Below are 57,671 nucleotides of genomic sequence, written 5' to 3'. Positions count from 1 at the left end.
AGGTGGTCTCCGACCTTTTCGGCTAAAAGGCACTAGGGAGCCGGATTTGGAATTTCGTCATGAATTTTCTCGATACGTTCCAGTACCGTTTCCTGCAAGGTAATGGCACTACTGGCAATATTTTCCTCCAGCTGCTTCATTGAAGTGGCACCGATAATCGTGCTCGTCAAAAACGGACGTGAGTTTACGAATGCCAGGGCCATTTGTGCCAAAGAAAGGTTGTGCTCCTGGGCCAGTTCATAATACTTCTGCGTTGCACTGGTCGCCACCTCGTTGCTATACCGTGCATAATTCGGGAACAGGGTGAGCCGTGCATTGTCGGGCTTTCGATTTCCCAAGTATTTTCCGCTCAACACCCCAAAAGCCAGTGGAGAGTACGCCAACAACCCTATCTTTTCGCGATGGGCCACCTCGGCATTGCCCACTTCAAAAAGGCGGTTGAGCAAACTATAGGGGTTCTGTATCGTAATCATTCTGGGCAAACTGGCATGTACCTTACTCTCTTCCAAATAGCGCATAACGCCCCAGGGCGTTTCGTTCGAAAGGCCGATGTGTCGAATTTTACCTTCACGGACCAGGTCTCGTAAGGTCTCTAAAACTTGATGGATGTTATCTTCCCAATAGTCAGTGGCACTGTGTTCGTACCCTCTTTTTCCAAAATAGTTCGTATTCCGGTCCGGCCAATGCAATTGATACAGGTCCAAATAATCGGTCTGTAGCCGTTCCAGACTCCCCTCAACGGCGCCAATGATGGCATCTCGGGTAAAGCCGGTCGTTCGTATGTGCTTGGTAAACTCCGCTTTCCCGGCGATTTTAGTGGCCAACACTACCTTATCGCGATTTCCCGTCTTTTTAAACCAATTACCGATAATTCGCTCGGTTTCCGCATAGCGTTCCGACTCCGCGGGAATAGGATATAATTCCGCCGTATCAAAAAAATTGACCCCCTTATCAAAGGCATGATCCATTTGTTCATGCCCCTCCGCTTCGGTATTTTGCTTTCCCCAGGTCATCGTACCCAAACAAATTTTACTGACCTCAATTTCGGTATGTGGCAAATAACTATAATCCATATCTCGCATGTGTTTGTCGATTGTAAATTTACACATAATGGGAAACCCGAACAATTGTTTTTGGATTCCTGTATTGCCATAAAATACGCCCGTTCATCGTTCAACTACACCCGTATATCGGTACTATTTTATCATTCACGGACAATATTATAGTTTTACTGTTGGTTTGTATGGCGAAAAGACATTTCTACCATACTAAACCCCCAAATTAATCGTTAAAGAGAAACCTTTTGGCCCTATTTTTTCCCCAAATTTAGGATAGCGCCAAAAACCAGACCAAATAGCTAAATACCTACTTATGGCCCTTTTTACGCATTCCCAACGCTTTAAGCGCGTAATGATATGTATCGTTTCCGTGCTTACTTTTTCCTCCATTTTTGGATTTGTTTTTCCGCATGTGTTCACACCTTCCGAAGAAACTAGCCCGGAAATAGCGATGGAAACGGCAATTTTCAACACCCACCCGCTCGAAGGCATTTCGGACAATCAGGAATTCTGTAATGATTCAGGTGACTTCTTACACGAAATTTACCTCTGTGGCGCCAACGATGAACGTGTACTTACCACTAACATTCCGAACCTGACCAATATCAGTTGGGCCAAACTTCAGGAAGGAAGCTGTCCGGCCGCATCTCCGGGATGTGGAAATTTTAATCCGGCCTGTACCTGGGACGAACTTTCAACGGACACCCAGTTCACGGTTACCGAAAGTGGCCAATACCGCATATTCGTCAACTACTCCGACGGCACTCCTCCAGGGAGGTACTTTTTTAATGTAACGGCGAATGGGTTGAACCCCCAAGAGGTCGTTACTCACATTACCTGTGCGGGCGCAGGGTCGATCACGATCAACAACATGCCCAACAATTACCAGTACCGCATCGAAAACGGAGCAAACTGGCAAACCGAAAAAACATTTACCGTTCCAGCTGCAGGACGCTATACCGTTCTGATCGAAAGCTTGGACGGTTCCGGAGGATGTACCTTTCGTCTAGAAGACATTGAAGTAAGAAACGATGAAATTAACGCTACTGCGGAAGAAGTGGCCATTAATTGTAATGCCTCTAATGGTATTCAGGTAGAAGTCATAGACGGTGCGGCCACCTACGATTACAATATTTATGCGGGAACCACCAATACAGGTGCCCTAAGGGCAACCAGCGGCGGGCCTATTTCCGCTAACACTTATACCAGTAATAGTCTGGACCCTGGACAGTATCTTGTAGAAGTTACCTTGGCAAACGGCAGCTGCCCTTGGACCCAATTGGTAACGGTAGAACAATTCGACCCTTCGGCACCTTCCGCAACGGTAACCAAAAATATCGATTGTAATGAAGGCATCGTCAACATCGCTACTTCCGGATTCAATGCCCCTTATGAATATAGTATCGATGGTACTACCTTTTTACCGTTCACCAATGGAAACCAAACCAATGTACCGATTTCAACAGCGGGGAACTACACCATCATTGTAAGGGACAATAAGGACTGTGAAATACCGGCAAACGAAGTTACTATGGCCGAAGAGCCCGAATTGACGGTCACCCCCAATGTTACCAATGTCAGCTGTAACGGAACCGACAATGGAAACATCATTGTGGAAATATTGGATGCCAGGGGGTACTCGGTAACCTTTTCGCTGGATGGCGCTCCTTTTCAGACCTCCAGTTCGTTCGGTAATTTGGCCGCTGGCAGCTATGAGTTACGCGTACGGCAAGAGAAATCCGGTAACCAATGTACATCCGATCCTATTTCGGTTACAGTCGGCAGTGACCCTAGTTTTACAATAACTACCGAACAGACGCAACAATTGGACTGCGATACCGGTTCGGCCACCATACGGGCAACTTTGCCCGATGGCAGTGCTCCACCGGCGAGCTATACCTTTAGCCTGGATGGCAATACCTTTCAAAACAACCCGGAATTTACAGGTCTTGGTGCGGGAAACTACACGTTGATCGCAGATGACGGAAGCTGTATCGCCGAGAGCAATTTTACCATTAGTGCGGGAAGCGACCCTACAGACCTTACCTTTGCCGTACCCGATAGCGATTGCGCTGCGGGCACCTCCAATTTGCAGCTTACCGTTGTGGATGGTACAGGACCTTATACATATAGTATTACGGCCGGTGCCGGTACCGGAACAACCAATGCCGACGGTTTTTTTCCAAGTCTTTCCGCAGGTGCATATACCTTTCAAGTAGTTACTGCCGATGGCTGTAGGATCATTCGAAATTACAATCTGATCGATCCATCCAATATTACCGTGGCCACCCAAGTGCTAAACAATGCAAGTTGCGCCACCGGGTCTACCAATGGTAGTTTCAGTTTTAGTGTTACCGAATTTCAGACGACCTATAGCTATACCGTTACCAACGGAGGGGGCAGTATCATCGATTCCGGGACCAATACCAATACCAACACGACTACCTTGTCTGGTTTGGCACCGGACGACTATGAGGTCACCGTTACCGACGACACCTCAACTTGTTTTAAGACAACGTCCCTAACCATTGCCGTTCCTAGCAGTGCTATTAGCGTAAGCCACACCTTAAACCCCATGAACTGTGGTAATGCCGGTTCCGTAGCAATCAACGCTTCCGGTGGTTGGGGCGCTTTCAGCTACCAATTACGGAGACAGAGCGATGGATCATTTCATCCAGCAGCTCCACAAAATAGCGCCACCATAACCGGACTTACCGATCTCGGGGAAACCTATGATATTTTGGTAACGGACGCAAACGGTTGTACCGACGCTACCGACTCCTTTACATTGACGGATGCCGGTGGACCTACCGTGGAAGTGGATGCTGCCAGTCCGGACACCCAGTACTGTTATCAAAACAGCCAACCGGGATCGCTGCGCATTAACATTACCGCAGGTTCCGCTCCATACTACTATACCATAAACGATGGTTCAAAAGTAGATTTGGGAGCAGCAACGACCTTTGTCCTTAACAATTTAACACCGGACGATTATGAAATAAAAGTAGGGGGCGCAAACTTATGCGAAACCCTTGTAGCGGATACCAATATCAGCGGTCAGCTATTTGCCTTGGCCAATGTGGACAAACCTTTGGGTTGTGGGGGCGATGCCGAAATCAGTATCAATGCCGAGGAAGGATACCCACCGTATACCTATGAGGTCAAACAGGAAGGAGCGCCCGATACCGCATATGCCAGTACGGTATCCCCGCACTATTCCAGTGTTGATGGTGAAATTCTGGTATTTCGTGTTACCGATGATAAAGGTTGCCAGACCGTAACCCAACCGATAACCATAAAAGAAGCACCACCGATTACTTTTACTACCGAAATCACCGATACCAAATGTGGTATCGCGGGTACGGGAGCGGTGAAAATAATTCCCGGGGGAGGAACGGCACCGTTCCAAATTGATTTTGAACGTGCGGCACCGTCCGCTACCTTTAATGGTGAAGGCGTAAGCGACAATACCCTTTATAACAATTTGGACGCACGGGATTACCGCTTTGTCATCACCGACGCCTTAGGGTGTACTACTGGAATACAGACAATAACCATTGCTGCGGACGACCCATTGGATTTTGCCGTTGACACTCAAGATACAACCTGTAGATCGACAGGAGGCATGAACTGGGGCTTTATCAGAATACGGAATCCGGGAGCCGCCAACGATCAGCCTACCAATGCCGTAGGTCCGCTTACCTTTTCGGTATATCGGATCCGTAGTGAAGCGGATTATCTTGCCACCGGGTGGTCCAGAAGATACCGCACACGAACGGTAACCGTACCCGCGAACGGAATTATCAACTCACAGGAACGTATGTACTGGAGGGGTCATTTTTTAGTACGTGTAGAAGATGCGCGAGGCTGTATTTATGAAACTTTCCGATTTGTGGACATGCCGGAACTACCAAACAATGTAGTGACCAGACCCGCGCCTTCCGCTACAACACAAACCTGTGTTACCGGAGCACAATTTGACCTCAATATTACAAACAGTGCCATGATTCCTGGTCCGTACCGCTATCGCGTATGGCCCTTTGACCCGGACGCACCGACAGCAGGAAGTTTTATTCCTTTTGACCCAGCGGACACCAGTACCAGTTTTTCTTCCACAACACGGATAGAGGGTTTATTGTTCGGCGTGAATTATGGTGTTGTAGTCATTGACGCAAACGGGTGTCAACGTTGGAAAAACATGGGTACTATTCCACATCCCGAGGGAACTACCGTAACTGCAGTTACCGAAAGTATCAGTTGTCGCAGCTCCAGCGATGGACGGGTACAGCTTACGGTAACCGACTTTGGTGGCGGTACCGATCTGGAGTACCGAATTTACAGGGGAGGTAGTCGGGGCAGACCCAGTGATGTTCCATATGAGTTTGGAACCCCACCGACGACCCTAAGCTTCCCGGTATCTGCGTTTACGGGACCGAACACTGCCGTATACGAGTTACCGCACGATTTGCTGCCCGCTTGGTATGTTGCCGAAATTTATAACCCAAATAACCAATGTCAATCTGCCGTACGGTTCTTGATACAGCGACCACGAAGTAGTCTCAAAATAGAATTTTTAAACAAGGTGGATGCCACCTGCCATCGTGATGGTAAAATTGCGGTCAACGCGACGGGCGGATGGGACGACCAGCGGTTTTTTGAAAGGAACAATACCCTAAGGGGCACCTGGGAAGAATACCAGTACGCCTTTGTACCCGTCGGCAATCCGGTAACTGACCCTGATTTTGGACCGGCCAGCGATGTCGACCGTCCAGCGGGAAGCTACGATGTTTATGTAAAAGATGCCGCAGGGTGTATTGTACAGCTCGATATGGACAATAGCACGGCCGGTTTTCAGCCCGTGGTCATCGAACTGGAACCGGAGCCTTCGAATTTGGCGTTTACCGTTCCAAACCGTTGCGCTTCTCCATCCGATGAGATTTATACCGTAAACGCTACCGTAGACTATACCGGAACGGATGATCTACAATTTATCTGGAATGGTGAGATTACCGATAGCGCCACCAGAAACCTGGGCCCCGGAGATCACACTTTGGAAGTACGAAACGCCAATGGATGTTCTGTATCGACCCCAATTGCCATTTACCCCTCAATGGTCATCAAACAGATTCCGAATATCGTTCAGGAGGTAAGTTGTGACCCAGGTAACGACGGCAGTATACAAGTAGAAGTATACGGTGGATCGGAATCTTATGAATTTACCTTGTTAAACCCACCTGCCGGATACGTGGCCGGTGAGGAAACCAATACCACCGGACTCTTTGCCAATTTGGATGCCGGAGTAGCGTATGAGTTTACGGTAGAAGACCTGTTGTCGGGCTGTCCGATACCACCATCGGTCAACTTTACCTTGGACACGCCCGCCGATCCCGAGTTTGAAATAAGCACCGAACAGGACGTGGCCTGTGGTGGCTTGGGCTCGGCGACCGGAAAAGTGTTCGTACAACAGATTTCAGGTAGTTCGAATACCGATGTTACCTATGAATATGCCATTCGACCTACCTCAAGTACCGCCACATTAACCTATGGCGCCTCGGATATTTTTGAAGATCTTGCCGCCGATACGTATACCGTATACGTGCGTTCATCAAAAAATTGTGTGCAGACTTTTCCAGCAGAAATAGAAGAACCGGCGCTGTTACAGGTATCCTTGGCCGCCCCGGCACCCTATAGCTGTAACACCGGAAACGAAGTAACCATTACGGCCACGCCCGTAGATGGTACCGCTCCCTATCTGTACAGTTTTAATGGAAACAGTTTTACCGCGGACAATACCCTGACCGTCACCTATAAGGACGTTACCCAGGATATTACCGTCATCATTAAGGATGATAATGGATGCGAGGCAACTTCGAATACCGTTACCGTAGAGGCCATTCGTCCTTTGCAGGCGGTTGTTGACGCTACCAATGGTGGCAGTGGGGCACAGCCCATGACCTGTATTGATGACGCCGTTTTCCGTATTGATATTAGCGACGGTTCGGGATCATATGAGGTGATAAACCTGACTACCGGATCGGTAGAAACAGCGGCCGCACCTTACGAAATTACCATTCCACAAGGTAGCCCCGTTGCGGATTATTTCTATGAAGTACATGACCTTGTTACCGATTGTCGTGCTACGGTTACCTACACGGTAAACGAGTACAACTATATTGAAGTGGCCGTAACCGGGAAAACTGATTTGGTCTGTAAGACCCTAGCGGATGGTACCACTCCGGCAAGTGACGGAAGTTTTACATTCCAAGCGGCTAGTTTTGGTGGCAGCGGATTCCGATATGAAGTATTCCGCGCCGATGGTTCCTCACAGCAGGCGACGATAACCTCTACCGATAGCGGTGTACTGACCGTGCCCGGATTGCCCGCGGGATCCTATTATGTACAAGTGACCGATATTGATTCGGGATGTGTTGTTCCTTCGGAAAATGTTACCATACAGGCCCCACCGAGAAGGCTCAGCTTCACCTATAGTTTTACACAGGAACCTAGTTGTAACCCTGGAAACGATAGCGAAATCACGGCCATACCGGAAGGTGGATGGGGCGGTTATGAGTTTGAACTTGTACATCCTACAGATCCTAGTAAAACGGTCGCTTTTGGATCAAATTATACCTTTAGCAATCTTGATAGCGATACCAATTACGAACTGTTCGTAAGGGACAGCCGTGGCTGTGCCAATTACAGTGAAACGATATCCACCCCGTTGATCGAGCCTATTAGAGAAATAACAAGTTCGAAAGTAGTTAACGACCCAAGTTGCCCGAAAGGGGATGACGGTCTGATAGAAGTGGTCGTAGACCGAGGTAGCGGAACGTATCAGTATAGCTTGGTAAACAATACCACAGGTGTCACAGGAGTACCGCAAGACAGTAACCGATTTGAAAACCTAAGGGAAGGCGATTACGAGGTAATCGTTACCGATGGCAGAAATTGTGATCTTACGATTCCGAATATCGTTCTTACCGACCCTTCGGAAGTAACATTGGACGTTTTCATTTCGCTCGAACCCAGCTGTGCTGCAGGTTCTGGAAGGTTCGATGTATCTGCGGCCGGAGGAACGGGACCAAGGACCATTTACTATGTGTATACCGATATGGACGGAAATGCAAGCCCTTCAGCGCAATGGACGACCAACAACGTTGCCACCCCTGCAGGAACCTATGAATTTACGGCAGTGGACGATAGCGGTTGTAACGCCCCCTTACCCATTACTAGGGTAATGCCAGAAGTAGCACCATTAGAAGTCAATGTCGATGAAAGCAACGCCAGGATCAATTGCTTTGGCGATATGGACGGCGTATTGGTGGCGACCGCTACTGGAGGAAAAGGAAACTATCAGTATACCATTTCTCCGGTACCTGCTGGATATCCGGCTACGAACGACACCGGAATTTTTGAAAACTTGGGTAGCGGTACTTATAGTATTACCGCAGTAAGCGCAGGCTTCCCCGATTGTGAAGATACCGAAACAGGTGAAATACCTACCTTACAGCAACTGACCTTACCCACAGAAGTCATCGGAACGCCCGTACTCTGCTTTGGAGAGGAGACCGGTACCGCAACCGTAGTACCCAATGGCGGTACTGCACCGTACCAATACTTCAACCTTTCCTCGGATACTCCGGCGAAAGCATATGATAGTGGTGATTTTATCGATCTCCCGGCAGGCGATCATATCATTCGGGTACAGGATGCGAATGGCTGTCCGGAAGAAACCGTCGTTCGCATCGGTGGGCCAACGGCTCCATTGACCTTTACCACTTCGGTGATAGACGAGGTTTGCTCAGGCGATAATGGAGGGCAGATTACCGTTACCATTGCCGGTGGTACTACCCCATATTCCATTCGGGTAGTCGATCAAAACGATGGCACCAACACGGAATACAATGCCATTTCAGGTACTACCTACGATATTACCGGGCTCCCCGGAGGGTTCTATGAAGTATACGTAACCGATGCAAATGATTGCGAACCCGATGTTCCCGTTGTTTTGGACGAAGTTGAAACGGGTGCCAACATAGAGGGTAGCATCACGGAATTTATCGAATGTCGTGAAGGAATACCCTTTTATGGGGCACAGGTTGTTCTTGAAGATCAAGATCAGGACATGTTGGAAATCGTGTATGCCCTTGATCCTATCGATCCTTTGAACCCACAACCTTCGGAAACCCAGAGCAGTAATCTGTTCGAGGCTATCGGCCCTGGAGACCATACGATTAGTATCGTACATATGGGTACCGGATGTGTGTTGCCAAAGACCTTTAGTCTGGACGCTCAGGACGAACTTACCTTGACGACAATGCCGGGGAACATCAATGAAATTCTTGTGGCCGCCGATGGTGGCGACGGCACGTACACCTACTACTTCGAAGGGGTACCGTCGGCTTCTCCTTCCTATTACATTAACCGCGACGGTACGTATACCGTAAGAGTGGTGGACGGAAAAGGTTGTGAAGCGGCCGTTCAAATAACGATGGAGTTCATCGATATTGAAATCCCGAATTTCTTTAGCCCCAATAACGATGGTGAAAACGACACTTGGAGAATCAAAAACTCCAATGCCTTCCCCGATATCACGGTCAAAATATTCGACCGGTTCGGACGTACCTTAAAACAGTTTGTTGGGGAAGGGGAATGGAACGGGACCTACAATGGAGAAGATCTTCCAACGGGAGATTACTGGTATGTTCTTAAACTGAACGGAGAGCGTGACGATCGCGAATTTATCGGTCACTTTTCCATCTATCGTTAATAACAGAAATAACAAACTCGTTTAGCATACAACAAGCGGCCCATTTCAAATGAAACGGGCCGCTTTTTTTGCCTTTGGAGACCAAACAATATGAACCGTCCAAAGATACCGACGACATTTCCTAGGAAACACATTGCCAAGCTGTAATACGTCAATATCTTTTTAACGTTGAAATGGTATTATACCATTTTTGCTTTAAAATTACCCAAATAAAACGCAGTCATTTTTTCGCTTAGACGAAAAGGAAAAATCAAGCATAGCAGTAGCTACGGTTGTTTTTTATTTTGAAGTATAAGCGGAGAAGGGCAATTTTTAATGGGTAATTTTAAAGTAGAAATGGTATTAGTCCGCTATCTCCACAAGGATCGGACAATGGTCACTGTGTTTGGCCTCGGATAAAATTACCGAACGAACCAAGCGAGCGGCCAGGGTTTCACTGACCATACCATAATCCAAACGCCAACCTTTATTGTTATTTCGAGCATTTGCCCTATAACTCCACCAGGTATAATTATCGGGCTCTTTGTTAAAATGCCTGAAACTGTCTATGAATCCGCTTTTCATCAGGTTGCCGATCCATTCCCGTTCCACCGGCAAAAACCCGGAAACATTTTTGTTGCGTACCGGATCGTGTATGTCTATGGCCTCATGGCAAATATTGTAGTCGCCCAATACCACAAGGTTGGGGCGTTCTTTTTTTAATTCGTCAAAATACTCCTGAATCTCGGCCATATAGTTCAGCTTAAAATCCAAACGGGCGAGGTTGGTTCCAGAGGGCAAATACATGCTCATTACGGAAAGATCTCCAAAGTCTGCCCTAAGGTTTCTTCCCTCAAAATCCATAGTTTCGATTCCCGTACCGAAAGCAACATGGTCCGGTTCGGTCTTCGACAATATCGCAACCCCACTGTACCCTTTTTTTTGCGCACTATACCAGTAATTATAGGAATATCCCGCCGCCTCGAATAGCGATAGGTCCAACTGATCTTCCTGTGCCTTTATTTCCTGTAAACAAACGACATCAGGGTCCGTGGCACTGAGCCATTCTATAAAACCCTTTTTTAAGGCGGCACGAATGCCGTTTACATTATAGGATACAATTTTCATACTGAAGTGCTTTATCGGTGTTTCTGTTGTTAATGAACTCATTTAGACTTTTTCAATTGGCTAAATGAGTTCAATATCTTTCAATGCCTAAAAGTAACCAAAACGGACCGATGTTGGAAAATGGCCGCACTATAACTTTAAACGAAAACGAGGGTTTTTATAAATGGTCCGGTTTTCAAGACAATACAAACTATAAGCCTTATTTTTATAGGATATTTTTTTAGATGAACCACACGCTCACCATCGTATTACTGCTGTTCACCACCATTTTAGTTGCTCAAGACCCCGTGGACCGGGACAGTATTACACAACTTGACGAGGTTATTTTGTTGGATGCCCTAAAACGGAAAAATGCCATAGGTATCGTTCCCTCCGATATCGTAGGCGCCAGTGTGTTCCAAAATTCCAGCCCTGTTTCCTTGGTCCCTTCCATGAACCAGATTCCCGGGGTATATGTGTTTTCGGGGGCGTTGAACACCAACCGTATCACCATACGTGGGGTAGGTGCACGAACACTTTTCGGAACGGACAAACTTCGCTTGTATTACAATGATATTCCCGTAACGGACGGATCGGGCGTATCGACCATAGAGGCGTTCGATTTGGAAAACCTAAGCCAGATCGAAGTGATAAAAGGCCCAAAAGGGACTACCTACGGCACTAATTTGGGGGGCGCCATTATCCTAAATCCGAAAGAGGCGCTGGGTAACGCTACCACCATTTCCAACAATTTTACCGTGGGCGCCTTTGGCCTTTTGAAAAACAACCTCTCTTTTAACCATTATGAAAACGGTTTGCGACTCGGTGTCCAATATGGCCATACCGAAACGGACGGGTACCGCCAAAACAGCACGTTCAAACGGGACGGATTGTTGGTGAACCTTGGGTACCGTATCGATCCAAAAAATAGGGTGAACCTCCTATTGAACCATATTGACTATACCGCGCAAATACCAAGTTCTCTCGGGGCTACCGCTTTTGCGGAAGATCCGAGCCAAGCCACGTTTACATGGCGAGCCTCCCAAGGCTTTGAAGCCAATAAGTATACCCTTACCGGACTTAACTACCATCATACCTTTTCCGAAAAGTTGGAAAATTCGACCAGTGTTTTCTATACTTATCTGGACCATTACGAAGCACGACCGTTCGGTATTCTCGATGAATTTACCAACGGCTACGGAATACGGTCCCGATTTTTGGGAAAAACCGGTATACTGGATACTCCCGCCAATTATGTACTTGGCACCGAAGGGTATCGGGATGTATACGTTTGGGACGAGTTTCAAAACAATTTTGAGGACAACAATGGTAACGGTAGTTTGCAGGGGGCAAAGTTTGCTGACAATAAAGAGTATCGCACTCAGCTAAACCTGTTCGGTAGTTTGGAAGTTCCGTTTTCCGAAACGTTCACCGCGCAAGTGGGGGTGAACTTAAATAAGACCAAGTACAACTATCGCGATTTTTTTGGACAAGGCTCCGAAAACAGAAGCGCAACAAGAAATTTTAAGGCCATTCTACTTCCCAGTTTGAATCTGAATTATCAGCTTTCAAATTCGAAGTCGGTATATTTTAATGTAAGCCGCGGTTTTTCAAACCCGACCTTGGAACAATCCTTAACACCCGATGGAGCGGTAAATCCGGATATTGCACAAGAAACGGGAATGAACTACGAACTGGGCACCCAACTTTTTCTTGATCGTAAGCGGTTGGGACTACAGCTGGCGGTATACCAAATGAACATTCAAAACCTGCTGGTAGGGGAACGTATCGACAATGATCGATTTATCGGTCGAAACGCAGGAAAAACAAGGCATCGCGGTCTTGAATTGGCGGTAAAATATCGGTTGCCCTTGGCGGATGGGTTTCAACTATCCCCATTTGTGAACTATACCCTTACCGACCATAGTTTTATCGATTTTGTTGACGAAGAAGAGGACTTTTCAGGGAACCCGCTAACGGGTGTCCCCAAGCACCGGGCGACGGCCGGGTTACAGCTACAACTGTTCTCCTTTTGTTACTGGAACGTTACTTACCAACATGTGGGCGCCATTCCGCTGACCGATGCCAATAGCCTTTCGAGCGATTCCTTCAACGTACTGAATACACGATTAGGGTTTTACAAAAAACTTACGGACCGCTTTTCGCTAGGTATGGATTTGGGCATCAACAACCTTTTCGATATCGTTTACGCACAATCGGTGTTGATCAACACCAATGGTTTTGGCGGAAACGAACCCCGTTACTTCTATCCTGGTGACGCCCGTAATGCGTATGGTAGCCTTCGACTTGGGTATCGGTTTTAATACAAATTTACCTTTCCTCAGGAGCAATGTCTTTCCATCGTGTTTGTAACGGTTCAAATTTGAACTTGTCAACAGGACGGTATACCGCTTTTTGTTGTGCCGGGTTTTTTACCAATTTTTGTTTGGGCCGAACGGGGCGTTTTTCAAACCCTCCCCCACAATTTGGACACACATTCAAAAGTATCGTTTCCACACAATCGGCACAAAAGGTGCATTCGTAAGAACAGATCATGGCATCAACGGCATTGGCCGGAAGGGCTTTGTTACAGTTTTCACAACTAGGTCTGATCGCTAACATTAACGTTATATTTATGGGTTTGGTAATAGGCCGTTACATGTTCGGGAACAGCTACTCCTTCAGGAAGAAAGGGATCGCTTTCAGGAAGTTCGGCAATTTGCCGTAAAGGAAGCAATCCCGCCCAAACGGGCAAATGCATATCGCCCTTTTCATCCTTTACCCCCTCGTCCCTAATTTTTGCACTGGCCGTTTCAATGGTCATGGCCACTACCAAGGTACCGTCCAGTTCTTTTTTTAACATTGGGCGAATTCCTTCCCAGCGGCCTTCCATCATATGATCCACCACACACTTCAACGCTTGCGTCTTTTGGTCCGGGTCGGTTAGCTTTTCCAAACTACCGAACAAGGTTGCCGAACGATAGTTTACGGAATGGTGCAGCCCCGAACGGGCCAGTACCAGGGCGTCCAAATGCATCACGGTCATACTCCCCGTTTTCCCTTCCAACAAGGACAACAGCATTCGGTTTTTATGGGAGCCGTGCAAATAAATCGTATCTCCCGATCTTCCGTAAGCCATGGGCAAGCAGATGGCCCGACCCTCAAAAATGTAGGATACGTAACCGACAAAGCCGGCATCCAGTATGGTATTTATTTTTTCGACATCGTAACTGGCCCTATTGGCTCCCCTACGTACCGTATTACGGGCTTCTTTTTTAAACTCGTTCATCTTACAAAATTTTATACCGGGCAATTTCCCGAATGTGATGCGCTTCTTCCGAACAAATGTAATAGCTTTATGGGCTATCGTTTTCGTCCAGAATACAACTTTTAAGTAGTCCAGATATGATTCCCTATAAAACGACCCTTCAAATAGACCGCTCCGGAAAGCAACCTATCTACCTTCAATTGGCCAATCAATTTGTAGGTTTGATCAAAAAAAACGTACTCGTCCCGGGCGCAAAACTTCCCGGAAGCCGAACACTTGCAGCGCAACTGTCGGTACACCGGAAAACGGTAATCGCCTGTTACGATGACCTTTTGCTACAAGGCTGGATAGTGAGTATTCCCAAAAAAGGCACTTTTGTCCACCAAAATATCCCGACGCTCCAAAAACGGGCCTTTATCGATACTATGGAGGTTCCCGGCACGCAAGAAGCCGGTTTTTCATTTTTTAAAGAACCGTTATTGGAACGGCCCTTAGTTGAAAGATTGCCCGGCTATCACTACCTAAACGACGGGGTTTCGGATGTACGGCTAACACCTATGAAAGCCATAGCCAAAGAATATCGCAGTCTGGCCGACCGCAAGAACAGCCTTCGCTATTTGGGTTATGACACCACCTATGGAAATCCCAGACTTCGCGAGGTTTTGGTTACCTATCTTAATGAAACCCGGGGACTGCATATTACAAAAGACCAGTTGTTGATTACCCGCGGCAGTCAAATGGCGATGTACCTGGCGGCACGAACATTAATGGCACCCAATACCTATGTGGTGGTCGGCGAAACCAATTATATTGCAGCGGATCTTACGTTCCAACATGCAGGCGCTACGCTCCTTCGGGTGCCCGTGGACGAAAATGGGCTCAACACCGATGCCATTGCCCATTTGTGCAAAAAGCATGATATCAAGGCCGTTTATGTTACATCGCACCACCATCATCCCACCACGGTAATGCTGTCGGCCGAACGGCGTATGCAGTTGCTAAACCTTGCCCGCACCCATCGTTTTGCCATTATCGAAGATGACTATGACTACGATTTTCACTACGATCATTCCCCCATACTACCCCTTGCGAGCCATGACGCTAACGGCAACGTAATTTACGTAGGGTCGGTATGCAAAACAGTGGCCCCGGTATACCGCGTGGGCTATTTGGTGGCCCCAAGGGCGTTTGTGGACCAATGTGCCAAACTGCGCCGTTTTGTCGATAGACAGGGCGATTCGTTACTGGAGGCCGCTTTTGCGAACTTTATCAAAAGTGGGGATCTCGACCGTCATATCCGAAAGGTATTAAAGCATTATGCATTGCGCCGGGCGCTCTTCTGTACATTGTTGGAGCAGCTTTTCGGTACGGTCTTTACTTTTGAAATACCCAAGGGAGGCATGGCGGTGTGGGTGCGTCTTCAAAAGGGGTACGAGTGGCGCACGATTTCCGAACAGGCAAAAAAACACGGTTTGATCATTGGGGAATGGCAACGTTATGATATGGCCAAAACCGGCCATAACGGTATACGGATGGGTTTTGCCGCATACAACGAGGAGGAAATTCGAACGGTCTTAAAAAAACTGCATTTGGCCGTTCAAGATAGTATCCCTAAAAAGATGGATTGATTTTGTTTACGATCGAGGTGACTTACAGGGCCAAACATCGCTTTGCAGGCCAGTGGTACCATACTTATACCTATTGGTATTATACCATTTCCACCTTAAAATTACCCAAATAAAAAGCAATAATGGTATTACATTTTACCGAGCCACGATTTCATATCCACCTCCTTTGCGATCAGTTCATTGACCTCGGCTATGGGGACCCGCCGTTGTTCCATGGTATCGCGATGGCGAATGGTTACCGTATTGTCTTCCTTGGTCTGATGGTCCACGGTAATACAAAACGGCGTACCTACGGCATCCTGTCTGCGGTAACGCCTACCTACGGCATCTTTTTCATCATAGGTTACATTAAAATCCCATTTCAGGTCGTCTACGATCTGATGTGCGATTTCGGGCAGGCCATCCTTTTTCACCAACGGCAATACCGCGGCCTTGGTCGGTGCCAGTACCGCAGGTAATTTTAAAACGGTACGTGTGGTATTGTTTTCCAGCACCTCTTCCTTTAGGGAATGGGAGAATACGGCCAAAAACATTCGGTCCAGACCTATGGAAGTTTCTACCACATAGGGCACATAGTTCTTATTTTCCTCATGGTCAAAATACTGTAATTTTTTACCGGAATGCTCTTCGTGCGCGCTCAAGTCAAAATCGGTACGGGAATGGATTCCTTCCAATTCTTTGAATCCGAACGGAAAACGGAACTCGATATCCGCTGCGGCATCGGCATAATGGGCCAATTTCTCGTGGTCGTGAAAACGATAATTTTCTTCGCCCATACCAAGGGAAAGGTGCCATTTCATACGATTTTCTTTCCAGGCCTCATACCATTCTTTTTGGCTTCCGGGCTTTACAAAAAACTGCATTTCCATTTGTTCAAACTCCCGCATCCGAAAGATGAACTGTCGCGCCACGATCTCGTTCCTAAAGGCCTTACCGGTTTGGGCTATTCCGAACGGAATTTTCATGCGGCCCGTTTTCTGAACGTTCAAAAAGTTTACGAAAATTCCCTGTGCCGTTTCGGGCCTCAAGTAAAGGTCCATGGCCGAATCGGCCGATGCGCCCAATTTGGTGCCGAACATGAGATTGAACTGTTTTACGTCGGTCCAGTTTTTTGATCCGGATACGGGGCATACGATTCCCAGCTCTTCGATCAGCGCCTTAACATCGGCCAGGTCTTCTTTTTCCAAGGAGCTGCCCAAGCGTTTTAATATGGTATTTATTTTTTTCTGGTATTCTACCACCCTGCCATTGGTGGCCAAAAACTGGGACTTATCAAAAGCGTCACCAAACCGTTTGGCCGCTTTTTTGACCTCTTTTTCGATTTTAGCCTCGATTTTAGCCGTATAGTCCTCTACCAAAACATCGGCACGATATCTTTTTTTGGAATCTTTGTTATCGATCAGGGGGTCGTTAAAGGCATCTACATGGCCCGAAGCTTTCCAGGTTGTCGGATGCATAAAGATCGCGGCATCGATTCCCACAATGTTCTTATTGAGCTGAACCATGGCGCGCCACCAGTATTCCCGAATGTTTTTCTTTAATTCCGCCCCATTCTGCGCATAGTCGTACACTGCACTTAAACCATCATAAATTTCACTGGATTGAAATACGTACCCATACTCTTTTGCGTGGGAAATAACCTTTTTAAAGATGTCTTCTTTATTTGCCATTTGGCAAAAATAGAATTTTACCCCAACAGAGCGGAGAGAATTTCAGAATTATTTTATGGCATCGTACGGACCTCGCGGCATCATGAGACGCCCGGTATTGGAAAAGGAACATCGAGTAAACCCTAAAAATTCGGGCTTCCGTCCATTGTACGGCCACCATTACCGATTAGGAGCATATTGGGCCTTGTGGATGCTTGTCCACAACTTGTCGTTTATACCATCTTAACCTTGAAATGGCATTACTTCAATAAAAACTCGGAACTGGAGAGCAGGCGCTCATCCTCAAAAACGTTAAGGGTATACGTGCCGGGTTCCAACGAACCCTCCGGCAAGGTAATGTAGTCGTTAACCTGGGTCTGTTCGCCATTGAACAGAAATTCTACCCTTTTGCTGTAGATGTTGCCATTGACGGTGATGGTATTGGCATTGTCCTCTATGATCCGCATATTGGGACCCAAAAACTGAAAATAAACGATTTTCTCGGTTCCCGCCGCAGTAGGGTCTTTTACGATGATCGCGGTACCCCGCAACCGTTCTATCAAGGATGCTTTATTAGTCTGTATCGGCTTGCCGTTTCGCACCCGAAAACCACTGCCTTGCGAACCCTGAATTTTAAGATAGCTCTTAATTTTGAGTTCCCTGTTCAATTCCTGTATCGTTTTGCGCTGTAACGCTTCGGCCGCTGCCAGCGAACTACTTTTACTTCGCAGCACTTCCATTTGTTTTTTGGTTTCCCTTGACTTGCTGGCCAAACGCGAATTGTTATACTTTAAATAATCGTTTTTTAGCTTTAGACTATCGTTTCTGGCCTCCAACCTGCGCAGTTCGGTTTTGTAGTCCCGTAATTTATCGACCGTAAAATTCAACCTTCCTATGGAGTCGCGAAGTTCCTGTACCTCGTACTTGGCGTTCTGAATTTCTATGGTGCTCACTTCGTCCCGTGCCGTCAATCGATCGAGGTCCGCTTTCATAAGCGTCAGATCTTTGACCAACAGGTCTTTTTGTTCCTCTAAGTAGCTGATTTGCGAACGCGATTGTGCGTAGCTGTAATAAAACGCGATCAAAATGCCAAAAATAACCGCTCCTAAGGCCGCAAAGACAATCTTGTAGTTGAATTTAGTATCTTGACCTTCCATTAAAAAAAGGATACGTATTAAGTAGGTTTAATAAGGGCTAAAATTGTTTTTCACCAATTTAACAAATATACTAAATGATATCAATAACACCCTGTTTCCTAGGGTCTGTTTTGGATGTAATGCCCATTTAATCAGAGGAGAACGACTCCTTTGTACCGTTTGTCGGAATGACTTGCCGTTCACCGAGTACACCTTTAACGCAGAAAACCCGGTAGACCGTATATTTTATGGTCGAATTGCCATAAAAAAAGCCGCTTCCTTCCTTTTTTATCGCCAAAACGGTATCGTACAACGGCTGATCCATCAACTGAAATACAAAAACCATCCGGAAATAAGTGCTTTTTTAGGAGATTGGTACGGCCAATTGTTACGACGGGACGAAGGGTTGGACCAACATATCGATATGGTCATACCGGTTCCGCTACATCGTAAAAAGCAACGTGCACGAGGGTATAACCAAGTAAGCGGTTTTGCCCAACGACTGGCCAAACATTTAGATGCGGAATACCATGATGCGCTGTTGGTAAAAACAGCGAATACCAAGACCCAAACAACGAAGGGGCGCATCGGTAGATGGTTGACCAATAAAGCGCTTTATACGGTAACACAAAAAATGCCCCTGAAAAACAAAAGAATTCTACTGGTCGATGATGTGATCACTACCGGGGCCACTATGGAAACCTGTGCCCGGACACTGACCGAAATTCCCGGGACCACCGTCTATATCGCCAGCATGGCCGTGGTTCCCCTACCCTAGAAAAATAACAAAGCTTTATGAGCCGCAAACACTAAATTCAAGGTTATACCATTTTAACTTTGAAATAGCACTAATAAATCGTTTCTTTTTCAGCTGTTCTTCGTTAAAAAATAGAACCGTAGCTATGGCTATGCTTAGATTTTTTGCCTCGAACAACTAAAAAATAATTCAATTTCCATACGCGCGATTTCAAAGTAAAAATGGTATTATACCATTTTAACTTTGGAAATAAATCGTTTCTTTGTTTACATAATACTATTTCAAACTTAAAATGGTATAAGCTTATAAGTATGATTCAACGTGCGCTGGCAGTAGTATTTCTGTTTTTTATCGTTTCCGCCCTCGTGCAGTGCGCCAAAAGGGGGAACCCTACCGGAGGTCCGAAAGACGAAACGCCACCGGAACTACTAAAGGCCGAGCCGGAAAACATGTCGGTCAACTTCAATACCAATACCATCAAACTCTATTTTGATGAATATGTGAAGCTGGAAAAACTACAGGAGCAGCTTATTGTTTCCCCTCCTCTAAAATACCTTCCGCTGATCTCCCCACAGGGTGGGGCAAGCAAAGTCGTAGAAATTACGATAAAGGACACCTTAAGAGAAAATACCACCTATACCTTTAATTTCGGGCAAAGCATCGTGGACAATAACGAGGGGAACGCCTATCCCTATCTCAACTATGTTTTTTCCACGGGAACCTATATCGATTCCTTGGAACTGACCGGGGTCATCAGGGATGCCTTCGAAAAAAAAGCGGACAATTTTGTTAGCGTAATGCTCTATGAAATCGATACGGCCTATACCGACTCCACGGTATTCAAAAGGCCCCCGAACTATATCACCAATACCTTGGACAGTGCCATTATTTTTAAGATCGGAAACATCAAAAAAGGAAAATATGCCCTTTTTGCCATAAAAGATGAAGCCAAGAACAACGTTTTTGACCAAAATACCGACAAGATAGGATACGTTACCGATACGGTAACCATGCCTACGGACTCAACCTACTTGCTGACCATGTTTAAGGAGATTCCAAGCTACGGTATTTCCGTACCCAATTTTGCCGCAAAAAACAAAATCGTTTTTGGGTATTATGGAACGGGCAAGGACATTTCCATAGCCCCATTACATCCATTGCCCGATACCGTACGTACGACCATTTTAAAAGAACCGGGCAAGGATACATTGAATTATTGGTTTACCCCGTTTAAAGCGGATTCCATCCTGTTTACGGTGCGCAACGAAACGGTATCTCAAATTGACACCTTTAACGTTAAAACAAGAAAAGTTGGAATCGATTCCATGATTCTGGAACCCAATTTTAACGGAAGTCTGGATTTTAACAAGTCTTTTCAGATCGGATCCAATACGCCGTTACTTTCCATCGATTCCACGTTGATTTCCATAATGGACAAGGACTCGTTGGATGTCGGGTTTACGGTAGCCTTGGACAGCCTGGAAAATAAGGTCGATTTTGATTTTGAGGCAGTGCCGGAGCAATCCTATGCCGTACAACTGCTACCCGGCGCCATTCAGGATTTTTTTAATACGGTAAACGACAGTACGGAATATAATTTATCCACAAAAAGTCTCGCCGATTACGGTAATTTGACGGTACAGCTCGAGGGCGCGGTCCGTTTTCCGCTGATCATTCAATTGATTACCGAAAACGGGGAATTGGAACAGGAAAAGTACGCCACCGACACCTCGGCATTCGAATTTTCTACCATCGACCCCGGAAAGTACCTAATTCGTGTTATCGATGACACCAATGGGAATCAACAGTGGGATACGGGCAGCTTTTTAAGAAGGTTACAGCCCGAAAAGGTCAGCTACTACCCTACCGTTTTGGAAGTCAGGGCCAATTGGGAGCTGATCGAAACCTTTAGACTTTTAGACTGAATTCATCGCGATCGTTCAAAAAACGGAGCTTTTCCCGAATATTCATCACATGCTCCTTCTGTAAAGTTGCGTAAAAAACACCCTTCTCCTTTTGATGCACCAATGGCGCGCCCAGCCCGTCATAAACGGCGGAATGCCCCGGGTATTCCAATTGCGATGCATCCGAACCCACCCTGTTCACACCGATACAGTAGGCCATATTTTCAATGGCCCTTGCCTTTAACAAGGTGTCCCAAGCGGTAATCCGAGGTTTAGGCCAGTTCGCGACGTAGAGGAGTACATCGTAATCGTCCGTATTGCGCGCCCATACCGGAAAACGTAAATCGTAACAGATCATCGGGCATATTCGAAAACCACGATACGAAATAATGGGCCGCTCCGTTCCGGCACGGTATACCTTATCCTCACCGGCCAAGGTAAACGTATGCCGTTTGTCATAATGGTAGGAATCCCCTTCATAGGTCATAAAAAAGAGCCGGTTGCGATAGGAGCCTTGCTCCAAAAAAGGGACGCTGCCTGTAATCGCGCTCTTTTTTTCGTTCGCAATACGCTGCATCCACGCCTTGGTTACATTGCCTTCGTCCGACGGCAATTGTTCCGGTTGCATGGTAAAACCCGTGGTGAACATTTCCGGCAAAACGATCAGGTCGGTATCGGAATCCAGGTCCTGCAACAGTTTTTCAAAATTGTTCCTGTTCGTTTCCGGTTCCTGCCACACCACTTCCGACTGTACCAATGCTACTTTCAATTTTGTTTTCATGGAGGTGCTTGTTTAAGGGATAGCGATCAATGAAGTGGTTTGCTCAAAAATAATCCATTTTAACTATTCTATTTTTCTTGGAGTTCGGAAAGAAAGGCCCGCATTAACCCTCGCAATAATGCCGCAGTGGCCGGGTCGGGACTTCCATTGGCGTCTAGTTTTCCCTTAATGCCCGAAAGCAATAACTTGGAATTGCCGGAAATACTGGCACCGAGTGTTTTCACAATCAATTCCAACGATTCCATCGCTTTTTCCCCTGATGCCGAGGCAACGATCAACGCGGTCGGTTTTTGGGAAAGCAGCGTGGTCGCCACCAACCATTCCAACATATTTTTTAAACTTCCCGGCAAACTAAAAACATACTCAGGGGTACAGACCAACATTGCGTCGGAGCACGCAATTTTTTTTCGCAGACCAACAATTTGAGAGGGCAGTTGCTCCCCATCCAAATCCGGATTAAAATGTGGTAGGTCCTGTAATTCGCTAAAAATATCGATTGTAGCCCGACCAATAGTTTCTTTTTTAAGGTATCTTAAAATATGGGCATTGCTCGAGTGGCGTGCGGTACTTCCCGAAACCGCAAAAATCCTTGGCTTTCCCATTTAACCCGTAACCGCTTCCAAAAGATCGATCATTTCGGGGGCACCCTGCATTTTGGCATGGTCTAGGGCCGTATTGCCCCGAGCATCCTTTACATGAAAATCGGCACCGCTGTTCAAAAGTAATTTGGCCACGGCCAAATGGTTGAACGTTGCTGCGTAAATCAAGGCAGTGGCCCCCATGGCGTTCTGCTCGTTCACCTTCGCCCCATAACCGATCAGCATTTCGGCCGCTTCGTGATATCCCTTAAAACAAACGCCCATAAGCGCCGTATTTCCAGAAGCATCCTTTTCGTCTATTGCAGCGCCGGCATCCAATAATACGGGTATCGATGCAACATGGTTATAGTAGGTCGATAAAATCAACGGGGTAGAACCGCGTTGGTCCTTTTTGTTCGCCCACTCCGGATGCACTTTTAACAGCTCCCCGACCGTACCGATATTCCCTTCGCGCAAAGCGTTGTAAAACTTCTCCATAACATAAAGTTAGAAAAAACAATCGTTACCGTTCCTATGCCTTATTCATGATTCCTAGAGGACGTTTTGTTTTTTTCAAAATTAATACCTTTTTAACTTTGAAATAGTACTAATAAATGGTTTCTTTTTCAGTTATTCTTCGTTAAAAAGCCTGTCCCCGGCTTGACCGGGAATCTAACCGTAGCTACGGCTATGCTTCCGTTTTTCGCCTTGAATGCCTAAAAAATAATTCAATTTCTATACGTACCATTTCAAAGTTAAAAAGGTATAAGTACTTCCCCCTGTGCATCATATTTTGCCATTATAGCTATTTTTTATATCTACATAGTGCAAAACATGAACCGAATGGTGAAACCGGTAGGGTATTTTAATACATTTACAATTCTACAATTTAAAATTTTAGCACGACATGGATGAAAATAATACTGGAAATGCTTGGGAAGCAAACGATTCTAGCGCAAAATGCCCTTTTTTAAATGGGGAGATGACGCAAACGGCCGGCGGTGGGACCAATAACCGCGATTGGTGGCCAAACCAATTGAACATCAATATTTTAAGACAACATTCTTCCTTAGCGGACCCGATGGAGCCTGATTTTGACTATGCCGAGGCCTTTAAATCGTTGGATTTGGCCGCCGTCAAACAGGATCTCTACGATTTGATGACCGACAGTCAGGACTGGTGGCCCGCCGATTATGGGCACTACGGGCCCTTTTTTATTCGCATGGCCTGGCATGCCGCGGGTACCTATAGAATTGCCGATGGTAGAGGTGGTGGTGGTACCGGAGCACAACGTTTCGCACCTTTGAACAGCTGGCCCGACAATGCTAACTTGGACAAGGCCCGTTTGCTATTGTGGCCGGTAAAGCAAAAGTATGGCAAGAAACTTTCATGGGCCGACCTGTTGATTTTGGCCGGGAACTGTGCGCATGAATCCATGGGGTTAAAAATGTTCGGTTTTGCCGGAGGACGGGCGGACATATGGCAACCTGAAGAAGATATTTATTGGGGTTCCGAAGCGGAATGGTTAGGAAACAAAAAACGATACGAAAACGATGGTGAGTTGGAAAGCCCCTTGGGTGCTGCCCATATGGGATTGATCTATGTAAACCCGGAGGGACCGAATGCCGTCCCAGACCCGGTTGCGGCCGCAGGTGACATTCGTGAAACTTTTGGGCGTATGGCCATGAACGATTATGAAACGGTCGCACTGATCGCCGGGGGACATACCTTCGGAAAGACACACGGTGCCGCTAGCGATGCCGAATTCCTAGAGGCAGAACCGGAAGGAGCCGGAATTGAAATGCAAGGACTTGGATGGAAAAATAATTTTGGTTCCGGAAAAGGAAGCGACACCATTACCAGTGGTCTCGAAGGGGCATGGACGGACACGCCCACGAAATGGAGCCATAAGTATTTTGAAAACCTTTTCGGTTATGAATGGGAATTGACCAAAAGTCCTGCCGGGGCACATCAGTGGAAACCGGTCGGTGATGCCGGGGCGGGAACCGTTCCGGATGCCCATGACCCGGAGATAAAACATGCACCGTTCATGTTGACTACGGACCTCTCCCTTCGCATGGATCCTGCCTACGAAAAAATATCACGTCACTTTTTGGAGAATCCCGAAGAGTTTGCGGATGCGTACGCACGTGCATGGTTCAAGTTGACCCATCGCGATATGGGCCCCGTAAGCCGCTATTTGGGACCGGAGGTACCCCAAGAAGAATTGATCTGGCAAGATCCCGTTCCTGCGGCAAGTCATGAGTTGATCGACGCTAACGATATTACCCAATTAAAAGCCAATATTTTGGCTTCCGGACATTCGGTATCCGAGCTGGTAGGGACCGCTTGGGCTTCCGCAGCTACCTTTCGTGGATCCGATTATAGGGGTGGCGCAAATGGTGCACGCATCCGTTTGGCACCACAAAAGGATTGGGAAGTGAACAACCCTACCCAGCTGGCCGGGGTTTTAGATACTTTAGGTAGGATACAGGGCGAATTCAATAGCGCCCAGAGCGGAAACAAGCAGGTTTCCTTGGCCGATCTTATCGTGCTAGCGGGCTGTGCCGGTGTAGAGAAAGCCGCTGCCAACGCAGGGAAAACGGTTTCGGTACCCTTTACTCCCGGACGTACCGATGCTTCCGACGAACAGACCGATGCCGCTTCATTTGATGTACTCGAACCTATCGCAGATGGTTTTAGAAACTACGTAAAGGAAGGATACACGGTTACTCCCGAAAGATTGTTTATCGACAAAGCACAGTTGATGACGCTAACCGCACCCGAAATGACCGTATTGTTGGGAGGCATGCGCGTACTGGATACCAATTTTGATAAATCCAGACACGGTGTGTTTACGGACAAGCGCGAAGCCTTAACGAACGATTTCTTTGTGAATCTGTTGGATATGGGCGTAAAATGGGAAGCTACCTCGGAGGACGAAAAAGCCTTTGCCGGTAGGGACCGAAAAACCAACGCCGTTACCATGACTGGGTCTCGGGTAGATTTGATCTTTGGATCAAACTCGGAACTTCGGGCCATCGCGGAAGTATATGCTTCTAGCGACGCGCAAGATAAATTTGTCCGTGATTTTGTCGCGGTTTGGAACAAAGTCATGAATTTGGATCGATTTGATTTGGCATAGCCCGTAAAAATCGGATCAACATATAAACCGGAACAAGGTGGCCCCGAAAGGGTCACCTTTTCTTTTTTATGGATGTAGCTTTATACCGTTTTAACGTTGAAATAATATAATGTGGGGCTTGAACAACGGAATTGCTTTTTCATTTACCATCGCCATAAGCATTTTACCCAATGATAATTGCACAAACGCGTGCTACAAAAGTGAATGGAAAAGGTAGGGGTCGGTCCGACTTGTTTTGGGGCAAATTACTGCTATCTGTATTTTACCATTAAATCTTCCAAATACAACTTTACCATAAAAGGATTGTTACAAAGGTAACAGCTGCTGGACGGTAACCATTCCAAATCCTAAATAGTTGCTACTGCAGATTTTCAGTGCTATCCGAAGGTACTATTCGTCTGGAAATGGCATACCGAAACCAAATTTGACAGCACCCCCTCTTTTTGTTGGCAACGGTAAAATCTACGGTAGGATTGTGAACATATCGATAAAAGTAAATTATCCACACCTTGACTACTTTTTATCATTCTTTGCTTAAAAATTAGCGTTTTATTAACAAACAGATGCATTGAAAGAAAAGTACTACCGTTATTTTCGCGCATATATAAACCCTAAATTTTACATAGTATGAAGTTATCTGTTTTTAGGCCCGTTTTCGTATGGGCCATGTTTTCGTTATTTCTGATCGGTTGTACAAAAGAGGATTCCGTTCCGTTGGAAAATGCCCCTGATGGTATGGACGACTTCGGTCTGTCCATTTCCGGCGAAATAGCCGTCCCAACCGAACTGCAGGACAATCAAGGACCGCATAAACATGTTTTTTTGACGGAACGTTCTGCGGGCTTTACCGAAGGTTTTGAGTCGACTACAAAAGGTAGTTATACTGGTGCGGAGGTGCAATTGAGCTCCTCTGGAAGTTGGTTTCTGTCGGATGCCCTATTGGGTTCGCTCAGTAATGATCGAAAATTCGGTACCCGATCGGTACGTATCCGCAATACCGGTTATGCCATCATGAATTTTAACATGGACAATGGCGTCGAACTGATACGTGTGCGTCATGCAGTGTACGGTGGTGACGGGAGTTCCACCTGGCGGTTGATCGTATCCTATGACAACGGGGGCTCTTGGTTTTTTGCCGGGAATACGATAACCACCTCGTCCACAGCCCTAAACACGGTCACCTTTACCATCAACGACCCCCAACCGGCACGGTACGGTGTTTACAAAACCGGTGGTGGTGGCAATCGGCTGAATATCGACAATGTGGAAGTAACCACAGCTACCTCGGGAGGCGGGGGCGGTTCGGGGCCTACCCGGGATAGCAACCTCACTTTTGGAAACCCCTCCAATGCGGGTACCAGCGCAACGAATTACTTTTTGGCCAAAGATGACTATACCCTTTCCTACAACAATGACAGAGGTACCGCAAATTGGGTAAGCTGGCATTTGAGCAGTGCTTGGACCGGCAACACTTCGCGCTGTAACTGTTTTCGACAGGATACCGACCTGCCCGGTTCTTTCTTTAGGGCGACCACTAGCGACTATACCAATTCCGGTTTCGATCGTGGACATCTTTGCCCTTCCGCCGATAGGAACGGGAGTAGCGAGGACAATGCCAACACCTATTTTATGACCAATATTGCACCACAGTCCCCCGACAACAACCAACGTTCCTGGGCTACTTTCGAAAACTACCTGAGGTCACTTACCGAACAAGGTTTTGAGGTTCACCTTGTCTCCGGGGTTGCGGGTTCTGGAGGTACCGGTAGAAATGGTTTTGCCAGTACTATTGATGGCGGCAACATTACCGTTCCGGATTCCTTTTGGAAGGTGGCCTTGGTACTTCCCAACGGATCCGACGATATTTCCAGGGTAAATAGCGGTACCAGGATCATTGCGATCAACGTGCCCAATGATCAAAACATTAGTACAGATTGGCAGCAGTTCCTTACCTCCGTAGATGCTATTGAAGCCTTAACGGGTTATGATCTGTTCGAGAACATCCCCGACAGTGTCGAAGCTGTGGTAGAAGCCCAGGTAGACAGCGGCGCTTCAAGCTAAACCCAAACATCAATCCCTTGTCCCGGGCGTAAAGTCGCCCGGGGCATTTTGGGGTTGTTCAATGGTACCTTCCGCTCCAGTATCGTTGTATATCGTCCATTCTTCGGGAGTAAATACGGGATTCCCCTCGGTAACCCAGGTGTTTCTAACGGCCCTTCCATCTTCAAATTCATGAGCGGTCCCGCTACCGTCCTCACCGATAACGCCATAAATATCGATCAACTCCCCAAACGGGTCGATCAGCACCAAGTTATCGTCCCCATTGGAATCCGCAGGGCTATTGCTCCCAACACCCAGATCGGGTACAAACCCATAAACGGCCTCAAATTCCAAGATGTCCGGTGAAATTACCAAGGTTCCTTTAGCACCGATGGACAAATCGGAAAGGTCTATCACGGCGCCGACTTCGGTATTGGAATTCGTATACCTGCCCAACGTCCATCCTTTCAAAGAAATGCTTTCACTTCCAGAATTGTAAAGCTCTACAAAACGTGCTCCGGTATTATTGTCCGGATCGGCCAATTCGGAAATAAATACATTTCTAGAACTAAAGGTATCGACAACGTCCTCGCATCTGGTATCGGAAAAACGAATATCGGACAAATCGCGAACCGCTAAGTAAAAGGTCTCTTCTTCCCGCAACAGTACCCCGGTAATACTACCGTTCCCTTCCGGAAGGGGTTCGTCCCAAAATTCGGAGTAACCACTGTTCAACAAATACAGTTCGTTATCGGCACAGTCGGTCAGCAGCCGTTTGGTTTCTTCCGTTTCAATCGCAAAAGGTTTCCCCAGTTCGGAGCTATCGACCTCGATTCCCGTAAGGGTAACCAAAGTACTGGTCTGCGCGTTTGATAATTCTTCTATGGTTACCACCGTAGGCACCATGTCCGCCATTTCGCAGGACCTTAGCAAATGGGCGTCCAGCTGCGTAGCAGGCAACCTTCCTACGCTGGTATTCCCAAAGGAAGTGAACACACCGCCCAGTTCAAAAACGTCTTTACTCTTTCCCAAATACAGGCCTTTCACCCGAATAAAAATCTTGCTTCCTATCGGATAGAACAAATGGGTATCCCGAAGGTCCACAGCAATTTGAAAGCCGGCGGTCGGATTATTGGGGCTATCCTGAAAATGAAGTGTTCCGTAAAAATTTTCCGCACTATCCGACGACGTTACATAACCGACAATGGTCAAATCTTCCTGTATGCGAACGGTTTGGTCGACATACCGCTTTTGCACTTCGGCAAAGGTGACCGGTATGTCCGTGTTTTCAGTACAATCTTCTTTTGGAGGATCGAACGTGCCGCTATCGACGCAGGACTGTAACAATAGCGCAGTACCAACAAAGAAAACCGTAATTTGATATCGTATTTTACAATACATCTTGTTTCATCTTAAATGCCATTATTCCATTAAGGCAGTTGTTCTCTATTTTAACCCGCTTTATACATTAGAAAATCTATTACAGCTCCCAGCTACTTCAAAATATGGTGCTGCGCTACATTTTTATCGCAGCTAAAAGCTTCATTACGAAGTTCTAATGCATAATCCGGGTTTAATCCAGTTTAAAAACTGAAGGCCAGGTTCAAAAAATACGTTCGCCCATAACCGAACCAATACCGCGGTCCGAACGAGGGATTTCCGCTCAGGTTATCCTGTCGCAATTGACCGAAGTTCCCGTTTCTGCTCTGCTCGTACCCCCCGGTTTTATATACCGTATCGAACACATTGTTTATGCTGAGGAATACACTGGCATACTTGCCTTTTTTCAACCACGACTTGCCGCCGACCAAATTCAAAAGGTAAAAGTCCGGCAAGCGTTCCTGTGTCAAGAGCGCAGCTACTTCGGTCGGGATGGCCTCTGGATACGCCTCCCCAGTATCCGGATTCAAAAGAAAGCTTTGGGTACGTGTAATGGTCGATATTCCAACATGATTGTCGGCTAAAAAATTTGCGGTGGTCTTTACCCACCAGTAAGCGGGATCTCGATATTCCACCCCTATCGAAAATGCTTTTTGCGGCCCCTGCGATAGGCGGTACCCTTTTAGGTTCGCCGTACCGAGGTCGCTGTACCCCTCTTGATTGATCAACTCCTCATCCGGTCCCGCGGTATCGAAATTGATGGCGACCCGGGGGTTATTGGCATAGGTATATTCCCCCAAGGCCATAACACCCGTGAGGCGAACCGACGAAGAGGCCTTATAGGCGATACCCAATTCAACGCCTTTGTGCAGCTTGTCCAGTCCGGTAACCACCTCTTGCACAAAATCGGAACCTACACCCGAATCCACAAAAAAGAAATTGATATCGGTTGTGTTTTGAAAACGGGTATAAAAACCGCTGAGTCGTGCCGTAAGTTTTGGCAACCGCATCACATAATTTAAATCGGCACTGGTCACACGGGAACTTGAAAGACCTTCCACCGTTAGGTTGTTCTCCCTTGGGTTCACAAAGCTATGCTGAAGGGCGGGCGGTTCGGTACCGTAGCTTGCATGGCCCGTAATCCAGTGCCTTCCGGTAAGTTGGTATTCCAAACCCGACTTGACGGCATAATCCAAAAAACCGACCGTATTGCTTTCTCCGAGCGAGTTCTCCGGAAAGCGTTCGTTTTGGAACAACCCGTTTCGGGTATAGCTATTTTCAGAACCCCGACCCGACAGAAAAGCATTCCACTTCTTTTTTTGATACTGGAACTGTACAAAACCTTCCGCAAGCGAAACATCATATTTGTAATGATATCCAAAACGGTCCCCTTCCCTTTTTTGAAGGGCACTCCCGATATCGTTCCGTGTATTCGAAAAAACATCGATATCATTATGATACTCCGCTCCCAAGAGGTCGGTAATCTCGGCAAAGTTCTCGGAAGTCAACTGTTGGTAATTTCCCCCGAACTCCATTTTAAAATTGTCATGTACCTGCCAGTTACCGGTAATGTTGCCCAACAAACGACGGTCGTCCGTACGATCGTCGTATTGTACATAGGCGGCATCGGGTGCCGTATTGACGGCATAAATTTGCGGCCAATCCATTTGCGGATCGCTTATAAATCCCTGTGCCGCCTGGTTGGCACTTTCAAAATTGGCCCCTATAGTGCTATTGGTATAGTAACTGGGCAAATAACGATAATAGGTCGGGTCGGGATTTGGGGCGTTGTAATACCCTAACCTCCCCGAAGCCTGTTCCCCGAACTGATACGCCGCCCCGACACGAAGTTGGAACTTTTTGGTACTATAGTAATGATTGAGCATTACAATTGGTTCCATACTCCGCCGTTCCCGCGAGTTTCTGGTTTTTTCATTTTGTAGCCCCCAATAGGGATTATAGCGCCTACCCACCAACTCAAATACTTCTTGGGTTATAGCAGCGGAACGCCCCCTTCGGTTAGGGGCGAAAATTCCAGTAAGTTGCATGCTATTGTTTTTGTTGAGGGCGTATTCCACCGTTCCAAAAAAAGAGAACGCATCATATAACGTTCCTTCGATATACCCTTCCGGTGCCCACCGTCTAGACCCGGAAACACTATAGGCGATCCGGTCCGTACTAGCGGTATGGGTCGCCATGAGCCTGCCCGCGTAAGTGCGATCGGAAAAAGAAGACGATAAACGCGTACCGGAACGAAAGCTTGTCGGACGTGTATTGATCGCCGTGGTGCCCAAAACCCCTCCAAAAGAGCCGTTCGCCAGACCGAGGCCATGGGTAAACTCCTGATTGCGCATTACATCGTTCAATCCGCCCCAATGGTTCCATTGTGGTCGACCGTTTATCGGTCTGTTCATGGGAATTCCATTGATCAATACTTTTGCATTTTGGGAGTCGTATCCGCGTACCCGAAAAAAAGCTTGTCCGAAATCAAAGGCAGCGGTCGTTAGAAAAACGTCTCTAGTACCCTGTAGCAACGGAACGGAGACCGCACTGATCTCCTCATCGACCAATTCGGTAGCGGTCAACGAAATTAGATTATCGGTCTGCTCATAGGTAATATCCCTTTTGAGATACAGCATACCCATATCCAAGGTACCGGTATCTAATTGGATAGGGATGTTTTGGGTCAAATACTCCCTTAACCTCAAAGAAATCAATCGTTCTCCCGTACCTGATACCGAGAGTTCAAAACCACCGTCGGCATCGGTACCCATTACACTATCGGACCCTTCTATGGACACCATAACACCTTCCAAAAGCACGCCCAACTCCTCGCTGGCCACCCTTCCCTTAATTACGGTTTTCTGTGGTTCCTGTCCGAAAGTGTAGGTGACAAAGAATAAAAACAACAGGACGGATAAACGGTGCATTTCAGATAAATAAAAAATTATGGTTTTCAATATATCCAGAAAGCATGTCGCGTTAACGATAAATCCTATGAAATTGTCAGTTTTTTCGTTTATTGGAATATTCTTTTAAGGACATGAAATACTTTTACCTCAATTTTCTGTTGTTCACCGGATTTTTATGCTACGCGCAGGAGGGTACACAATATCGCATTCGTACCATAGCTTTCTACAATTTGGAAAACCTGTTCGATATCGAAAACGATTCGCTTACTTTCGATGATGATAGGACTCCTGAAGGTAGGCGCCATTGGACCTTGGAACGCTATGAAAAGAAACTATCGAACCTGGCGAAGGTCATCTCGGAAATAGGGAGCGACGTTACCGGCACTTCACCGGATGTTATCGGAATCTGTGAAGTGGAAAATATAAAGGTGATCAAAGACCTCATCTCACAGCCTGTATTGCTCCCGAAGGCCTATGGCATCGTGCACTATGATTCTCCGGATGAGAGAGGAATCGATGTCGCCCTACTGTACAAGAAAGCTGCTTTTCTTCCCACGGCCAGTGCCAGTCATCGTCTTATTTTACAAGATGATGCCGGTAACCGTAATTACACCCGAGACCAGTTGGTCGTATCGGGATTATTGGACGGAACGCCCATGCATTTTCTGGTAAACCATTGGCCCTCCCGCAGTGGTGGACAAGCAAGGAGTGCCCCTAACCGCATCGCCGCCGCCAAACTAAATAAAAGGATTATCGACTCGGTACAACGACTGCACCCCGATGCAAAACTAATCGGTATGGGAGATCTAAACGACGACCCTATAGACGATAGCCTTAAAAAAGTACTTAAGACCAAGGGGAATGGCAAGGCGACAACCGAAGCATTCCTTTTTAACCCTATGGAAAAACTGTTTAAAAAGGGCATTGGTTCTTTGGCATACCGCGATGAATGGAATTTATTCGACCAGCTCTATTTTACTTCCAATTTGTTATCAGATCACAAAGGAACGTTCCGCTACTGGAAGTCGGGCATTTTCACCGCACCATATCTGCTTAATGGAGAAGGGCAGTACAAGGGATACCCCTTTCGCACCTATGCAGGAGGTAATTACGCTGGAGGTTATAGCGATCATTTGCCGGTATATTTGTATTTGATACGGGAGGAGGGGGAATAAGCGTATATCTAAAGTGCTTCCCTAGAAAGGGAAAAGGTTCGGTTTTAGCTACAATCGAAAGAAGAGGCCTTAAAGGAGAAAAGGTATGCCTTAAGCTTTTTAGAAATGACGCAACGTATAACCCCATCCGTCATCTGAGCTGCGCTAGATGACACCTTCCCCTTTTTGGGGAAGGAGCCTGATTATTTTTTGAAATTTGCTGTTATCTCTTCTAAAACAGTGGTCAAGTTTTCAAAAACCATTTTGTTTTCAAACCTGATTACGGTCAAACCAGCACGTTCCAAATGCTCAGTTCTTTTTTTATCATATGCTTGCGCAGTAGGGTTCATATGTACCTGCCCATCCAATTCGATAACTAACTTCTCGGAAGCGCAGTAAAAGTCAGCTATATATCGATCGATACTGTGTTGTCTTCTAAACTTTCGCCCTGCTAGTTTTTTACCGCTCAAGTGTTTCCATAAAAAAGCCTCCGCCGGCGTAAGCCTCTTTCTCAACAACTTACGATATTTTTTTAAACCGGTTTTGTTATGTCTCTTTTCGTAACTCATCGTAGGTCACGTTTTTAAAGGCTCCTTCCCTAGAAAGGGGAAGGTGGGCTTTTGATTTTGACCAACGGGAAAAATAAAAGGTCGGAAGGGGTTGCCCCGGTAATTCTCAGCATATAGCCCAACGCCCAATACTGTTTGTCACCTACGCTCTGTGTGCCATCCTTTTTATAACAAAGAATGTTCTGCAACTACTATTAGTTGAACCACTGTCCCCAAGGAATACGGCTAAGGATGCACAGCAGTCCCAATCCATAAAAAATGGCAATGCTTTTGAACTTCTTTTCCCCTTCCATAAACTTCTTATGACGGGACCATCCGATGGTAATCAACACAATGGCAATGATATTGATAAAAGGATGCTCTACGGCCAACAAGCGCGACGGGGCGTTTAGTCCGCCCATCCCCAAGGTCTGGATGGCCTTTAGACCGTTTGGGGAACTGAAAAACAGAATCAACCCGACCACCAGCTGAATATGCGACAAAATAAGGGCAAAAAGGCTCAATCTAAAATCCTTGGAAAGATTGAATACCCGGTTCCCGAACCAGCCTGTAAGGGCATTGGCAACGGCCAAAAAAAGAAGGGCCAAAACGATGTAGGCCAGATAAGAATGAACGGATTGAATGGTTTCGTACATGACAGTGTTTTTACAGCTTAAATTTACTGATTTTTGGGCACAAAAAACCCCGCCTTTTGGGCAGGGTTTAAAACATTTTTATATTCTACTTAGTTAAAAAGGTACCGCACACCTACTTGTAATCTCCAAGTGTCCCCAAGGCTATTTGAGGGCTGATAACTTTCTCTAGGTATTTCGGATGTACCTCTAACGGTATTCAAACTGTAAACCGGTTCATCGGCAGTATTTCTACCCCTATAGTTAAGAATGTTTCTTTGCAATTCGAATTGTCGAACACCCCAATCCGAATTGAACAGGTTACCAACGTTTAAGAAGTCCATTGATAATTGAAGTCGGTTCTTTTTATCATTGGTTAAATTAATCGTTTGCAATATCCTTAAATCATACTGATTGAACCAAGGTCGTTTGGCACCATTTCTCTCTGCAACTTTTCCCCTGTTTTCACTAAGGTACTCATCCTGTTCTATATAATTGTTCAAAGCATTGATTTGTGCTTGCTCCGTAACAATAGCTCCGTCAAGTTCAAATTCCTCGAAATTTAATTCTGCCGCATCGTTAGGAATGTATATCAACCTATCGGCATTATCACCAAAATTCCCTGAATAGGTGTAACTATAACGTCCGTTCTCCCCTCCTTGCCAAAATAAAGATATACTTGTGTTTTCTTTTTGATAGGTAAGGTTACCAACAAATCTATTGGGCTGATCGAAAGCGGCAAAACTCAGTTCAGGATCGTTCCTGTTCTCCTGAACCGTAGCAGTCCACAAAGAACCCGCTTGAGAACCACCTGTACTACCCATATCCCTAGCTCTGGAACGGGTATATGCCAAAGAAGAAAAGAAACCGTTATTAAATTGCTTTTCCAACTGGAAGGTAAATGAATAATAGTCTCCTTTATTAGTGTTTGTTAGCAAAAACACGTTTCTAAAGTCTTCATCATTTGAATAGCCTCCATCCCAAAACGGGCGTTGATCTGGGCCGTTAAGCGTACCGTCTGGCTCACGCAATATTGGATTATAAACAATAGGGGCAGAAATGTCTTTGGAATAAATAAAATCAAAGGTACCTGTAATTCCCCATGGCAACTGATGATCTACACCGATGTTGGTCCTCCATGTTTGCGGAAGTTTAAAATCACGATCGGTTAGATTTAATTCGTTCGATAAGGTTTGACCTGGATTTTCCGGGTTCCCAAAAGTCACGTCTGGATTGAAAACATAATTCGGCCCAAACTCCTCAGCTACCTCGTCACCTTCAAAACCAATACCTCCTCTAACTACACCTGAACCATTTACCTGATTGCTCAACCATACGAATGGAATGCGACCGGAAAAAATTCCCGTTCCACCGCGTACCTGTGTTTTACCTTCGCCATTAACATCCCAGTTTACTCCAACCCTAGGAGACCATAACGGGCGTACTTTCGGAAACTGGCTAACATCTGGCGTAAAAGAGTCTCCGTCATCATCAATAAAAGTTTTGTTTAAATCGTCCAACAATGTATTTCTTGGAATATCACTTGCGTAAAAAGGAAAGTCAATACGCAACCCTCCGGTTATTTTTAAATCGTCGTTTAGCTGGTATTCATCCTGAAAATAAACGCCAACTTGACCAAAATTAACTTCATCGACAGGTGGCGTCAATGAACCGTCCAAAGCAAAACTTTTAGCAAAAGCATCTGGATAGGCTCCCGGTGTTTGATTGATGACCGTTTCAACAAAACTATCGTAACTAGTGAATCTATAGAAGCCATTAAACACCGGGTTAAAGGCATTTTTAAACGTCATATACTCAAAATTGGCACCAATAGTATAGGTGTGTTTCCCGGAGTATATCGAAAAGTTATCCGTAATGTTAAAAACGTTGTTCTCCAACAAATTACCTACAGTAAACAATTCGTTACCCAATGCTGTATAATACAGAAGATTTCCAGATGGATCTGGCTCTAGAACTTCGATGAACGGAAATGGCTGTCCACCTGGGACACCTCTTTTTGGATCAGCCACAGAAGTATACCCAACATTCAATTTGTTAGACATATTATCCGCTACCTTAGCATTCCATTCACCCACTATGGACTCTACTAAACGATCATTCGTATAGTTGGCATTAGCAAAAGTAACCGCTTCAATATTAGTTCTTCTAGTATTTCTATATCGTGTTGGCAGAAAACGGTTCGAATTCCCATTTATTTGGACATCCGAAGCGGACTCAAAACGATTGTAACGAACCGAGAACTTATTATCCTGATTGAGGTTGTAATCCAGTCTTACGTTAAATCTGTTTATTTCAGATGCAAATGGATAGTTTTCGTAAGGTCCTGTTTCATAACCGTAAAGACTTCGCATTTGTTCTTGAATAAAATCAAGATCAGAAGCAGGCACTCTAGATACGACAAGACCGTCAGGGGTTAACCCTGGTCTTGCAGCTTGCCTTTGGAAACCTGGAATAGCTTGTTCTTCTTCTTCATAACTGACAAAGAAAAATAGTTTATTCTTAAGGATAGGGCCTCCCAAGCTTACTCCCTTTATTTCATTTCGAGAATCACCCGGCTCTAGTGTCAAATCTCTGAGCTTTGTACCTACCATTTGGTCATTTCTAAGGTAGTAGTACACAGAGCCCTTAAACTCATTAGTACCAGATTTGGTGACCGCGTTTACCGCTGCTCCGGTAAAACCCGACAATCGAACATCATACGGAGCAAGATTAACCTGTACTTCTTCAATGGCGTCCAATGAAACTGGATTTGCTCCGGCAAACTGAGCATCTCCAAGACCAAAGTTATTGTTATAAATATTCCCATCTATGGTGTAATTGTTAAACCTCCCCGAAGTACCTGCAAACGAAGTTCCGTTGGATTGGGGCGTAAGCCTGGTAAAATCATTTATACTCCTAGAAATTGTGGGCAGCGCATCGATTTTCTCCCTAGACAAATTAGTAGCCGGCCCGGTACGATCAGGATCTATAATATCTCCCCTAGTGGAGGTTACCACCACCTCTTCAAGCTCAACACCTTCCTTGAGCTCTACTTTCAAATTGTAACTCTGCCCAAGTCCTAAAGTAATGCCTTCATAAGTTTTATCTTGAAAACCGATATAGGACACTACTACCTGATAAGGCCCACCAACACGTAAATTGGTAAAGTAAAACCTTCCATCCTCATTAGCGATGGCACCGTATGTAGAACCAGACGGCGTATGCGTGGCAACCACATTGGCCCCTAATAACGGTTCTCCGGCATCATCCAATACCGTTCCCTGCATACTAGAGGTAGTCACCCCCTGCGAAAATGCAAAGGCAGTCATAAAGAACGCTACCATTGCGAAGTACTTTTGTTTCATTTGTTCTCGTTTTTATTAGCTTAATTTTGGCAAAAATGCGTTATTTTTTGTCTTTTCACATTAAGCTAGCGTTAAATTAGTTAAGACAAATTTAACTTTAAATTGGCAGTATCGATATTTGAAAACGAGGAAGTTATCAGACGTTATAAAGAAATACGGAATTAGCTCCTTATTTCTTAAAAGCCTTTAATAATTGTAATGTAGAGGCATCATGCTTGCCAATTTCGGAACCTTGTATGTCGCGCAGTATGTTACCGGCCAGTTGTTTGCCCAGTTCCACGCCCCATTGATCGTAGCTGAAAATGTTCCAAATTACCCCTTGAACGAAAATCTTGTGCTCGTACAATGCAATAAGGGCGCCCAGACTTTTAGGTGTAAGCTGATCGATCAAAATGGTGTTGGTAGGTTTGTTCCCTTCAAAGACCTTGAACGGAATCAGTTTTTTCATCGCCGCTTCCGACATTCCTTTTTCCGAAAGCTCGGCACGAACCTCGCGCTCCGTTTTACCGTTCATCAACGCTTCGGTCTGCGCGAAAAAATTGGCCATCAGTTTCTGATGGTGGTCGGTATCGCCATGAAGAGATTTTTTATACCCGATAAAATCGGCGGGAATCAGCTTTGTTCCTTGATGGATCAACTGAAAAAACGCATGCTGGCTGTTGGTTCCGGGTTCGCCCCAGATAATGGTGCCCGTTTGATGGCTCACCCGTTTCCCGTTCCGGTCCACGCTTTTACCGTTACTTTCCATAATCCCCTGCTGCAAGTATGCCGACAAACGACCCAGGTATTGGGTGTAGGGGATAATGGCCTCGGTTTCGGCCCCATAAAAATTATTGTACCAAACGCTCAAAAGTGCCAATACCACGGGAATATTGTTTCCAACATCTTCCGATTTAAAATGCACGTCCATTTCATTGGCACCCTCCAAAAGGGCATCAAAATGTTCAAAACCGACTGCCAAGGCAATGGACAGCCCAACCGCACTCCAAAGCGAAAAGCGCCCTCCTACCCAATCCCACATGGGAAAAACGTTTTCCGGGGCAATACCAAATTCCGCTATTTTTTCGCTGTTGGTAGACACCGCAGCAAAGTGCAATGCGATATCTTCTTGTTTGGCATGGCCCAAAAACCATTTTTTAATGGTGGTCGCATTGCTCAAGGTCTCCTGGGTAGTAAATGTTTTGGATACCACTACGAACAAGGTGGTTTCAGGATTTAAGTTCTTTAAGGCCTCATGTACATGGTCCCCGTCCACATTGCTGACAAAATGTACGTTCAAATGGTTTTTATAGAATGCCAAAGCTTCGGTAACCATGGCCGGCCCCAAGTCGGAACCACCGATCCCGATATTCACCACATCGGTAAAGGCTTTTCCGGTATATCCTTTTCGTGTTCCATCAATAATGGAATCGGTAAAGCTTTTGATATGTTTTTTTACGGCGTACACCTCGGGTACCACATTGGCACCATCTACCATAACGGTGTCGGAGGCTTTCGCACGGAGCGCCGTATGCAGCACGGCCCTTCCTTCCGTTTCGTTTATGGCATCGCCATTGAAATAGCTTGTAATGGCCTTTTTAAGCCCCACTTCTTCCGCCAATTCCACCAATAGGGACATTGTTTCCCCTGAAATTCTGTTTTTTGAAAAATCGACCAAAAAATCCTTCCACTGCAAACTAAACTTCACCGCCCGTTCCGGGGCATCGGCAAAGTGTTGCTTAAGGATATCTTCTTTGGTCTCGGTATAGTGTTGTTGTAGTTTTTTCCAGGCGTTGGTAGTGGTGGGGTCGGTGTTCTCTAGCGACATGTTACTGATTGAGTGTTAGCAAATCTTCTTTCTCTTCTTCCGGCGGATCAGGGTAGACCATACAGTCCAACTGGTCCTTCAACGGGCCGATATATTCAAAATAGGCGGGTTGCAAGGTTTCTTTCAATGGTTCCGCTTTTGGCAGCTCTTCCCGAAGCGGGTCTACTTGCCGTCCGTTTTTCCAAAATCGGTAGCACACGTGCGGTCCGCTGGTGTTGCCCGTCATACCGATCCATCCGATAACGTCGCCTTGGCGCACATATTCGCCCTTGCGCACCTTTTGTTTTTTCATGTGCAGGTATTGCGTTGCATAGGTACCGTTATGGCGTATTTTTACATATTTTCCATTTCCGCCCCTACGGGTCGATTCTACGACCGTACCATCAGCCGTAGCCAAAATGGGTGTCCCTACAGGTGCAGCATAATCGGTACCCCTGTGCGGGCGTACCTTATTGCCGTAATAGCGGATACGGCGTTTTAAATTGTACCGCGACGACAACCGTCCGAATTTTAAGGGAGCCCTCAAAAAGGTCCTTCGCAGGTTGTTCGCGCTCTCATCATAATAGTCCACGATACTTTTCAAGGAATCGTTTTCATAGGAAAAAGCATAGATAGGCCTCCCGTTGTGCTCAAAATAAGCGGCCTCGATAGGGCCAGCTCCCGCATAAATGGAATCATTGATAAACTTTTCCTTGTACACTACCTTAAACTTGTCCCCTTTTTGGAGCTTAAAGAAATCTACCGTCCAAGCATATACCTCGGAAAGGTTGTTGGTAACGTTATAATCGATTCCCTGTTCCAAAATGGCCTCGGAAAGCGAAGTCGTTATCACGCCAGAGGCCTCACGTTCCACATACTTGACCTTTTTTTTGTTCTTGTAGGCAACAACACTGTCCCTCAAATCGACAACCGTGTAGTTTATCGGGTCGTTCTCGTAAATAAATACTTGTGCGGTCTGGGAAGTATCTTTCGATTGAAGGATCATATAGGGCTTGCCAACGCGAATACGGCGCACGTCAAACGTATCTTTAAAGTCTTCGGAAATTTTGGCGATTTTTGGATACTCCACCTTGTGCGACAACATCAGTTCGCCAAAGCTATCCCCATTTTTAACCGTATCAACGGTTACCTTAAAATCTTCAAGGTTGAACCCGAACTGTTTGGCGGCCACTTTCTCGACTACCTTGGTTACCTCCGCTATTTCTTTTTTGACCGGATCGGACAACTGCTTTTCCTTACAGGAAGAAAAAAACAATGTTACTACTATTGCGCCCCACAAATACTTCATGCTATCATTCCATTTTTTCGGGATTAAAGATATGGTCTACCCATTGTTTTCCCCAATTATTTAACTCTTGTTTTGAATACAACGATGGAAAGAACACTACTTTTTGAAAACTTGGTGGCAAATAATCCTTCCAATTTGTTCCTCCGGTCGCCCCAATTTCCCCCGCATCCTTACCCAAATAACGGTGGGCGGATCCAAAATGCATCAAGGGCCAATTCACGTTTGCGTTCATATCCAGATTCTTTAACGCATCAACTAGGGCTTTATTATCCTTTTTTTCCGCAGGCAACTGCATGAACTTGTGATAGATGGTATTGTTCTCCACCTGTTTCGCGATACGGACCAAACGCGGGGTATAGCGATATTCAAATTGTTTTAACGTTAAGGTTTTCTCGCCGGTGGCCAAATCCGTTGCTCCCTTCTTCCAATAGATATGTTCGTAAAGCGTTTCTATGGATTCGTTTCCATTGAGCGAACCCCGTTCGGTGTGGTGTACCAGGTTTTCCAAAGGGGCCGCATAGATTTCGATCATCCGGTATTGGGCCGATTGAAAACCGCTTGCCGGCAACAATGCCATGCGGTATTGCAAAAACTGTTCGCGTTCCATTCCCTTGATCATAATACTGAAGGAAGAGATCAAGGCTTGGTAATAGCTATTGATACGTCGTGTTTTTTCGATGAAAAAGGCGACTTTTTGCGATTTGTCGTCAACCAACTGTTTTTGCTCGTGCAATATGAGCTTAAAATACAGTTCGGTAATTTGATGGTACATGATGAAGATTTCCTCATCGGGAAAATAGGTTCGGGGAACCTGAAGGCTCAACAAGGTATCCAAGTGGATATAGTCCCAATAGGTGAGGTAACGCTGATACAGCAGGCCATCCAAATAGGAGCTGAGGTCTTGCCCCGAATCTTTATACTTTTCTTGAAGTTTTGCGATTTGGGACGCGATTTGCTCCTTTTCGTTCATGTATACCTTAATCCATTATTAACTTGAACTGATGTTTCAGTCCATTGTAGGCATCGAGGTCAGCTTTTATGGAACCCACGGCCAAATCGGCCTTGATTCGAATAGGGATACGGTTATCGTCTGCCGATACCCATAAGGAAAGGCTCTCTTTTTCTTTGAATACCCTTCCCGATTGTACTAAAGGCCGGAATTTGTAACATTTTACCTTTCCGAACTTTGTTTTCAAGGTTTGGGTGCCCAGATATTTCAATTTAAAATTGAAAACACCGTCATCATCAAACAACATTTTAAGGTCAAGGGATTCCCCTTTTACCAAATCTTCGGGATTATAATTGTTCCGAAGAAAATAAAATGCCGAAATAAGGTCCTGAATGCTATCCTCGGTCAGGTCAAAATTATACTTTTTATTATTTTTTTTATCGTTTAGTACCGCTTTTTCTTTTTTATGGTCAAAATTGATTTCCACATCCTTGGTATAACCACCTTCGTCTATTTTACGAATAAACCGATATGGTTTTCCATCTTTTTTACTAAAATAGCTTTCATAGGTATCGTCTACCTTGAAAAAGATACTGGCCCAGCCCGTAGTTTTTCCTTTTCCGACCACGTGGTACATGGGCACCCCGTCAATTTTACTGGATTTGACATGTAGGGTGGCATAACTGGCGTTCAGCATACCATAGTGCATGCGAAATTTTAACCATTCCCCAGGTTTAAAAACGGACGCTTTAGAGTCCCCGCCACTTTGCGCCATAAGGAGCTGTGCCGACAGTATGAAGAGTAAGTAGAGCTTTTTCATAAAACGATTTTCACATTAAAATTAGCAAAACGGTTTATAAAACTGTTTTAACGTACCGTTAATAAAACAAATTTTGTTCCAAAGTATTGTATGTACGGTTTTTCTGCACAAAAAAAGCCCTGATGAAACATCAGGGCTTTTCCTAAATAACCAACCAAACTTTAAATTATGAAAAACCAATACTTAAAGTTATAAGGGAACCACCCCTTATGACAACGAATTTACTACAACAAAAAGTTCGGATAATTGCTTTTAACGGAATTTAACTTAGGTCTTAACAGATTTTTATCATTACCCCCCTTTACGGAGCGCTTTTTAAGATTTCAGGGGGCAACAAGTGATGGTTCGGCACCCGGTGAAACACCCTTCCCATATCTCCCGACCTTACATATTTGCTTTACCTGGCATCCCACTTTTCTACATACTTCAAAAAGTTTGCGGCGTCTTCTTTCGCGGTATCGAAAAAAACTTCTTCGAAAGAAAGGTATCCCTTAAAATCAATCTGTTTTAAAGCCGTCAATACTTGGTCATAATTTACGATACCCTCACCAAATCTTGTAAATGTTCGTGTAGTATTATCAACATCCCGAACTTGTAGTATTTCCAGGTCGTCCTTTAGTTTGTATATTAGAAATTCCGGGTATTCCGCCTGCATACTGCTCCATCCGGTGTCTACGTTCACTTTTATATTGCTATCGGCGACCGCGCTTTTAAAAAGCAGGTAGCCGTTACTATCTGAAATATACCCATTGATATGGGGTTCCATTACCAATACCAATTCCCTTTTTTTTTGCGATTTCGGAGCATTGTGAAAGTATTTTGTTCATGCGAACCGCTATTTTTGTCCAATCGGTGTCCGGAGCTACCCTAAGGGAAATCTTTTCCCCGACCTCATAGTCGGCATCGGCAATCTTATACACACCAACACTACCATTTTTATCCCAACTGGCCAACTCCGTAATGTACGGAGAGGCAATCTCTATTCGTTTTGTTCCCAAGGATGCCGCAATACGACAGGACTTTTCAAAATTGACCAAGCTTTCAGCCACTTTTTTGGGATCCGTGCTACCCAAATCGGCAATGACCGGAAAAAATATTACCATGGAAGTCAATTCGAGCTGCTTTTCGGACAACTTCACTTTCACTTTTTTTATTTTTTCGGCAGTCCATAAATTATCCAGGTCATTGGCCGTATTTATCATCAACTGAATGCCATCGAAACCTAAGTTTCCTATGGTTTCAATTACCGGTTCCGGATCGACGCCTTCCCCGAACCCATGAAAACACCAAGAGACGCAGGAGGTTTTAAAGGGCTTTTGTTGCGACAATAATGTATTGCCACAAACGAATAAAAAAATGAAGAATAGGGTTCTAACTATAATTGGCTTTGTCATTATGCTTGGTTATTAAAGTAGCTTAAATGTACAATAAAGCTTAAATGCACTATACATTCCCTTACAACGTGCCCCTAGCGGCCTGTTCCCTTTCAATAGACTCGAACAATGCTTTAAAATTTCCTTTCCCGAACGATTTTGCGCCCTTTCGTTGTATGATTTCGATAAACATGGTGGGGCGGTCCAAAATGGGCTTGGTAAAGATCTGCAGCAGATACCCTTCTTCATCCCTATCGATCAAAATACCCAACTCGCTAAGCGGTTTCAGGTCTTCGTCGATTTCACCAACACGGTCTAAAACATCTTCATAATAGGTAGCTGGGACCTTTAAAAATTCCACCCCTCTATTTTGCAAAGCGGTAACCGTTGCAATGATATTGTCCGTTGCCAGCGCCATATGTTGTACGCCCGCTCCGTTGTAAAATTCGATATACTCTTCTATCTGCGACTTTTTTCTACCATCCGCCGGCTCGTTTATCGGAAATTTGATACGTCCGTTCCCATTGCTCATTACCTTGCTCATCAAAGCCGTATACTCGGTAGAGATGTCCTTATCGTCAAAAGAGACCAACTGCGCAAATCCCATGACCTTCGCATAAAATTCGCACCATTTGTTCATTTCGTTCCAGCCCACGTTCCCTACCATATGGTCTACATATTTAAGGCCCGTATCGTTGGGACGGTATAGCGGTTCCCATTTTTGAAACCCGGGTAGGAACACTCCCTTATAGCCCGATCGTTCCACAAAAATATGCACGGTTTCCCCATAAGTATGGATACCTGAGCATACTACGGTTCCCTCGCCATCGGACAGTTCTACGGGCTCCATATAGCTTTCCGCCCCTCTTTTTGTGGTTTCTTGATAGCTTTTGGTGGCGTCGTCCACCCAAAGTGCAATTACTTTTACCCCGTCACCATGCGTATCGATATGCCGATTGATATCCCCTCCCGATTTTAAAGGGGAGGTCAGCATGATTCGAATTTTTCCCTGTTGCAATACATAGGAGACCGTATCTTTTTTTCCGGTTTCCAGTCCTGCATAGGCTAAGGGCTGAAACCCCCAGGCGGACATATAGTAATGTGCGGCCTGTTTTGCATTGCCCACATACAATTCAATATAATCGGTTCCCAATAAGGGTAGAAAATCTTCGGCCTCCGGATTTTCTACCGGAAGTTTTAATGATGTTTTGTCCAAGGTCGACATGATGCTGTTTTTTAAGAATGAATATTGATGCCATTTTATAAGGCCGTATGATCAGAACTCGGTGCGGGTTCATGGAACTTTGCTACAATTTGCGGTCTACGGCGGACAACGGCAAACGAAATGAAGGTCGAGGGAAGCCTTACCACATTGCCCTAAGGTGGGCCGTAATGTCAATTCTAAGTGCTAACATAATGGTACAAATATCCGAAAAAAGAATGACCTAGAGGTCCACGAGGATTAAAACCAATACCCAATGCTAAAAAACAACTGATCGGTTTTCCCTTCGGGGCTCCAGGTATATAGAAGTTGTACGGGGCCTATAAAAGATTCCCAACCGTAGCCGATACCGTAACCCGAAAATTTAGGGGCATCGAACCATTCCCCCGTTCTAAAAATATCATCGTCTACGGTGGCGTAATTGGCAGAAAACAAAAGATGGTTTTTTTTGGCAAACTCAAAATCGAGACGGGCATTGGCCTTTACATAGCTGTTTCCGGGAAGGCTCAGAAAATCGTACCCTAAAAACGGTACAAAATTATTGATCAGGTCGGTACCAAAACCGCCCAAAGCAAAATCGAAGGAAGTGACGTTGGAAGTACCCAATTTAAACCCTCCCTCGGTCTCCACGTTCATAGAAACTTTTTTGATCAACGGAAACGCTACCCCAAAACGTGATTTGGTCACCGAAAACTCCTTAAAATTTTCATTAAAGTCGGACGATAATACGTAAAAATGGAAATCGCCATCGAAAAAGATGCCCTTGGTAGGAAAGTAACGATCATCATACGTATCCAAACGAAGTTGGCCATAGGCACTATAAAAATTACTTTTTTCGAAAAGCGTACGGCCATCTTCCATACGTAGCGAGTTCACCACTTCCTCATCTACCGTTTCCCCCAGTGTACGTGTACTGTATTTTAAAAATTTATGTTCTACGCCCAAGGTGAAGGCAAATTCTTCGCGTAGGACCGTTTGTATGTAGATTTGGTTGGTAACATCCGTCACCGATAGGTTGATGCTGTTTACATTTAGCCCCGGGGGGATATCAAAATTACTTCTGATGAGTCCGAAATCAATTTCATATTCAAAATCGTTAAAGCGCGAATTCACCCCAAAACTCCAATAGGTACCCTTGTCCACATAGTACTGAAAGTTATACCGCAAATTGTCCCCTAAAATGAAATCGAAGGACGAAACGTCGTCGCGCATTAAAAAGTTCTTTCGGGTCAGGTTCAAAAGGGCCCCGCTTTTATAAAGCTCATCGTAATGGGCGCCTAACCTTAAGAATGTTTTTTGCTTAGTTTCGTTCAAACCCAGCACTAAGTCTTCCCCGATGCCGTTATGGGCAAGTTTATACCGTATGGTCTTAAAGTTTCCCGTTGCGGAAAGGTTACTGATGCCCTGTTGCAAGCGTTCAAACGTAATTTTTTTGCCCAGATCGAACCGCAATTTTCCTTTTACGTACCCTCTGGTATAGTTGTCGACGTCCCCATCGATGATCAGTCTATTAACCATTAAGGTATCCTGTACCGTTACGGGTTCGGCCATTTTTCTGGCCGCATTCTGAAAACCGGAGAGTTCTTCCAATGCCTTTTGTTGCAATCTTGCCGCCTTCTCGCCTTCGGCAACGATTTGGTCGTACAATTGAAAATCGATCAACGAATAGGAAGCGATATCGGGTTTGATATAAATATCGGTACGCACCGACTTTTCCTTCATGTCCTCCACCGTTCTATAATTGTTTACCTGTTGGAGTATTTCCGTGGCCGACAAAAGCTCTTCCTTATTGGAAAGGCCGTGTTGTACATCCGAGCCGATCATCACATCGGCGCCCATGGCCACTACCTCATCTATTGGGTAGTTGTTTACGATACCGCCGTCGATCAAGGTCTGCCCTTCAATGGTCGCGGGCTCGAACAGGGAAGGCAGTGCTGCACTGGCCATAACGATTTGCGGAAGGTACCCCTTATTGAGCAGTACTTCTTTCCCCGTTTCTACATTGGTCGCCATGCAAACAAAGGGAATGGGCAACTCGTTGAAGTCGGACACGTCCTTTACATGGTACAACAAACGCACCAGTTCATTGTATACGTTCTGTCCGCCCGAAAATGCTTGGGGAATGCTGACCTTGTACTTATCAAAGGGAAGGGTAAGCGCGTACCGCTCGGAGTCTTCTTTTTCATAAAAGGTTTTGGCGCTACGGGGAAGGTTGTCCTGAATAAGTCCACTAAAGTCGACCACCCTAAAGATGGAATCGAGCTGGGCAGCGGAATACCCGGCAGCATACAATGCACCCACTACGGCACCCATGCTGGTCCCTCCCACATAATCGACCTGAACACCCGAAGCTTCTATTACCTTTAGCGCACCAATGTGCGCCATTCCCTTGGCCCCGCCCCCGCTCAACACCAGGCCTACCTTTAACGGTGTTTCCGTTCCTTGAGCGGTCTGACCAAAGGTCATGGACAGCTGTAACAGCGCACATAAAACGGACCCTATGATCTGTAAGCGTAGCATCGTCATTTTTGTGAATGAAAGGTTTCGTAGATCTTTTTTGCTTTTACGGTGCCTACCGTTTCCGACAGGTTTTCAACAGAAGCCTCTTTTATCCGTTTTACCGATTTAAATTTTTTCAACAGCTGTTGGGCGGTTTTTTTGCCAATTCCCTCGATCTGTTCCAGTTCGGAATTGATGGCGGCCTTACTGCGTTTGTTCCTATGGAAGGTAATACCAAAGCGGTGCGCTTCATTGCGCAATTGCTGTATTATTTTTAAACTCTCCGATTTTTTGTCCAAATACAAGGGTATCGGATCTTCCGGAAAATAAATCTCCTCCAAACGTTTGGCGATACCGATGATCGCTATTTTTCCTCTTAGGCCCAACACATCAAGACTCTTCAATGCCGAGGATAATTGACCCTTTCCCCCATCGATAACGATCAGTTGGGGAAGTGATTCGGCCTCGTCCATCAATCGGCGATAGCGACGGAACACCACTTCTTCCATAGAGGCAAAATCATCAGGCCCTTCTACCGTTTTTATGTTGAAATGGCGGTACTCCTTTTTCACAGGTTTTCCGTTCTTGAACACCACGCAAGCAGCTACCGGAAAACTGCCCTGCATATTACTGTTGTCGAAACATTCGATATGCCGTGGCTCCTCGGACAACCGTAAGTCGATCTTCATTTGCGCCATTACCCTATTGGTGTGGCGATCGGGATCGATAATCTTAATCTGTTTAAAACGCTCTTGCCTGAAAAAGCGGGCGTTGCGCTCGCTAAGCTCCACAATACGTTTTTTGTCGCCCAACTGTGGCACCGTAACCTTTATCCCTGGTGCTACCGCAACGGGGAACGGCAGATAGAGTTCTTTGGAAAGCGATTGAAAACGCTGTCGTATTTCAACAATGGCCAGTTGCAATAAGTCCGCATCGCGCTCGTCCAGCTTTTTCTTGATTTCCATGGTATGCGAACGAATGATGGAACCGTGGGAAAGCTGCAAGAAGTTGATATAGGCGAAGGTTTCGTCCGATACAATGGAAAATACGTCGACGTTGGTAATTTTGGGGTTTACTATGGTCGATTTTACCTGATAGTTCTCCAAGATGGCAATTTTCTCCTTCATGCGCTGTGCCTCCTCAAAACGCATGTCGGCCGCCAGTTCCTTCATTCGACGTTTGAAGTATTGCAGGGAGGATTTAAAGTTGCCCTTTATAATATCCCTGATATCATCGATCTGTTTGTGATATTCCTCCGCGTCTTGTTTTCCTTCACAGGGCGCTTTACAATTGCCCAAATGGAACTCCAAGCAGGATTTGTATTTACCGGCGCCTATTTTTTCGGCAGAAAGATCATAGTTGCATGTTCGTAAAGGATATACGCTCTTTACCAGGTCCAAAAGGGTGCGCACCGTTTTCATGCTGGTATACGGCCCATAGTATTCCGATCCGTCCTTGATCAACTTGCGTGTCGGGAAAATTCTGGGAAAACGCTCGTTCTTGATACAGATCCAAGGGTACGATTTATCGTCCTTTAAAAGCACATTGTACCGTGGCCGATATTTTTTGATGAGGTTGTTCTCCAACAACAACGCATCCGATTCGGTGGGTACTACAATGTGTTTTATGCTCCGTATTTTTTTTACCATCACACGGGTTTTTCCGTACTCATGGTTTTTATTGAAATAGGAGCTGACCCGCTTTTTAAGGTTTTTCGCCTTACCTACATACAAAATTTTATCCTCGGAATCATAGAACTGATACACCCCCGGATTATCGGGCAGGGTGGCAAGTTGAACTTCAATGGGTAATTGGGGCATTTTAAAGCGTCGGTTGTTTATCTTTTTAGCAATACCAAACTAGGAAATGGTGCAGAGCACTTGTCTTATACCATTTTAACTTTGAAATCGCGCGTATAGCAATTGAATTATTTTTTAGTTGTTCGAGGCAAAAAATCTAAGCATAGCCTTAGCTACGGTTATATTTTTTAACGAAGAACAGCTGAAAAAGAAACGATTTATTAGTGCTATTTCAAAGTTAAAATGGTATTAGGCGCTCTTTTACTTACTCCCGAGACGTACGGGGTGGCATTTTGCACCGTAATTTCAACACTTTCGGCTTCCGTAGTCCCTAAATATCGGGGGCTATGCAACCGAAAAAATAGTTTCCTTACGAGACAAAAGCGCTCATTTCCGTTTACGAACAAAAACTTAATACGAGTTCAAAGTTAAAGTACTGCCTTTTTACAACATTGCCCAGTATTTTTATTTTTTTAACCTTGCTTTGGGCAGCATTCTTAATTTTTGCCCCCTACCATTTTAACCCTGAAATAGCTCTAATAAATGGTATAAAATGATTCGTTTTTTTAGTTCCACATCACCTTTAAAGCCGTTTTTTCCCGAAAACACAGGTGAAATGGAGGTATTTTTTTTTCAAAAAACGACTCATTTTTTTCTTTTTTCCCATGAAGGCGGACCAAGACCAAAAAAAAAGCGGCCTGTAAGATGATTGTTATATCTATAAAAAGCGATTGAAGAAATGATATTGCGTTTTTTCAAGTAACTTATAATCAACATTTTACATTTTTACATGAATTTTTTCAGTGTTATCCAAAGGTTACCAAAATGAAGTGTTACGTGCAATTTCATGTCGTTCATCGGTAAAAACTTACATTTTAAGGATATTTTAACCGTTTTTTTAGCTATATTTAATTTTTAAAATCAAATAAACCATGGACAAGTATTTCATCACCCTCGGGTTGTACTTAATGCTCATGCTTTTCTTCAAAATTTACTACTACGTAAGTATTAAGGAATAGTATCACATTTTACGATCACCTACTTATTCTTCTTAAAGGGCCCCTACCTCATTAAGTATTCAATACCGCATCATGCTCAAAAAAGAGTTGAGGAGGAAATTTGGTACCCAACGCAAAGCCTTGAAAAGGGAAGAGGTGGTAAACCTCAGTCTTGCAATCGCAAACAAAAGCTTGGGACTTCCCATTTGGGACCGAAATTATTATCATACCTTTCTTCCCATTTTCAAACAAAATGAAATCGACACCTCATTTATCCTATCCATACTACAGGGCAAGGACAAAGAGGTCATTATTCCAAAAATTACCGGAGAAAATGGTTTAAGCCATTTTTTACTTACCGATGGCACCACTTTAGCGGAAAACGACTGGGGCATTCCGGAACCGGTAAACGGAATACCGATCACTCCCGAGCATATCGATGTTGTATTCGTTCCGTTGTTGATTTTCGATCTCAACGGAAACCGTGTGGGCTATGGAAAGGGGTTTTACGACCGCTTTTTGGAACAATGCCGACCTGAAACGATCAAAGTAGGGTTGTCACTGTTCGACCCTATAAACGCTATAACGGATATTAGCGTTACGGACATCACCCTAAATTATTGTGTTACACCAAAAACGGTCTACACCTTCGACGCTTCCTGATTTTCTTCCTCCGGGACGGCTTCCTCGGTATCCACGGGAATCGTAGCAAAGGCTTTTTTGTTGAACGCGATCAAAATTCCCACACCGGTACTGATTGCGGTATCGGCGATATTGAAGACTGGCTCAAAAAAACTAAAGGAACTACCACCGAAATAGGGGACCCAATCGGGCCAAATGGCATTTTCAATAATTGGAAAGTGCAGCATATCCACCACTTTTCCATGAAACAGCGGGCCATAGGAGTCTTCGGCCAAAAATGTTGCTATCTGTGTTCGGGTACTTTCATCAAAAAGTAGCCCATAAAAAACGGAATCTATTATGTTTCCCAAAGCCCCTGCAAAAATCAGGGAAACCGAAACGATATATACCGTCGCCGCTTTTTTTCGGATAATATCAAAAAGCCAATATCCGATACCTACGATGGCAAACAACCGAAAAACGGTAAGCACCAATTTTGCCGTACCTTCCGATATGGGTAAAAAGTCGTCCAACTTGGCTCCCCAGGCCGCTCCCGGGTTTTCGATAAAATTGATTTCGAACCAAGAAAAAACTTCCACTACTTCGCCATAGGTAAAACTTGTTTTGATATAAATTTTGCTCCATTGGTCGATCACCAAAATCAAAAGAACAAGCAGTAGGGATTTTGTAGTTGTCATATGCCGATTTGTGAAGGCCAAAAATAGGGATATTATTCCGTTTTACTAAAGTAGATGTTTCCGCTTACGGTACTTAGGTCATAGTTATTATCCCCAAGGGGAATCCCATGTTCCTGTACGTTCCCGTATTTGCTCTTCGCCCGAATATGGCCAGCGGTATCCGAAACGGAAATACTCCCTTTATTGGTGACCACCTTTGTCGATTCCGAAACGCGGTCAAGGGTACAGCTACCGTCGTCCAAAGTAATATCCAAAGTTGAAAATATCCCCGATGCAAATACATTGCAGTCGGCACCGGCCAATACAACGTTCCGATGTTCCGGGATACGAATGTGCAATGCAATGGAAATTACCTTATGCGCACTTAGTTTATCGTTAGGGTCTTCAAAACTGGGAAGAAAGGACGGCGTTATCATTAGGGTACCGCTTTGCTTTTCCAGTTGTAACACCAAATCTTTGGCATATTCCCCGTCTAAAACAGCATCTACCTCCAAGGCATTCCCGGCCACCGTTTCCAACGTTATTTTATAACACCGCTCGGCATCGATATAGATGGATGTGGTGTCGGAACTAAGCCATGATTTTTTTACGATTTTTTGAGGGGCACCACAGAAGGGTATGAAACATAGTATGATAAGTAGCCTTTCCCTCATTTGTTGGTAGTACCGTTTTGACGTTGAAATGGCAAATATAGCACTCGTTAAACCTTCACTGTAGGCTCCGACAAAAACGGAACACCACTTCGTTTGCGGCACCATAATAACCCTTTTTTTGCCCAAGCGCCGCCTACATGGTATGGTCCCGTTTACGTTAGGTGAACGTTATTTTTGCATGTTCTTCGCCTCTATGCTCAAGGTAGCATGGGGTACGAGCTTTAGACGCTCCTTGTTGATCAGCTTGCTGGTAACGCGGCATATCCCATAGGTCTTGTTCTCGATCCGTAATAGGGCGTTTTTTAGGTCCCTTATAAATTTCTCCTGGCGTATGGCGAGTTGCGTATTGGCTTCCTTGCTCATGGTTTCGGAACCTTCCTCGAATGCCTTAAATGTAGGCGAGGTATCGTCCGTACCATTATTGCCATCGTTCATATAGGAACTTTTTAAAAGCTCCAAGTGGCTTTTCGCCTTTTCGATCTTGTCCTCGATCAACGCTTTAAATTCGGCCAAATCCTTATCGGAATATCTAACTTTTAAATCCTGTGCCATTTTAATCAATGTTTTTCAATAAATAATTTTGTGTTTACCTCATCAAAAACAACTTCCGTACCGTTTTTCAGTTGCTCTTCAAAATCGAGCGTGGCGGTCAAGGTTTCCGTTTTGATATAGGTCAAATTGCTTTGGACCGCTTTTTCCAAAAGACCGTCCTTTTGTATGGTTACGGCAATCTTATCGGTTACCTCGAAACCGGCATCTTTTCGAATGTTCTGGATACGGTTTACAAGTTCCCTTGCAATGCCCTCTCTACGGAGGGCATCATTGATGGTAATATCCAATGCTACGGTCAACGCTCCGGAATTGGCTACCAACCATCCCTCGATATCTTGGGAGGTAATCACCACATCCGCTAAGGGTAATGTAACGGTTTTATCACCAATTTCAATATTAATTTCGCCGTTTTGCTCAATTTTCTTGATGTCTTCCTGATCAAAGCCGTTTACCTTTTGGGCAATTTGCTTCATGTCCTTGCCGTATTTTGGGCCAAGGGTCTTGAAATTCGGCTTGATCTGTTTCACCAAAATATCCGAGGCATCATCGATCAATTCGATTTCTTTGACGTTCACTTCCGATTTTATCAAATCGGCCACTGCCTCAATTTCCAGTTTCTGTTGGGCGTCCAATACCGGTATCATAATTTTCTGTAACGGCTGCCGCACTTTGATCTTTTCCTTCTGCCGAATCGATAGTACCAAGGACGATACCATCTGTGCCTTTTCCATCTTTCGCTCTAATGATGTATCGATTTTGGTAGCATCAAAAATTGGAAATTTCGCCAAATGTACACTTTCCAACTTTTCCTTTTTCGTGACCGCTGTTAAATCTTTGTAAAGGCGATCCATAAAAAAGGGAGCCAATGGGGCCGATAATTTTGCTACCGTCAACAAACACTCATAGAGCGTTTGGTAGGCCGAAATCTTGTCCTGAAGGTATTCGCCTTTCCAAAAACGCCTTCTGCACAAGCGAACGTACCAATTGCTCAAGTTTTCCTGAACATAGTCCGAAATGGCCCTTGCCGCCCGCGTGGGTTCGTAGTCGCCATAGGCTTGGTCTACCGTTTTGATCAAACTGTTCAACTCGGAGATAATCCACCGGTCTATTTCGGGCCGTTGTTCCAAGGGAACCTCTGCCTCGGAATAATCGAAAGCATCAATATTCGCATAGAGTGCGAAAAAGGAATAGGTATTGTACAAGGTGCCAAAAAACTTCCGTTTTACCTCTACAATGCCCTCTGCATCAAACTTTAGGTTGTCCCAAGGATTGGCATTGCTGATCATATACCAACGCGTAGCATCCGCACCATGGGCGTTCATGGTATCAAAAGGATCTACGGCATTGCCCAATCGTTTCGACATTTTTTTTCCGTCCTTGTCCAGCACCAATCCGTTGGACACTACATTTTTATAGGCCACAGAATCGAATACCATTGTCGCGATCGCATGTAGGGTGTAAAACCAACCTCGGGTTTGATCCACCCCCTCGGCGATAAAATCGGCCGGAAAGGTATGCCCTCCATCGATCAATTCCTTATTCTCAAATGGGTAGTGCCACTGGGCATAGGGCATGGAGCCACTGTCGAACCAAACGTCGATCAGATCGCTTTCCCGTTTCATTGGTTTTCCCGACGGGGACACCAGGGTAATTTGGTCTACAATATTTTTATGTAGGTCTACTTTGGTATAATTTTCTTCCGAAAAATCAGAGACGACAAAATCCTCAAAAATGTCTTTCTCCATGATTCCGGCGGTTACGGCTTTTGCCATTTCCTGCTTCAGTTCCGCTATGGAACCGATCATTATTTCCTCTTTCCCGTCCTCGGTGCGCCAGATGGGCAGTGGAATGCCCCAATACCGGGATCGGGACAAGTTCCAATCGTTCGCATTCGCCAACCAATTCCCGAATCGGCCTTCGCCAGTGGCGGCAGGTTTCCAATTTATGGTTTGGTTCAGTTCGAACATCCGATCTTTTTTATCGGTAACCTTAATGAACCACGAATCCAAGGGATAATACAATATCGGTTTATCGGTACGCCAACAATTGGGATAACTGTGTACGTATTTTTCAACCTTAAACGCTTTGTTCCCTTCTTTTAACTGTATGGCCAGAGTAACATCTACCGATCTCTCCGGAACCTCACCATCGGCGTAATATTCGTTCTTTACATATTTACCGCCCAACGCTCCCAGTTCCGGACGAAACTTCCCTTGCAGATCTACCAAGGGCACGGGGTTACCGTTCTCGTCCAACACCAATAAAGGCGGCACCTCCGGATCGGCCTGTTTCGCGACCAAGGCATCGTCCGCTCCAAAGGTCGGTGCGGTATGCACGATTCCGGTACCGTCCTCGGTAGTCACAAAATCCCCGGCTATAATGCGAAAGGCATGCTCCGCATTTTGGTAGGGCAGCGCATAGTTCAACAACTGTTCATATCGGATACCGAGCAGGTCGCTCCCCTTGAATTCCTTTACTTGATAATACGGTATTTTTTTACCGCCCTTTTCATAGGCCAACAAATCCGGTTTTTCCGAAACTTCATAAAATTTTCCTGAAAACTGTTTGGACACCAGGTTTTTGGCCAATACCACGTTTATGGGGGCAAAGGTGTATTGGTTATAGGTTTCCACCAGAACGTAATCGATGTTCTTACCTACCGTAAGGGCCGTGTTTGAGGGTAGGGTCCAAGGTGTGGTCGTCCATGCCAAAAAGTAAACGGTCCCCTCGTTTTGCAACATCTCGGGCAGCGTACTTTCAATGGCTTTGAACTGTGCCGTTACCGTGGTATCGGTAACATCTTGATAGGTGCCGGGCTGGTTCAGTTCGTGAGAGCTCAACCCCGTTCCCGCTTTTGGCGAGTACGGCTGAATGGTATACCCCTTGTAAATCAGTCCTTTTTCATAGATCTGTTTGAGCAGCCACCAGACCGATTCCATGTATTTTGGCTCATAGGTTACGTAAGGGTCGTCCATATCTACCCAGTATCCTACCTGTTCGGTCATGTTGTTCCAAACATCGGTATAACGCATTACTGCTTTTTTACAGGCCTCGTTATAGGCTTCTACGGATATCTTTTTACCGATGTCCTCTTTTGTAATGCCCAATTCCTTTTCCACACCAAGTTCTATCGGCAGTCCGTGGGTATCCCAACCGGCCTTCCGTTTCACCTGAAACCCTTTCATGGTCTTGTACCTTGGAAAGATATCCTTAATGGTACGCGCCATTACGTGATGTATTCCGGGCATTCCGTTGGCAGACGGAGGGCCTTCATAAAACACATAGCTCGGGAGGCCTTCCCTGGTGGAGATGCTCTTCTCGAAAATTTGGTTGTCCTTCCAAAAGGCAAGAATGTCCTCTGCGATTTGTGGAAGGTTTAATCCTTTGTATTCTGCGAACTTCATACGAACTGCTTCTGGTACTGGAAATTAAGGCTGCAAAACTACGGATTTTCCGGCAATTTTAAGTCCTTGCCCGTATTGAAATACTGTAGTGAAACTGCCATAATCCGATAAACAATTGGCAAAATGCATCCAAAATCGCAAATGTTTCGTATATCTTTGCAGGAAACTAATAAACACTAAAAACATAGTAGCATGAAAAAAGTAATTTTAAGTTCGGTTTTGATGATGGCTCTTGCCTTTTCTTTTACCTCTTGTAGAGACGCGGCTTCAAAAGCCGAAGAAGCTAGTGAAGCGGCAGCTGAGGCAGCCGATGAAGCTGGGGAAGCGGCAAGCGAGGCAATGGACAAAGCAGGCGATGCCATAGACAACGCTGCGGACGCTACCAAAGATGCGGCCAATGATGCAATGGACAAAGCAGGCGATGCCATAGACGGTGCGAAAGACGCTGCCGGTGACGCCATGGACGCAACCAAAGATGCGGCGGGCAATGCCATGGACAAGGCAAGCGAAGCTGGTGAAGACGTGAAAAAAGCGGCCGGTGATGCCATGGACAAAGCCAAAGAAGTCGGAAACGATGTTAAAAAGGCGGCAGGCGATGCTACCGATAAAGCAAAAGATGCGGTAAAAAACTAATTACCCGCTTTACTCATAAACAGAACCCTGGGAACAATATTGTTGTCAGGGTTTTTTGATTTTGAACGGCACGCATGTAAGTTCACAAATCAAATACAAATACAAACGCAAAAATCAAATACAAGCTCAAGGCCATCCGCTCCCCTCCCTATCAATTACTTTTTACCGAGTACATTCGGCCAATCGAAAAAATGGATGTCATGTCGAGCCTGTCGAGACAAGTGGTCAAATTCAAAAATCAAATTCAAGCTCAAGGCCATCTACTCTGTACTAAGTACTTTCAATTGTTCATTGTTTATTGCCTAATTGCTCATTGAAAAAAAGACCGCTTCGCCGAAAAAACAAGGATGAAGGAGATTTTCGGCCAATCGAAAAAATGGATGTCATGTCGAGCCTGTCGAGACACGCGTTCAAGTTCAAACGCAAAAATCAAATTCAAAAATCAAATTCAAATACAAGTTCAAAATCAAGGCCATCCACTCTGTACTAGGGCGTGTTAACACTAATTGCATCGAAAATCAGGGCGATATAGATAAAGGCCGTGAACATGACGTCGAGTTTGTC

The 57,671-nt window shown here is 45.4% G+C and carries 38 protein-coding genes (1 of these 38 running past the window's edge); 11 read left to right on the top strand and 27 right to left on the bottom strand.

All coding sequences use genetic code 11. The features are described from left to right. Positions 1 to 26, top strand: partial view of a DNA repair protein RadA gene (gene radA, locus ACRD7P_RS02890; protein ID WP_430905990.1) — the final stretch only. Its footprint begins 1,336 nt before the window's first position; 26 of the gene's 1,362 nt are visible here — the last part of the coding sequence; its start codon lies beyond the left edge, outside the window; its stop codon occupies positions 24 to 26. A 6-nt stretch (positions 27 to 32) separates the two neighbouring features. On the opposite strand, the gene ACRD7P_RS02885 is transcribed toward radA, so the two are convergent. Further along, positions 33 to 1,073, bottom strand: coding sequence for an NADP(H)-dependent aldo-keto reductase (locus ACRD7P_RS02885; protein WP_430905989.1), 1,041 nt, complete (start codon positions 1,071 to 1,073; stop codon positions 33 to 35). Between the two features lie 298 nt (positions 1,074 to 1,371). Here ACRD7P_RS02885 and ACRD7P_RS02880 point away from each other — a divergent pair, with 298 nt between their 5' ends. Continuing rightward, a complete protein-coding gene (locus ACRD7P_RS02880) occupies positions 1,372 to 9,828 on the top strand; it encodes a T9SS type B sorting domain-containing protein (RefSeq protein WP_430905988.1) in 8,457 nt (2,818 codons plus the stop codon). Between the two features lie 342 nt (positions 9,829 to 10,170). Here ACRD7P_RS02880 and ACRD7P_RS02875 read toward each other — a convergent pair whose 3' ends face one another. Next, positions 10,171 to 10,935 carry an exodeoxyribonuclease III gene (locus ACRD7P_RS02875; RefSeq protein ID WP_430905987.1) on the bottom strand — a complete coding sequence of 255 codons (765 nt, stop codon included), beginning with the start codon at positions 10,933 to 10,935 and terminating at the stop codon, positions 10,171 to 10,173. A gap of 224 nt (positions 10,936 to 11,159) precedes the next feature. On the opposite strand from ACRD7P_RS02875, the gene ACRD7P_RS02870 reads away from it, so the two are divergent. Then, on the top strand, positions 11,160 to 13,238 hold the full coding sequence (locus ACRD7P_RS02870) for a TonB-dependent receptor family protein (protein ID WP_430905986.1): 2,079 nt from the start codon (positions 11,160 to 11,162) through the stop codon (positions 13,236 to 13,238). 7 nt (positions 13,239 to 13,245) lie between these two features. Here ACRD7P_RS02870 and ACRD7P_RS02865 read toward each other — a convergent pair whose 3' ends face one another. Further along, a complete protein-coding gene (locus tag ACRD7P_RS02865) occupies positions 13,246 to 13,536 on the bottom strand; it encodes a DUF1272 domain-containing protein (RefSeq protein ID WP_430905985.1) in 291 nt (96 codons plus the stop codon). Then, positions 13,517 to 14,203, bottom strand: coding sequence for a pyridoxamine 5'-phosphate oxidase family protein (locus ACRD7P_RS02860; protein ID WP_430905984.1), 687 nt, complete (start codon positions 14,201 to 14,203; stop codon positions 13,517 to 13,519). The genes ACRD7P_RS02865 and ACRD7P_RS02860 overlap by 20 nt, the downstream gene beginning before the upstream one ends. A 116-nt stretch (positions 14,204 to 14,319) precedes the next feature. Between ACRD7P_RS02860 and ACRD7P_RS02855 the strand changes: the two genes are divergently transcribed. Then, the gene (locus tag ACRD7P_RS02855; RefSeq protein WP_430905983.1) at positions 14,320 to 15,810 is read left to right on the top strand and encodes a PLP-dependent aminotransferase family protein; all 1,491 of its coding nucleotides are present in this window, start codon (positions 14,320 to 14,322) and stop codon (positions 15,808 to 15,810) included. A gap of 128 nt (positions 15,811 to 15,938) precedes the next feature. Here ACRD7P_RS02855 and ACRD7P_RS02850 read toward each other — a convergent pair whose 3' ends face one another. Together ACRD7P_RS02850 and ACRD7P_RS02845 are read right to left on the bottom strand one after the other, a co-directional pair. Further along, positions 15,939 to 17,480: a glycine--tRNA ligase gene (locus tag ACRD7P_RS02850; protein WP_430905982.1), complete on the bottom strand. Its 1,542-nt coding sequence runs from the start codon at positions 17,478 to 17,480 to the stop codon at positions 15,939 to 15,941. Positions 17,481 to 17,719: 239 nt separating this feature from the next. After that, positions 17,720 to 18,616, bottom strand: coding sequence for a hypothetical protein (locus ACRD7P_RS02845; protein ID WP_430905981.1), 897 nt, complete (start codon positions 18,614 to 18,616; stop codon positions 17,720 to 17,722). Between the two features lie 172 nt (positions 18,617 to 18,788). Between ACRD7P_RS02845 and ACRD7P_RS02840 the strand changes: the two genes are divergently transcribed. Both ACRD7P_RS02840 and ACRD7P_RS02835 read left to right on the top strand, forming a co-directional pair. Beyond that, the gene (locus tag ACRD7P_RS02840) at positions 18,789 to 19,373 is read left to right on the top strand and encodes a ComF family protein (RefSeq protein WP_430905980.1); all 585 of its coding nucleotides are present in this window, start codon (positions 18,789 to 18,791) and stop codon (positions 19,371 to 19,373) included. 290 nt (positions 19,374 to 19,663) lie between these two features. Then, on the top strand, positions 19,664 to 21,277 hold the full coding sequence (locus ACRD7P_RS02835) for an Ig-like domain-containing protein (protein WP_430905979.1): 1,614 nt from the start codon (positions 19,664 to 19,666) through the stop codon (positions 21,275 to 21,277). Here ACRD7P_RS02835 and ACRD7P_RS02830 read toward each other — a convergent pair. The 3 genes from ACRD7P_RS02830 to ACRD7P_RS02820 all read right to left on the bottom strand — a co-directional run bounded on the left by ACRD7P_RS02830 (position 21,261) and on the right by ACRD7P_RS02820 (position 23,113). After that, the gene (locus ACRD7P_RS02830; RefSeq protein ID WP_430905978.1) at positions 21,261 to 22,037 is read right to left on the bottom strand and encodes an amidohydrolase; all 777 of its coding nucleotides are present in this window, start codon (positions 22,035 to 22,037) and stop codon (positions 21,261 to 21,263) included. The genes ACRD7P_RS02835 and ACRD7P_RS02830 overlap by 17 nt on opposite strands. 68 nt (positions 22,038 to 22,105) lie before the next feature. Further along, entirely contained in the window at positions 22,106 to 22,639 is a 534-nt protein-coding gene (locus ACRD7P_RS02825; protein WP_430905977.1) for an NADPH-dependent FMN reductase, read from the bottom strand. Further along, positions 22,640 to 23,113, bottom strand: coding sequence for an ankyrin repeat domain-containing protein (locus ACRD7P_RS02820; protein ID WP_430905975.1), 474 nt, complete (start codon positions 23,111 to 23,113; stop codon positions 22,640 to 22,642). A 409-nt stretch (positions 23,114 to 23,522) separates the two neighbouring features. On the opposite strand from ACRD7P_RS02820, the gene katG reads away from it, so the two are divergent. Both katG and ACRD7P_RS02810 read left to right on the top strand, forming a co-directional pair. After that, positions 23,523 to 25,760, top strand: coding sequence for a catalase/peroxidase HPI (gene katG, locus ACRD7P_RS02815; RefSeq protein WP_430905974.1), 2,238 nt, complete (start codon positions 23,523 to 23,525; stop codon positions 25,758 to 25,760). A gap of 627 nt (positions 25,761 to 26,387) precedes the next feature. Next, the gene (locus ACRD7P_RS02810) at positions 26,388 to 27,821 is read left to right on the top strand and encodes a DNA/RNA non-specific endonuclease (protein WP_430905973.1); all 1,434 of its coding nucleotides are present in this window, start codon (positions 26,388 to 26,390) and stop codon (positions 27,819 to 27,821) included. A 9-nt stretch (positions 27,822 to 27,830) separates the two neighbouring features. Here the strand turns inward: ACRD7P_RS02810 and ACRD7P_RS02805 are convergent, their stop codons facing one another. Together ACRD7P_RS02805 and ACRD7P_RS02800 are read right to left on the bottom strand one after the other, a co-directional pair. Further along, on the bottom strand, positions 27,831 to 29,201 hold the full coding sequence (locus tag ACRD7P_RS02805; RefSeq protein WP_430905972.1) for a DUF5689 domain-containing protein: 1,371 nt from the start codon (positions 29,199 to 29,201) through the stop codon (positions 27,831 to 27,833). A 182-nt stretch (positions 29,202 to 29,383) separates the two neighbouring features. After that, complete coding sequence (locus ACRD7P_RS02800; protein ID WP_430905971.1) at positions 29,384 to 32,110, bottom strand: TonB-dependent receptor; 2,727 nt, start codon at positions 32,108 to 32,110, stop codon at positions 29,384 to 29,386. Positions 32,111 to 32,223: 113 nt separating this feature from the next. On the opposite strand from ACRD7P_RS02800, the gene ACRD7P_RS02795 reads away from it, so the two are divergent. Further along, positions 32,224 to 33,267, top strand: coding sequence for an endonuclease/exonuclease/phosphatase family protein (locus ACRD7P_RS02795; RefSeq protein WP_430905970.1), 1,044 nt, complete (start codon positions 32,224 to 32,226; stop codon positions 33,265 to 33,267). A gap of 182 nt (positions 33,268 to 33,449) precedes the next feature. On the opposite strand, the gene ACRD7P_RS02790 is transcribed toward ACRD7P_RS02795, so the two are convergent. From ACRD7P_RS02790 to uvrC, 12 genes are all read right to left on the bottom strand, one after another. Then, the gene (locus tag ACRD7P_RS02790) at positions 33,450 to 33,815 is read right to left on the bottom strand and encodes an endonuclease domain-containing protein (RefSeq protein ID WP_430905969.1); all 366 of its coding nucleotides are present in this window, start codon (positions 33,813 to 33,815) and stop codon (positions 33,450 to 33,452) included. Positions 33,816 to 34,009: 194 nt separating this feature from the next. Next, positions 34,010 to 34,450, bottom strand: a complete 441-nt coding sequence (locus ACRD7P_RS02785) for a hypothetical protein (RefSeq protein WP_430905968.1) — start codon at positions 34,448 to 34,450, stop codon at positions 34,010 to 34,012. Between the two features lie 89 nt (positions 34,451 to 34,539). Then, complete coding sequence (locus ACRD7P_RS02780) at positions 34,540 to 37,791, bottom strand: carboxypeptidase regulatory-like domain-containing protein (protein ID WP_430905967.1); 3,252 nt, start codon at positions 37,789 to 37,791, stop codon at positions 34,540 to 34,542. 169 nt (positions 37,792 to 37,960) lie between these two features. Further along, positions 37,961 to 39,598: a glucose-6-phosphate isomerase gene (gene pgi, locus ACRD7P_RS02775; protein WP_430905966.1), complete on the bottom strand. Its 1,638-nt coding sequence runs from the start codon at positions 39,596 to 39,598 to the stop codon at positions 37,961 to 37,963. 1 nt (position 39,599) lies between these two features. Next, positions 39,600 to 40,886 (bottom strand): peptidoglycan DD-metalloendopeptidase family protein, encoded by a 1,287-nt coding sequence (locus ACRD7P_RS02770; protein ID WP_430905965.1) that lies wholly within the window; start codon positions 40,884 to 40,886, stop codon positions 39,600 to 39,602. Between the two features lie 4 nt (positions 40,887 to 40,890). Further along, on the bottom strand, positions 40,891 to 41,856 hold the full coding sequence (locus ACRD7P_RS02765) for a tryptophan 2,3-dioxygenase family protein (protein WP_430905964.1): 966 nt from the start codon (positions 41,854 to 41,856) through the stop codon (positions 40,891 to 40,893). Positions 41,857 to 41,863: 7 nt separating this feature from the next. After that, a complete protein-coding gene (locus tag ACRD7P_RS02760; RefSeq protein ID WP_430905963.1) occupies positions 41,864 to 42,655 on the bottom strand; it encodes a DUF3108 domain-containing protein in 792 nt (263 codons plus the stop codon). 397 nt (positions 42,656 to 43,052) lie between these two features. Continuing rightward, entirely contained in the window at positions 43,053 to 43,421 is a 369-nt protein-coding gene (locus ACRD7P_RS02755; protein ID WP_430905962.1) for a sugar phosphate isomerase/epimerase family protein, read from the bottom strand. Next, the gene (locus ACRD7P_RS02750; RefSeq protein WP_430905961.1) at positions 43,387 to 44,049 is read right to left on the bottom strand and encodes a TIM barrel protein; all 663 of its coding nucleotides are present in this window, start codon (positions 44,047 to 44,049) and stop codon (positions 43,387 to 43,389) included. Before ACRD7P_RS02750 ends, ACRD7P_RS02755 begins: the two co-directional genes overlap by 35 nt. Positions 44,050 to 44,110: 61 nt before the next feature. Then, positions 44,111 to 45,253 carry a 4-hydroxyphenylpyruvate dioxygenase gene (gene hppD, locus ACRD7P_RS02745; RefSeq protein WP_430905960.1) on the bottom strand — a complete coding sequence of 381 codons (1,143 nt, stop codon included), beginning with the start codon at positions 45,251 to 45,253 and terminating at the stop codon, positions 44,111 to 44,113. A gap of 237 nt (positions 45,254 to 45,490) precedes the next feature. Beyond that, on the bottom strand, positions 45,491 to 47,776 hold the full coding sequence (locus ACRD7P_RS02740; RefSeq protein ID WP_430905959.1) for a patatin-like phospholipase family protein: 2,286 nt from the start codon (positions 47,774 to 47,776) through the stop codon (positions 45,491 to 45,493). Continuing rightward, complete coding sequence (uvrC, locus tag ACRD7P_RS02735; RefSeq protein ID WP_430905958.1) at positions 47,773 to 49,569, bottom strand: excinuclease ABC subunit UvrC; 1,797 nt, start codon at positions 49,567 to 49,569, stop codon at positions 47,773 to 47,775. Before uvrC ends, ACRD7P_RS02740 begins: the two co-directional genes overlap by 4 nt. Before the next feature lie 1,070 nt (positions 49,570 to 50,639). Here uvrC and ACRD7P_RS02730 point away from each other — a divergent pair. Next, entirely contained in the window at positions 50,640 to 51,209 is a 570-nt protein-coding gene (locus ACRD7P_RS02730; RefSeq protein WP_430905957.1) for a 5-formyltetrahydrofolate cyclo-ligase, read from the top strand. On the opposite strand, the gene ACRD7P_RS02725 is transcribed toward ACRD7P_RS02730, so the two are convergent. The 4 genes from ACRD7P_RS02725 to ileS form a co-directional block, all read right to left on the bottom strand. Next, complete coding sequence (locus ACRD7P_RS02725) at positions 51,188 to 51,865, bottom strand: lipoprotein signal peptidase (RefSeq protein WP_430905955.1); 678 nt, start codon at positions 51,863 to 51,865, stop codon at positions 51,188 to 51,190. The two genes, ACRD7P_RS02730 and ACRD7P_RS02725, sit on opposite strands and share 22 nt — an antisense overlap. Before the next feature lie 32 nt (positions 51,866 to 51,897). Next, on the bottom strand, positions 51,898 to 52,518 hold the full coding sequence (locus ACRD7P_RS02720) for a hypothetical protein (RefSeq protein WP_430905954.1): 621 nt from the start codon (positions 52,516 to 52,518) through the stop codon (positions 51,898 to 51,900). A 168-nt stretch (positions 52,519 to 52,686) separates the two neighbouring features. Beyond that, positions 52,687 to 53,070, bottom strand: coding sequence for a TraR/DksA family transcriptional regulator (locus ACRD7P_RS02715; RefSeq protein WP_430905953.1), 384 nt, complete (start codon positions 53,068 to 53,070; stop codon positions 52,687 to 52,689). Between the two features lie 5 nt (positions 53,071 to 53,075). Continuing rightward, a complete protein-coding gene (gene ileS / locus ACRD7P_RS02710; RefSeq protein ID WP_430905952.1) occupies positions 53,076 to 56,474 on the bottom strand; it encodes an isoleucine--tRNA ligase in 3,399 nt (1,132 codons plus the stop codon). 192 nt (positions 56,475 to 56,666) lie between these two features. Here ileS and ACRD7P_RS02705 point away from each other — a divergent pair, with 192 nt between their 5' ends. Beyond that, positions 56,667 to 57,107, top strand: coding sequence for a hypothetical protein (locus tag ACRD7P_RS02705; protein WP_430905951.1), 441 nt, complete (start codon positions 56,667 to 56,669; stop codon positions 57,105 to 57,107). Positions 57,108 to 57,671 lie beyond the last annotated feature (564 nt).

It is taken from the genome of Maribacter sp. 2-571 (genome assembly GCF_050589625.1).
Classification (GTDB): domain Bacteria; phylum Bacteroidota; class Bacteroidia; order Flavobacteriales; family Flavobacteriaceae; genus Pelagihabitans.
The sequence above is the reverse complement of the archived record's forward strand: the minus strand, read 5'-3'. Positions and strand labels throughout refer to the sequence as shown.

What these genes read in the sequence shown, in the direction of transcription:
- ACRD7P_RS02885 (WP_430905989.1), bottom strand. Translation starts at nt 1,073, where the DNA reads ATGGATTATAGTTATTTGCCACATACCGAAATTGAGGTCAGTAAAATT.
- ACRD7P_RS02880 (WP_430905988.1), top strand. Translation starts at nt 1,372, where the DNA reads ATGGCCCTTTTTACGCATTCCCAACGCTTTAAGCGCGTAATGATATGT.
- ACRD7P_RS02875 (WP_430905987.1), bottom strand. Translation starts at nt 10,935, where the DNA reads ATGAAAATTGTATCCTATAATGTAAACGGCATTCGTGCCGCCTTAAAA.
- ACRD7P_RS02870 (WP_430905986.1), top strand. Translation starts at nt 11,160, where the DNA reads ATGAACCACACGCTCACCATCGTATTACTGCTGTTCACCACCATTTTA.
- ACRD7P_RS02865 (WP_430905985.1), bottom strand. Translation starts at nt 13,536, where the DNA reads ATGTTAGCGATCAGACCTAGTTGTGAAAACTGTAACAAAGCCCTTCCG.
- ACRD7P_RS02860 (WP_430905984.1), bottom strand. Translation starts at nt 14,203, where the DNA reads ATGAACGAGTTTAAAAAAGAAGCCCGTAATACGGTACGTAGGGGAGCC.
- ACRD7P_RS02855 (WP_430905983.1), top strand. Translation starts at nt 14,320, where the DNA reads ATGATTCCCTATAAAACGACCCTTCAAATAGACCGCTCCGGAAAGCAA.
- ACRD7P_RS02850 (WP_430905982.1), bottom strand. Translation starts at nt 17,480, where the DNA reads ATGGCAAATAAAGAAGACATCTTTAAAAAGGTTATTTCCCACGCAAAA.
- ACRD7P_RS02845 (WP_430905981.1), bottom strand. Translation starts at nt 18,616, where the DNA reads ATGGAAGGTCAAGATACTAAATTCAACTACAAGATTGTCTTTGCGGCC.
- ACRD7P_RS02835 (WP_430905979.1), top strand. Translation starts at nt 19,664, where the DNA reads ATGATTCAACGTGCGCTGGCAGTAGTATTTCTGTTTTTTATCGTTTCC.
- ACRD7P_RS02830 (WP_430905978.1), bottom strand. Translation starts at nt 22,037, where the DNA reads ATGAAAACAAAATTGAAAGTAGCATTGGTACAGTCGGAAGTGGTGTGG.
- ACRD7P_RS02825 (WP_430905977.1), bottom strand. Translation starts at nt 22,639, where the DNA reads ATGGGAAAGCCAAGGATTTTTGCGGTTTCGGGAAGTACCGCACGCCAC.
- ACRD7P_RS02820 (WP_430905975.1), bottom strand. Translation starts at nt 23,113, where the DNA reads ATGGAGAAGTTTTACAACGCTTTGCGCGAAGGGAATATCGGTACGGTC.
- katG (WP_430905974.1), top strand. Translation starts at nt 23,523, where the DNA reads ATGGATGAAAATAATACTGGAAATGCTTGGGAAGCAAACGATTCTAGC.
- ACRD7P_RS02810 (WP_430905973.1), top strand. Translation starts at nt 26,388, where the DNA reads ATGAAGTTATCTGTTTTTAGGCCCGTTTTCGTATGGGCCATGTTTTCG.
- ACRD7P_RS02805 (WP_430905972.1), bottom strand. Translation starts at nt 29,201, where the DNA reads ATGTATTGTAAAATACGATATCAAATTACGGTTTTCTTTGTTGGTACT.
- ACRD7P_RS02800 (WP_430905971.1), bottom strand. Translation starts at nt 32,110, where the DNA reads ATGCACCGTTTATCCGTCCTGTTGTTTTTATTCTTTGTCACCTACACT.
- ACRD7P_RS02795 (WP_430905970.1), top strand. Translation starts at nt 32,224, where the DNA reads ATGAAATACTTTTACCTCAATTTTCTGTTGTTCACCGGATTTTTATGC.
- ACRD7P_RS02790 (WP_430905969.1), bottom strand. Translation starts at nt 33,815, where the DNA reads ATGAGTTACGAAAAGAGACATAACAAAACCGGTTTAAAAAAATATCGT.
- ACRD7P_RS02785 (WP_430905968.1), bottom strand. Translation starts at nt 34,450, where the DNA reads ATGTACGAAACCATTCAATCCGTTCATTCTTATCTGGCCTACATCGTT.
- ACRD7P_RS02780 (WP_430905967.1), bottom strand. Translation starts at nt 37,791, where the DNA reads ATGAAACAAAAGTACTTCGCAATGGTAGCGTTCTTTATGACTGCCTTT.
- pgi (WP_430905966.1), bottom strand. Translation starts at nt 39,598, where the DNA reads ATGTCGCTAGAGAACACCGACCCCACCACTACCAACGCCTGGAAAAAA.
- ACRD7P_RS02770 (WP_430905965.1), bottom strand. Translation starts at nt 40,886, where the DNA reads ATGAAGTATTTGTGGGGCGCAATAGTAGTAACATTGTTTTTTTCTTCC.
- ACRD7P_RS02765 (WP_430905964.1), bottom strand. Translation starts at nt 41,856, where the DNA reads ATGAACGAAAAGGAGCAAATCGCGTCCCAAATCGCAAAACTTCAAGAA.
- ACRD7P_RS02760 (WP_430905963.1), bottom strand. Translation starts at nt 42,655, where the DNA reads ATGAAAAAGCTCTACTTACTCTTCATACTGTCGGCACAGCTCCTTATG.
- ACRD7P_RS02755 (WP_430905962.1), bottom strand. Translation starts at nt 43,421, where the DNA reads ATGGAACCCCATATCAATGGGTATATTTCAGATAGTAACGGCTACCTG.
- ACRD7P_RS02750 (WP_430905961.1), bottom strand. Translation starts at nt 44,049, where the DNA reads ATGACAAAGCCAATTATAGTTAGAACCCTATTCTTCATTTTTTTATTC.
- hppD (WP_430905960.1), bottom strand. Translation starts at nt 45,253, where the DNA reads ATGTCGACCTTGGACAAAACATCATTAAAACTTCCGGTAGAAAATCCG.
- ACRD7P_RS02740 (WP_430905959.1), bottom strand. Translation starts at nt 47,776, where the DNA reads ATGACGATGCTACGCTTACAGATCATAGGGTCCGTTTTATGTGCGCTG.
- uvrC (WP_430905958.1), bottom strand. Translation starts at nt 49,569, where the DNA reads ATGCCCCAATTACCCATTGAAGTTCAACTTGCCACCCTGCCCGATAAT.
- ACRD7P_RS02730 (WP_430905957.1), top strand. Translation starts at nt 50,640, where the DNA reads ATGCTCAAAAAAGAGTTGAGGAGGAAATTTGGTACCCAACGCAAAGCC.
- ACRD7P_RS02725 (WP_430905955.1), bottom strand. Translation starts at nt 51,865, where the DNA reads ATGACAACTACAAAATCCCTACTGCTTGTTCTTTTGATTTTGGTGATC.
- ACRD7P_RS02720 (WP_430905954.1), bottom strand. Translation starts at nt 52,518, where the DNA reads ATGAGGGAAAGGCTACTTATCATACTATGTTTCATACCCTTCTGTGGT.
- ACRD7P_RS02715 (WP_430905953.1), bottom strand. Translation starts at nt 53,070, where the DNA reads ATGGCACAGGATTTAAAAGTTAGATATTCCGATAAGGATTTGGCCGAA.
- ileS (WP_430905952.1), bottom strand. Translation starts at nt 56,474, where the DNA reads ATGAAGTTCGCAGAATACAAAGGATTAAACCTTCCACAAATCGCAGAG.
- ACRD7P_RS02705 (WP_430905951.1), top strand. Translation starts at nt 56,667, where the DNA reads ATGAAAAAAGTAATTTTAAGTTCGGTTTTGATGATGGCTCTTGCCTTT.